The organism is Neogemmobacter tilapiae, from assembly GCF_014652215.1.
Taxonomy (GTDB): domain Bacteria; phylum Pseudomonadota; class Alphaproteobacteria; order Rhodobacterales; family Rhodobacteraceae; genus Neogemmobacter; species Neogemmobacter tilapiae.
On record NZ_BMYJ01000001.1, the window covers coordinates 111,642 to 165,967 of the forward strand.

The 54,326-nt window shown below is 62.1% G+C and carries 58 protein-coding genes (2 of these 58 cut by a window edge); 39 read left to right on the top strand and 19 right to left on the bottom strand.

The window, feature by feature from the left end:
• The 4 genes in view from ligA to IE095_RS00620 are tightly spaced (at most 44 nt apart) and all read left to right on the top strand, a layout consistent with a single transcriptional unit that may run on beyond the window.
• Positions 1–1,626, top strand: the 3' portion of a protein-coding gene (gene ligA, locus IE095_RS00605; protein WP_189409468.1) for an NAD-dependent DNA ligase LigA. Its footprint begins 492 nt before the window's first position; only the last 1,626 of its 2,118 coding nucleotides appear in the window; its start codon lies beyond the left edge, outside the window; the stop codon is at positions 1,624–1,626.
• Positions 1,623–3,710 carry an ATP-dependent DNA helicase RecG gene (gene recG / locus IE095_RS00610; RefSeq protein ID WP_189409469.1) on the top strand — a complete coding sequence of 696 codons (2,088 nt, stop codon included), beginning with the start codon at positions 1,623–1,625 and terminating at the stop codon, positions 3,708–3,710. The genes ligA and recG overlap by 4 nt, the downstream gene beginning before the upstream one ends.
• Positions 3,711–3,754: 44 nt before the next feature.
• Entirely contained in the window at positions 3,755–4,798 is a 1,044-nt protein-coding gene (locus tag IE095_RS00615; protein ID WP_189409471.1) for a KamA family radical SAM protein, read from the top strand.
• Between the two features lie 30 nt (positions 4,799–4,828).
• Positions 4,829–6,058 (top strand): lytic murein transglycosylase, encoded by a 1,230-nt coding sequence (locus IE095_RS00620; protein WP_189409472.1) that lies wholly within the window; start codon positions 4,829–4,831, stop codon positions 6,056–6,058.
• On the opposite strand, the gene rocF is transcribed toward IE095_RS00620, so the two are convergent.
• Entirely contained in the window at positions 6,055–6,981 is a 927-nt protein-coding gene (gene rocF / locus IE095_RS00625; RefSeq protein WP_189409473.1) for an arginase, read from the bottom strand. The two genes, IE095_RS00620 and rocF, sit on opposite strands and share 4 nt — an antisense overlap.
• A gap of 119 nt (positions 6,982–7,100) precedes the next feature.
• Here rocF and IE095_RS00630 point away from each other — a divergent pair, with 119 nt between their 5' ends.
• Both IE095_RS00630 and IE095_RS00635 read left to right on the top strand, forming a co-directional pair.
• A complete protein-coding gene (locus IE095_RS00630; RefSeq protein ID WP_189410109.1) occupies positions 7,101–9,068 on the top strand; it encodes a heme lyase CcmF/NrfE family subunit in 1,968 nt (655 codons plus the stop codon).
• Positions 9,065–9,511, top strand: a complete 447-nt coding sequence (locus tag IE095_RS00635; RefSeq protein WP_189409474.1) for a cytochrome c-type biogenesis protein — start codon at positions 9,065–9,067, stop codon at positions 9,509–9,511. Before IE095_RS00630 ends, IE095_RS00635 begins: the two co-directional genes overlap by 4 nt.
• Here the strand turns inward: IE095_RS00635 and ilvN are convergent.
• The gene (gene ilvN, locus IE095_RS00640) at positions 9,508–10,068 is read right to left on the bottom strand and encodes an acetolactate synthase small subunit (RefSeq protein WP_189409478.1); all 561 of its coding nucleotides are present in this window, start codon (positions 10,066–10,068) and stop codon (positions 9,508–9,510) included. The two genes, IE095_RS00635 and ilvN, sit on opposite strands and share 4 nt — an antisense overlap.
• A 64-nt stretch (positions 10,069–10,132) precedes the next feature.
• On the bottom strand, positions 10,133–11,908 hold the full coding sequence (locus tag IE095_RS00645) for an acetolactate synthase 3 large subunit (RefSeq protein WP_229804379.1): 1,776 nt from the start codon (positions 11,906–11,908) through the stop codon (positions 10,133–10,135).
• A 412-nt stretch (positions 11,909–12,320) separates the two neighbouring features.
• On the opposite strand from IE095_RS00645, the gene IE095_RS00650 reads away from it, so the two are divergent.
• The 3 genes from IE095_RS00650 to IE095_RS00660 are packed head-to-tail and all read left to right on the top strand — an operon-like array spanning position 12,321 to position 14,380.
• Positions 12,321–13,271: a cytochrome P450 family protein gene (locus IE095_RS00650; RefSeq protein ID WP_189409480.1), complete on the top strand. Its 951-nt coding sequence runs from the start codon at positions 12,321–12,323 to the stop codon at positions 13,269–13,271.
• Entirely contained in the window at positions 13,264–13,530 is a 267-nt protein-coding gene (locus tag IE095_RS00655; RefSeq protein WP_189409481.1) for an acyl carrier protein, read from the top strand. Before IE095_RS00650 ends, IE095_RS00655 begins: the two co-directional genes overlap by 8 nt.
• Positions 13,517–14,380, top strand: a complete 864-nt coding sequence (locus IE095_RS00660; protein ID WP_189409483.1) for a hypothetical protein — start codon at positions 13,517–13,519, stop codon at positions 14,378–14,380. The genes IE095_RS00655 and IE095_RS00660 overlap by 14 nt, the downstream gene beginning before the upstream one ends.
• A 3-nt stretch (positions 14,381–14,383) precedes the next feature.
• On the opposite strand, the gene IE095_RS00665 is transcribed toward IE095_RS00660, so the two are convergent.
• The 4 genes from IE095_RS00665 to IE095_RS00680 form a co-directional block, all read right to left on the bottom strand.
• On the bottom strand, positions 14,384–14,767 hold the full coding sequence (locus tag IE095_RS00665; RefSeq protein ID WP_189409485.1) for a VOC family protein: 384 nt from the start codon (positions 14,765–14,767) through the stop codon (positions 14,384–14,386).
• On the bottom strand, positions 14,764–15,600 hold the full coding sequence (locus tag IE095_RS00670; protein ID WP_189409487.1) for an arginyltransferase: 837 nt from the start codon (positions 15,598–15,600) through the stop codon (positions 14,764–14,766). Before IE095_RS00670 ends, IE095_RS00665 begins: the two co-directional genes overlap by 4 nt.
• A gap of 130 nt (positions 15,601–15,730) precedes the next feature.
• Positions 15,731–16,189: a DUF2852 domain-containing protein gene (locus IE095_RS00675; protein WP_189409489.1), complete on the bottom strand. Its 459-nt coding sequence runs from the start codon at positions 16,187–16,189 to the stop codon at positions 15,731–15,733.
• Between the two features lie 115 nt (positions 16,190–16,304).
• Positions 16,305–16,769 (bottom strand): YbaK/EbsC family protein, encoded by a 465-nt coding sequence (locus IE095_RS00680; RefSeq protein WP_189409490.1) that lies wholly within the window; start codon positions 16,767–16,769, stop codon positions 16,305–16,307.
• 52 nt (positions 16,770–16,821) lie between these two features.
• Here IE095_RS00680 and glnE point away from each other — a divergent pair, with 52 nt between their 5' ends.
• The 5 genes from glnE (at position 16,822) to IE095_RS00705 (ending at position 24,037) form a co-directional block, all read left to right on the top strand.
• A complete protein-coding gene (gene glnE / locus IE095_RS00685; protein WP_189409491.1) occupies positions 16,822–19,584 on the top strand; it encodes a bifunctional [glutamate--ammonia ligase]-adenylyl-L-tyrosine phosphorylase/[glutamate--ammonia-ligase] adenylyltransferase in 2,763 nt (920 codons plus the stop codon).
• Positions 19,581–19,847, top strand: a complete 267-nt coding sequence (locus IE095_RS00690) for a hypothetical protein (protein WP_189409492.1) — start codon at positions 19,581–19,583, stop codon at positions 19,845–19,847. Before glnE ends, IE095_RS00690 begins: the two co-directional genes overlap by 4 nt.
• Before the next feature lie 183 nt (positions 19,848–20,030).
• Positions 20,031–21,473, top strand: a complete 1,443-nt coding sequence (gene cysS, locus IE095_RS00695; protein WP_189409493.1) for a cysteine--tRNA ligase — start codon at positions 20,031–20,033, stop codon at positions 21,471–21,473.
• Between the two features lie 198 nt (positions 21,474–21,671).
• On the top strand, positions 21,672–23,276 hold the full coding sequence (cimA, locus tag IE095_RS00700; RefSeq protein ID WP_189409494.1) for a citramalate synthase: 1,605 nt from the start codon (positions 21,672–21,674) through the stop codon (positions 23,274–23,276).
• Entirely contained in the window at positions 23,273–24,037 is a 765-nt protein-coding gene (locus tag IE095_RS00705; RefSeq protein ID WP_189409495.1) for a squalene/phytoene synthase family protein, read from the top strand. The genes cimA and IE095_RS00705 overlap by 4 nt, the downstream gene beginning before the upstream one ends.
• Positions 24,038–24,039: 2 nt before the next feature.
• On the opposite strand, the gene IE095_RS00710 is transcribed toward IE095_RS00705, so the two are convergent.
• Positions 24,040–25,260, bottom strand: coding sequence for an MFS transporter (locus IE095_RS00710; RefSeq protein WP_189409496.1), 1,221 nt, complete (start codon positions 25,258–25,260; stop codon positions 24,040–24,042).
• A 45-nt stretch (positions 25,261–25,305) separates the two neighbouring features.
• Between IE095_RS00710 and IE095_RS00715 the strand changes: the two genes are divergently transcribed.
• From IE095_RS00715 to pgi, 7 genes are all read left to right on the top strand, one after another.
• Positions 25,306–25,932: a DNA-3-methyladenine glycosylase family protein gene (locus tag IE095_RS00715; RefSeq protein WP_189409498.1), complete on the top strand. Its 627-nt coding sequence runs from the start codon at positions 25,306–25,308 to the stop codon at positions 25,930–25,932.
• Complete coding sequence (locus tag IE095_RS00720) at positions 25,929–26,591, top strand: alpha/beta hydrolase (protein ID WP_189409500.1); 663 nt, start codon at positions 25,929–25,931, stop codon at positions 26,589–26,591. The genes IE095_RS00715 and IE095_RS00720 overlap by 4 nt, the downstream gene beginning before the upstream one ends.
• A gap of 128 nt (positions 26,592–26,719) precedes the next feature.
• Complete coding sequence (locus IE095_RS00725) at positions 26,720–27,304, top strand: HNH endonuclease (RefSeq protein WP_189410111.1); 585 nt, start codon at positions 26,720–26,722, stop codon at positions 27,302–27,304.
• Between the two features lie 130 nt (positions 27,305–27,434).
• Complete coding sequence (locus IE095_RS00730) at positions 27,435–28,127, top strand: MgtC/SapB family protein (protein ID WP_189409501.1); 693 nt, start codon at positions 27,435–27,437, stop codon at positions 28,125–28,127.
• A gap of 146 nt (positions 28,128–28,273) precedes the next feature.
• A complete protein-coding gene (gene zwf / locus IE095_RS00735) occupies positions 28,274–29,728 on the top strand; it encodes a glucose-6-phosphate dehydrogenase (RefSeq protein WP_189409502.1) in 1,455 nt (484 codons plus the stop codon).
• Positions 29,725–30,396, top strand: coding sequence for a 6-phosphogluconolactonase (gene pgl, locus IE095_RS00740; protein WP_189409503.1), 672 nt, complete (start codon positions 29,725–29,727; stop codon positions 30,394–30,396). The genes zwf and pgl overlap by 4 nt, the downstream gene beginning before the upstream one ends.
• Positions 30,397–30,399: 3 nt before the next feature.
• A complete protein-coding gene (gene pgi, locus IE095_RS00745) occupies positions 30,400–31,998 on the top strand; it encodes a glucose-6-phosphate isomerase (protein WP_189409504.1) in 1,599 nt (532 codons plus the stop codon).
• Between the two features lie 115 nt (positions 31,999–32,113).
• Here pgi and IE095_RS00750 read toward each other — a convergent pair whose 3' ends face one another.
• On the bottom strand, positions 32,114–32,572 hold the full coding sequence (locus IE095_RS00750; protein ID WP_189409505.1) for a hypothetical protein: 459 nt from the start codon (positions 32,570–32,572) through the stop codon (positions 32,114–32,116).
• Between the two features lie 3 nt (positions 32,573–32,575).
• Positions 32,576–34,738 carry a phosphoribosylformylglycinamidine synthase subunit PurL gene (gene purL, locus IE095_RS00755; RefSeq protein ID WP_189409507.1) on the bottom strand — a complete coding sequence of 721 codons (2,163 nt, stop codon included), beginning with the start codon at positions 34,736–34,738 and terminating at the stop codon, positions 32,576–32,578.
• Between the two features lie 170 nt (positions 34,739–34,908).
• On the opposite strand from purL, the gene IE095_RS00760 reads away from it, so the two are divergent.
• The 4 genes from IE095_RS00760 to IE095_RS00775 all read left to right on the top strand — a co-directional run bounded on the left by IE095_RS00760 (position 34,909) and on the right by IE095_RS00775 (position 37,337).
• Positions 34,909–35,301 carry an MAPEG family protein gene (locus IE095_RS00760; RefSeq protein ID WP_189409508.1) on the top strand — a complete coding sequence of 131 codons (393 nt, stop codon included), beginning with the start codon at positions 34,909–34,911 and terminating at the stop codon, positions 35,299–35,301.
• 28 nt (positions 35,302–35,329) lie between these two features.
• Positions 35,330–35,689, top strand: coding sequence for a YciI family protein (locus IE095_RS00765; protein ID WP_189409509.1), 360 nt, complete (start codon positions 35,330–35,332; stop codon positions 35,687–35,689).
• A 96-nt stretch (positions 35,690–35,785) separates the two neighbouring features.
• A complete protein-coding gene (locus IE095_RS00770) occupies positions 35,786–36,133 on the top strand; it encodes a YciI family protein (protein WP_189409510.1) in 348 nt (115 codons plus the stop codon).
• Positions 36,096–37,337: an RNA polymerase sigma factor gene (locus IE095_RS00775; protein WP_189409511.1), complete on the top strand. Its 1,242-nt coding sequence runs from the start codon at positions 36,096–36,098 to the stop codon at positions 37,335–37,337. Before IE095_RS00770 ends, IE095_RS00775 begins: the two co-directional genes overlap by 38 nt.
• A 189-nt stretch (positions 37,338–37,526) precedes the next feature.
• Here the strand turns inward: IE095_RS00775 and IE095_RS00780 are convergent, their stop codons facing one another.
• Genes IE095_RS00780 through IE095_RS00790 form a run of 3 tightly spaced genes read right to left on the bottom strand, consistent with a single transcriptional unit; the run spans position 37,527 to position 39,483 of the window.
• Positions 37,527–38,081 carry a calcium-binding protein gene (locus tag IE095_RS00780; protein ID WP_189409512.1) on the bottom strand — a complete coding sequence of 185 codons (555 nt, stop codon included), beginning with the start codon at positions 38,079–38,081 and terminating at the stop codon, positions 37,527–37,529.
• Positions 38,053–38,532 carry a hypothetical protein gene (locus IE095_RS00785; protein WP_189409513.1) on the bottom strand — a complete coding sequence of 160 codons (480 nt, stop codon included), beginning with the start codon at positions 38,530–38,532 and terminating at the stop codon, positions 38,053–38,055. Before IE095_RS00785 ends, IE095_RS00780 begins: the two co-directional genes overlap by 29 nt.
• A 54-nt stretch (positions 38,533–38,586) precedes the next feature.
• Positions 38,587–39,483 carry a LysR family transcriptional regulator gene (locus tag IE095_RS00790; RefSeq protein ID WP_189409515.1) on the bottom strand — a complete coding sequence of 299 codons (897 nt, stop codon included), beginning with the start codon at positions 39,481–39,483 and terminating at the stop codon, positions 38,587–38,589.
• 126 nt (positions 39,484–39,609) lie between these two features.
• Between IE095_RS00790 and IE095_RS00795 the strand changes: the two genes are divergently transcribed.
• From IE095_RS00795 to IE095_RS00850, 12 genes are all read left to right on the top strand, one after another.
• Positions 39,610–40,479, top strand: coding sequence for a lysophospholipid acyltransferase family protein (locus IE095_RS00795; RefSeq protein ID WP_189409517.1), 870 nt, complete (start codon positions 39,610–39,612; stop codon positions 40,477–40,479).
• Positions 40,480–40,513: 34 nt separating this feature from the next.
• Complete coding sequence (locus IE095_RS00800) at positions 40,514–41,326, top strand: glutamate racemase (protein ID WP_189409518.1); 813 nt, start codon at positions 40,514–40,516, stop codon at positions 41,324–41,326.
• A gap of 60 nt (positions 41,327–41,386) precedes the next feature.
• Positions 41,387–42,415, top strand: a complete 1,029-nt coding sequence (argC, locus tag IE095_RS00805) for an N-acetyl-gamma-glutamyl-phosphate reductase (protein ID WP_189409520.1) — start codon at positions 41,387–41,389, stop codon at positions 42,413–42,415.
• Positions 42,416–42,430: 15 nt separating this feature from the next.
• Complete coding sequence (ccmE, locus tag IE095_RS00810) at positions 42,431–42,877, top strand: cytochrome c maturation protein CcmE (RefSeq protein WP_189409522.1); 447 nt, start codon at positions 42,431–42,433, stop codon at positions 42,875–42,877.
• A gap of 54 nt (positions 42,878–42,931) precedes the next feature.
• Positions 42,932–43,543 (top strand): holin-associated N-acetylmuramidase, encoded by a 612-nt coding sequence (locus IE095_RS00815; protein ID WP_189409524.1) that lies wholly within the window; start codon positions 42,932–42,934, stop codon positions 43,541–43,543.
• Entirely contained in the window at positions 43,534–43,995 is a 462-nt protein-coding gene (locus IE095_RS00820; RefSeq protein WP_189409525.1) for a holin family protein, read from the top strand. The genes IE095_RS00815 and IE095_RS00820 overlap by 10 nt, the downstream gene beginning before the upstream one ends.
• Positions 43,996–44,045: 50 nt before the next feature.
• On the top strand, positions 44,046–45,788 hold the full coding sequence (gene argS / locus IE095_RS00825; RefSeq protein ID WP_189409526.1) for an arginine--tRNA ligase: 1,743 nt from the start codon (positions 44,046–44,048) through the stop codon (positions 45,786–45,788).
• Between the two features lie 69 nt (positions 45,789–45,857).
• Positions 45,858–46,865, top strand: coding sequence for an SPOR domain-containing protein (locus IE095_RS00830; protein WP_229804382.1), 1,008 nt, complete (start codon positions 45,858–45,860; stop codon positions 46,863–46,865).
• Positions 46,862–47,875, top strand: a complete 1,014-nt coding sequence (gene nagZ / locus IE095_RS00835) for a beta-N-acetylhexosaminidase (RefSeq protein ID WP_189409527.1) — start codon at positions 46,862–46,864, stop codon at positions 47,873–47,875. The genes IE095_RS00830 and nagZ overlap by 4 nt, the downstream gene beginning before the upstream one ends.
• Positions 47,868–48,662, top strand: a complete 795-nt coding sequence (locus tag IE095_RS00840; protein WP_189409528.1) for a segregation and condensation protein A — start codon at positions 47,868–47,870, stop codon at positions 48,660–48,662. Before nagZ ends, IE095_RS00840 begins: the two co-directional genes overlap by 8 nt.
• The gene (gene scpB, locus IE095_RS00845) at positions 48,659–49,294 is read left to right on the top strand and encodes an SMC-Scp complex subunit ScpB (protein WP_189409530.1); all 636 of its coding nucleotides are present in this window, start codon (positions 48,659–48,661) and stop codon (positions 49,292–49,294) included. The genes IE095_RS00840 and scpB overlap by 4 nt, the downstream gene beginning before the upstream one ends.
• 2 nt (positions 49,295–49,296) lie before the next feature.
• The gene (locus tag IE095_RS00850) at positions 49,297–49,482 is read left to right on the top strand and encodes a hypothetical protein (protein WP_189409532.1); all 186 of its coding nucleotides are present in this window, start codon (positions 49,297–49,299) and stop codon (positions 49,480–49,482) included.
• Here the strand turns inward: IE095_RS00850 and IE095_RS00855 are convergent.
• The 4 genes from IE095_RS00855 to hpt form a co-directional block, all read right to left on the bottom strand.
• Positions 49,479–50,105, bottom strand: a complete 627-nt coding sequence (locus tag IE095_RS00855) for a glutathione S-transferase family protein (protein WP_189409534.1) — start codon at positions 50,103–50,105, stop codon at positions 49,479–49,481. The two genes, IE095_RS00850 and IE095_RS00855, sit on opposite strands and share 4 nt — an antisense overlap.
• Complete coding sequence (locus tag IE095_RS00860; protein ID WP_189409536.1) at positions 50,102–50,992, bottom strand: cytochrome c; 891 nt, start codon at positions 50,990–50,992, stop codon at positions 50,102–50,104. Before IE095_RS00860 ends, IE095_RS00855 begins: the two co-directional genes overlap by 4 nt.
• A gap of 81 nt (positions 50,993–51,073) precedes the next feature.
• The gene (locus IE095_RS00865) at positions 51,074–51,244 is read right to left on the bottom strand and encodes a hypothetical protein (RefSeq protein WP_189409538.1); all 171 of its coding nucleotides are present in this window, start codon (positions 51,242–51,244) and stop codon (positions 51,074–51,076) included.
• Positions 51,241–51,786 carry a hypoxanthine phosphoribosyltransferase gene (gene hpt / locus IE095_RS00870; protein WP_189409540.1) on the bottom strand — a complete coding sequence of 182 codons (546 nt, stop codon included), beginning with the start codon at positions 51,784–51,786 and terminating at the stop codon, positions 51,241–51,243. The genes IE095_RS00865 and hpt overlap by 4 nt, the downstream gene beginning before the upstream one ends.
• Before the next feature lie 66 nt (positions 51,787–51,852).
• Here hpt and IE095_RS00875 point away from each other — a divergent pair, with 66 nt between their 5' ends.
• On the top strand, positions 51,853–52,299 hold the full coding sequence (locus IE095_RS00875; protein ID WP_189409542.1) for a type II toxin-antitoxin system RatA family toxin: 447 nt from the start codon (positions 51,853–51,855) through the stop codon (positions 52,297–52,299).
• Between the two features lie 56 nt (positions 52,300–52,355).
• Positions 52,356–53,213, top strand: a complete 858-nt coding sequence (locus IE095_RS00880) for a CE1 family esterase (protein WP_189409543.1) — start codon at positions 52,356–52,358, stop codon at positions 53,211–53,213.
• On the opposite strand, the gene IE095_RS00885 is transcribed toward IE095_RS00880, so the two are convergent.
• Positions 53,214–53,828, bottom strand: coding sequence for a TetR/AcrR family transcriptional regulator (locus IE095_RS00885; RefSeq protein ID WP_189409544.1), 615 nt, complete (start codon positions 53,826–53,828; stop codon positions 53,214–53,216). It lies immediately after the preceding gene.
• A protein-coding gene (gene ppk2, locus IE095_RS00890) for a polyphosphate kinase 2 (protein WP_189409545.1) crosses the window boundary here: on the bottom strand, positions 53,825–54,326 show its 3' portion. Its footprint extends 371 nt past the window's final position; 502 of the gene's 873 nt are visible here — the last part of the coding sequence; its start codon lies beyond the right edge, outside the window; it ends in the stop codon at positions 53,825–53,827. The genes IE095_RS00885 and ppk2 overlap by 4 nt, the downstream gene beginning before the upstream one ends.

Genomic DNA, 54,326 nt, shown 5'->3' on the forward strand with positions numbered 1-54,326 from the left:
CCGAGGGCTTTGATCGGCGCTCCGCAGGTGCTGGAAGTGCGGGGCGAGGTCTATATGTCGCATGCCGACTTCGCCGCGCTGAACGAACGGCAGGCCAAGGCTGGGGAAAAGACCTTTGCCAACCCGCGCAACGGCGCGGCAGGTTCCTTACGGCAGTTGGACAGCAGTATCACGGCCAGCCGTCCGCTGCGGTTCTTTGCCTATACCTGGGGTGAGCTTTCAGAACCTTTGAGCGATACACAAATAGGTGCAATCAACCGTTTGAAAGATCTGGGTTTTCAAACAAACCCACTGACGGTTTTGTGTGACGGCCCCGAGGCGCTGTTGGCCCATTATCGCCGCATCGAAAGCCAACGTGCGACGCTCGGCTATGATATCGACGGTGTGGTCTATAAGGTGAACGATCTGGCGCTTCAGAACCGTCTGGGCTTTCGTTCGTCCACGCCTCGCTGGGCCATGGCGCACAAGTTTCCGGCGGAATTGGCTTGGACGCGGCTGCTCTCCATCGACATTCAGGTGGGTCGCACGGGTGCGCTTTCCCCGGTCGCGCGGCTGCAACCCGTGACGGTGGGGGGCGTGGTCGTATCGAATGCGACCCTGCACAACGAAGACTACATCGCCGGCCGCGACAGCAAGGGCGGCTTGATCCGCGAGGGCAAGGACATTCGGGTGGGCGATTGGGTGCAGGTCTACCGGGCGGGCGATGTGATCCCAAAGGTGGCCGATGTCGATCTGGCGCAAAGGCCCGCCGTGTCGACGCCTTGGATCATGCCCGACATCTGCCCCGAATGCGGCAGTCCGGCTGTGCGTGAGGAAGGGGATTCGGTTCGTCGCTGCACTGGCGGGCTGATTTGCCCGGCGCAGGGGGTGGAGCGCCTGAAACATTTCGTCAGCCGCCATGCCTTCGATATCGAGGGGCTGGGCGCGAAACAGGTGGAGATGTTCTACAAGGACGACCATCTGCCCATCAAAACCCCCGCCGACATCTTTACTCTGGCGCAAAGGGATGCTGCCAATCCTTTGCAAAAGCTGAAGAATCGCGATGGGTTTGGGGACAAGTCCACCACCAACCTTTTTGCCGCGATTGAGGCGAAACGAAGCATCCCGCTGGCGCGGCTGATCTTTGCGCTGGGAATCCGGCATGTGGGGGAAAGCACGGCAGGGCTTTTGGCGCAGCATTACGGCAGTTGGGCGGCGTTTGAGGCGGGGATGACCCATGCCAAGGTCGGTGAGGGGGCGGAATGGGCGGAGCTGACCGCGATTGATGGGGTCGGCGCGGTGCTGGCGGCCTCGGTTGTGCAGACCTTCCAGAATGATCGGGAAAGGGCCGCGATTGACGCTTTGGTGGCGCATCTGGACGTGCAAGATGCGGTGCGGCGGGTGATCCGCGACAATCCGGTGGCCGGCAAGACGGTGGTATTCACCGGCAGCTTGGAAAAGATGACGCGGGCCGAGGCGAAGGCGCGGGCAGAAGCCTTGGGGGCCAAGGTGGCGGGGTCGGTCAGCGCGAAGACGGACCTGCTGGTGGCGGGGCCGGGGGCGGGGTCAAAGGCGAAAGAGGCGGCGAAGCTGGGGATCGAGACGATTGATGAAGACGCCTGGCTTGCGCTGATCGGTCAGGCATGACGCGGCCGGAAATCCTGTTCCCCCTGTTCGCGGGTTTGGAAACGCTGGAGGGCGTGGGGGAAAAGACGGCCAGGGCTTTTGCCGGGCTGGGGGTCGAGCGGCCGAAGGATCTGCTTTATCTGCTGCCCCATTCCGGGGTGGATCGGAGCCGGAAATCATCTGTCCGCGAGGTGAACCTGCCGGGGGTGGTGACGGTGGAGGTGACAGTGGGCGGGCATTTCCCGCCGCGCACGAAGGGGCGGCCGTATCGGGTGATGGTGCGGGATTCCTTGCTGGAGTTTCAGCTGGTCTTTTTCCACGCGCGGGGGGATTACCTGACGAAATTATTGCCGACGGGGCAGAAGAGGGTGGTTTCGGGGCGGGTGGAGCTGTTCGATGGGGTGGCCCAGATGACCCACCCCGATCATGTTTTGCGGATCGAAGAGGCGGGGGAGTTGCCGGGCTATGAGCCGGTCTATCCGCTGACTGCCGGGGTCACGCAAAAGGTGGTCGCGAAGGCGGCGGCGGGGGCTTTGGCGCGGGCCCCGGAGCTGGCGGAATGGATCGATGGGCCTTTGAAGGCCCGGGAGGGGTGGCCGGATTGGAAGGCCGCCGTCAAGGCGGCGCATGGGCCGAGGGGGGCCGAGGATCTGGCCGCGACCGCGCCGGCAAGGGCGAGGCTGGCCTATGATGAACTTTTTGCCCATCAATTGACCCTTGCCTTGGCCCGCGCGACGGCGCGGCGGGGCAAGGGACGGGAGAGTCATTTCACGCGTGAAAAGCAAGATAAGGTTCTGAAAAGTCTGACATATTCGAAAACTGGAGCGCAAATTCGCGCGCTGGACGAGATTGCCGCCGACATGGCTAGCCCCCTGCGGATGAACCGGCTTTTGCAGGGCGATGTGGGGGCGGGAAAGACTTTGGTGGCCTTTCTGGCCTGTCTGATCGCGGTCGAGGCGGGCGGGCAAGCCGCGATGATGGCCCCCACGGAAATTCTGGCGCGGCAGCATCTGGAAAGCCTGACCCCGATGGCCGAGGCAGCGGGGATAAGGCTGGAAATTCTGACTGGCCGCGACAAGGGGGTGGAACGGGCGGCGAAGCTGGCTGATCTAGCCGAAGGGCGGATTGATGTTTTGCTGGGCACCCATGCCCTGTTCCAGAAAGACGTGCATTTCCATGATCTTCGGTTGGCCGTGGTGGATGAACAGCACCGCTTTGGCGTGGCCCAGCGAATGGAGTTGGGCGCCAAGGGCGGGGCGGCGGATGTGTTGGTGATGACGGCGACGCCCATTCCACGGTCGCTGGCGCTGGCGAGTTATGGCGATATGGACGTGTCGGTGCTCGATGAAAAACCGCCGGGGCGTAAGCCCGTGAAGACGGCGCTGGTTTCCACGGGCCGACTGGACGAGGTGGTGGATCATCTGCGCCGCGCGGTCGCCGAGGGGCGGCAGGCCTATTGGGTTTGCCCCTTGGTCGAGGAAAGCGAAGTCGTGGACTATGCCAGCGCCGTGGCACGGTTTGAATCGCTGCGCGCGGCCTTGGGTGAGGGTGTCGTGGGCTTGGTGCATGGCCAGATGCCGCCTGCCGAAAAAGACGCGGCGATGGCGGCTTTTGTGGCAGGGCGGACCTCGGTTCTGGTGGCGACAACGGTGATCGAGGTGGGGGTGAATGTGCCCAATGCGTCGATTATGGTGGTGGAACGGGCGGAAATCTTTGGGCTGGCGCAGTTGCACCAGTTGCGGGGGCGCGTGGGTCGCGGTTCGGCGGAGTCGACCTGTTTGTTGATGTTTCAGGCCCCCTTGAGCGAGTCCGGTCGGCGACGGCTGGAAATGCTGCGCGACAGTGAGGATGGTTTCCGCATTGCCGAGGAAGATTTGGCGATGCGTGGGGCGGGCGATCTGATCGGCACGGCGCAATCCGGCTTGCCCCGTTTCAAGGTGGCGGATCTTGAAAGGCAAACGGGCCTGATGGCCTTGGCGCAGTCTGATGCGCGAGCATTGTTGGCGGTTGATCCGGCTTTGACGAGCGAGAGGGGCAAGGCGGCACGGGTTTTGCTGTGGCTGCTGGATCAGGACCGGGCGTTGCGTTTGATGGGGGTGGGATGAATTGGGGCTCTGCCCCAAACCCCGAGGTATTTTTGGCAAGATGAATGGGCTTGAGTGAGTCTTTGGCAAAGCGTAAAGGCCGCGCCATGAACATCGCCCATCACCAAGATCTGGCCGAAACCACGGGCTTTCCTTTGCGGGTCAGCGCGGCCATGGCGGCGCGTTTGGATATGCCCGGCGTGGCGGCGCAGTTTTTGCCGGATGGGCGGGAACTGGTGGTTAGTGATCTGGCGCTGGTCGATCCGATTGGCGATGAGGTGCATAGCCCGGTGAAGGGTCTGACGCACCGTTATCCGGATCGGGTGATCCTGCGGGCGACGCTTACCTGTGCCGTGCATTGCCGTTTTTGTTTCCGGCGCGAAGTGGTGGGGGATGCCGGGCCTTTGGCCGAGGCCGACCTTGCGGCGGCGCTGGATTATGTGGCGGCGCGGCCTGCAATTCGCGAAGTGATCCTGACGGGGGGCGATCCCTTGATGCTTTCCGAGCGGCGGATCATTGGGTTGCTGGAACGGATTGCGGCGATCCCGCATGTCGATCTGATCCGCCTGCACAGCCGGATTCCGGTGGTTTCCCCGGAACGGATTACGCCCGCGCTGGTCAAGGCGATGGATCTGCGGCCTGCGGTCTGGATGGTGCTGCATGTGAACCATGCGGATGAGATTGGGGTCGAGGCTGAGGGCGCTTTGGCGCGGCTGGTCAAGGGCGGGGTACCCGTGCTGTCGCAATCGGTGCTGTTGCGGGGGGCGAATGATGCCCCTGAAATCTTGGAAGCCTTGTTCCGTAAGCTGCTGATGTTGCGGGTAAAACCTTACTATCTGCATCACGCCGATCTGGTGCGGGGGGGCGAGCATTTCCGCACCACGATTGCCGAGGGGCAAGCGATCATGGCCGCCCTGCGGGGCAAGATTAGCGGCACGGCGCTGCCGCAGTATGTGATCGACCTGCCGGGGGGGCATGGGAAAGTGCCCTTGGGGCCGGATTATCTGGCGGCGGGGCCAAAGGGCCATCGCATCCGCGATCCGCAAGGGGTTTGGCATGATTACGCCGACCCGGATCGGGGGCTGTTGCGGGCGGTAAAGTCCGGCTAGAACATCGGGGTGAATGAACGGAGAAGCCCCATGTCCCTGAACCGCCGCGTGTTTTCCCTGTCTGTGATGGGCAGTCTTTTGTCGGCCTGTGTGGGCGGCGGGGGGCGTGCGCCGGTGGTGCGGTCCAGCGGGGCGGCGTCGTTTCCGCCGCAAGCGAATGCGGCGTTTGATGCCTGGCTGGCGACGTTCCGCGACAGCAAGGGTGCGGGCTTTTCCTCGGGCACGCAGGCGCAGTTGATGCAGGCGCAATTCCTGCCGGGGGTGATTGAACGCGACCGGAACCAGACCGAATTCACCCGGACGACCGAGGATTATCTGGCGATTGCAACGTCGCCCGAGCGGATGTCGATTGGGGCGGGTGCAGTGCGGCAGTATCGCGGGGTGCTGGACGAGGTGGAAGGGCGCTATGGCGTGCCGTGGAATGTGGTGGCCGCCGTCTGGGGCTTGGAAAGCATGTTCGGGACGCGGCGGGGGGATGTGCCTGTGGTGTCGGCGCTGGCGACCCTGGCCTTTGACGGGCGGCGGGGGGCGTTCTTTGAAAGCCAGTTGGTGGCGGCGCTGAAGATTCTGGAAAACGGGGATGTTCGGGTTGGCGGCATGACCGGCAGTTGGGCGGGGGCGATGGGGCATACGCAGTTCATCCCGACGTCTTATCTGGCCTATGCCGTCGATTTCCGGGGCGATGGGCGGCGGGACATCTGGGGGGATGATCCGACGGATGGTTTGGCCTCCACCGGTGCTTATTTGAGCAAATCGGGTTGGCAACGGGGCTTGCCTTGGGGGATGGAAGTGTCTTTGCCGAGCGGTTTTGATACGGGGCTGGCGGGACGTGGCAAGGGTAAGTCGGCGGCGGATTGGAACGCCTATGGCGTGACGCGGGCCGGTGGAGGGGCGCTGCCTGCGGGCGGGTCGATTTTGCTGCCGGCGGGGACGCAGGGGCCGGCGTTTTTGCTGACGCAGAATTTCAATGTGATCCTGCGGTATAACAACGCGGAAAACTATGCGTTGGGGGTGGGGCATCTGTCGGACCGTCTGGCGGGGGCTGGGCCTTTGCGGGGGGCTTTCCCGCCGGATGCGACAGGGATGACCTTGGCGGACCGTCAGGCCTTGCAGCAAAAGCTGACGGCGGCGGGTTTTGATGCGGGGGGCAGCGATGGGGTGATCGGGCCGAAAACGCGCGAGGCGATTGCGGCGGCGGAACGGGCCTTGGGGATGCCGGTGACGGGGGAGCCGTCGCTGGCGCTTCTGCGGCGGCTTTAGCCACCACGGGTGGGGCGGTCGAAGACCTTTTTGCCCATGAGGCTGGCGACAAGATCGACCATAAGACGCGCCGTGCGGCTGCGTTCATCGAGGGCGGGGTTGAGTTCGACAAGGTCGAGCGAGGTGACAAGGCCGGATTCGTGGAGGAGCTCCATCACCAGATGCGCCTCACGAAAGGTTGTGCCGCCGGGGACGGTGGTGCCGACAGCGGGGGCAATGGCGGGGTCAAGGAAATCGACGTCGAGGGAGACGTGGAGCATCCCCTGCAGGGCTTCGACCTGTTTCAGGAAGGTGCGAAGGGGGGCGACGATGCCCTGTTCATCGAGGACACGCATGTCGTTGATGGCGATGTCATGGCGCAAAAGGGCTGCGTGTTCGGCAGGATCGACGGAACGGATGCCGAAAAGGCAGATGCGCTCGGCGGGGATGGGTTGGGGGAAGGGGGGGAAGGCGTCAAAGCCGTCGCGGCCGGCGATATAGGCGACGGGGGTGCCATGGAGGTTGCCGCTGGTCGTCGTCATGGGCGTGTGGAAATCGGAATGGGCGTCGAGCCAGAGAAGGAACAGGGGGCGGGACTGGCGATGGGCATAGGCGGCGGCACCGGCGACGGAGCCAAGGGCCAAGGCATGATCGCCGCCGAGAATGATGGGCATTTGACCTGCGGAAAGCGAGTCATCGACGGCATCGCGCAGGGCGTCCGTCCAGCCCAAGATTTGCGGCAGAGAATGGACGGCGGGATTGGCGCAGGGGGCATCGGGCAGGTCGGTGGGCAGGGACAGATCGCCCAGATCGTCCACCTCATGCCCGAGTTCACCAATGGCCTCGGCCAGCCCGGCCACGCGATAGGCGGCGGGGCCCATGCGGCAGCCGGGGCGGCGTTGGCCTTCCTCAACCGGCGCTCCGATCAGAATGCAGCGGGCCATGGGTTCCTCCTGTCCTTTTTCGCCAGCTTGCCCCAGATCAAGGCGGCGTGACAGGGGCAAGTGAGACTTTCCCCGCGCGGCGGGCTGGCATAGGTTGGCGGCGCAAGGAAAGGTCGATGATGATTACCGAGCTTGGACATTTCGCGCTGGTTCTGGCGCTGGCCGTGGCGCTGGTACAGGCCGTCGTGCCCTTGGTGGGCGCGGCGCGGGGCTGGCGGGGCTGGATGGGTTTGGGCGATACGGCGGCCCTGTTGCAGGTTTTGCTGGTGGCCGTGGCCTTTGCGGCGCTGACCCATGCCTTCGTCACCTCCGATTTTTCGCTGGCTTTGGTGACGGGCAATTCGCATTCCGCCAAGCCGATGCTTTACAAGATCAGTGGCGTTTGGGGGAACCATGAGGGTTCTTTGCTGCTGTGGTCTTTGATCCTTGCCAGCTATGGCGCGGCGGTGGCCATATGGGGCGGTGGGTTGCCACCCACCCTACGGGCGCGGGTTTTGGCAGTGCAGGGGGCGATTGGGGTCGCTTTTCTGGCCTTTCTTCTGTTTACCTCGAACCCTTTTCTGCGCTTGGCCAATCCGCCCTTTGATGGGCAGGATTTGAACCCCTTGCTGCAAGACCCCGGTTTGGCCTTTCATCCGCCTTTCCTGTATCTGGGCTATGTTGGCCTGAGCATGGCCTTTTCCTTTGCCATCGCCGCACTGATTGGGGGCCGAGTCGATGCGGCTTGGGCGCGCTGGGTGCGGCCTTGGACTTTGGCCGCTTGGATATTCCTGACCATTGGTATCGCCATGGGGTCTTGGTGGGCCTATTACGAACTCGGCTGGGGTGGGTTCTGGTTTTGGGATCCGGTGGAAAATGCCAGCCTGATGCCTTGGCTTTTTGCCGCTGCCTTGTTGCATTCCGCAATTGTCGTGGAAAAGCGCGAAAGCCTGAAGGCCTGGACGATCCTTTTGGCCATTCTGGGTTTCGGCTTTTCGCTGATCGGCACGTTCATCGTACGGTCAGGCGTCATCACCTCGGTTCATGCTTTTGCCAATGATCCCGAACGCGGGGTGTTCATTCTGCTGATCCTTGCCGTCTTTGTCGGCGGCGGGCTGACCCTTTTCGCGGCGCGCGGCGCGGCCTTGCAGGCGAAGGGGGTTTTTGGGCTGGTCAGCCGGGAATCGGCTTTGGTGTTCAACAACCTGCTTTTGTCGGTAGCGGCTTTCGTGGTTTTCATCGGCACGATCTGGCCTTTGGTGGCGGAGCTGTTCTGGGACCGCAAACTTTCAGTCGGCGCACCCTTCTTTAACGCGGCCTTTACGCCCTTTATCGTGGCTTTGGCGGTGCTGTTGCCCTTGGGTGCGATGCTGGCGTGGAAGCGGGGCGATGTGCCGCGTGCCGGGCGGGCCTTGGTGCCGGTGCTGCTGTTATCGGCGGGCTTGGCGGCGCTGGCCTATTCCATGCAGACCCAACGTTCGGCGCTTGGTCCCATTGGTCTGGGGCTGGGGGCCTGGGTTGTCTTTGGTTCGCTGGCTGATCTGTGGGGCCGGACGGGGCGGCAGGGTTTTGGCGAGCGACTGGCCCGCATGACGCGGTTGCCGCGTGCCGATTGGGGCAAGGCCACCGCGCATATCGGTTTCGGCATCACTTTGTTTGCCGTGGCGGCGCTGCTGTCGTGGAAGGTCGAGGATATTCGCGTGGTGCAGCCGGGCGAAACCTTTCCTCTGGGACGTTATGACGTGACGCTGGTCCAGGTGCAGACGGATCTGCAAGGGCCGAACTATCTGGCGACGCAGGCCGAACTGCGGGTGACGCGGAACGGGCCACAGGTGACGACCCTGTTTCCGGAAAAGCGGGTCTATCCGGTGACGCGCATGCCAACGACCGAGGCGGCGATTGACTATGGTTTCTGGCGCGACCTGTATCTGGTGATCGGGGATCAGCAGGAAAACGGTGGCTGGACGGTGCGCAGCTACATCGAACCCTTTGCGAACTGGCTGTGGGCGGGATGCCTGATCATGGCTTTGGGCGGTGGCATCAGCCTGACCGACCGGCGCTATCGGCTGGCGGCGGGGGCGGCCAAGGCCAAGGCGGTGACAGCATGATCCGGGCTCTGTTGCTGCTTTTGGCGCTGGCCACGCCCGTATGGGCGGTAGAGCTGGATGAAATGCTGGCCGACCCGGCGCAAGAGGCACGGGCGCGGGACTTGTCGAAAGGGCTGCGCTGTCTGGTCTGCCGGAACGAGAATATTGACGACAGCCATGCCACGATTGCCCGCGACCTGCGGCTGTTCCTGCGCGAAAGGATCGCGGCGGGGGACACGGACGAACAGGCGATTGCCGCCATCGTAGCGCGATACGGTGAATATGTGCTGCTGAACCCGACGACCGGGGGCGCGAACATCCTGCTGTGGCTGGCGGGGCCGCTCTTGTTGCTGCTGGGCGGCGGGATTGCCGTGGCGACCCTGCGGCGGAGGGCGGTGGCAGCCGAGGTGACGGGCCTGAGCGAAGAGGAACAGGCCCGCCTAAGGGAATTGACGGGCGATTAGACGCCGCGGGGCAGGGCGGCGACGCCGGTGCGGGCGATGTCTTTCAGGCCCAAGGGGCGCATGAGATCGGCGAAGGCGTCGATCTTTTCCGGGGTGCCGGTCATTTCAAAGACGAAGGATTCCAGCGTCGAATCCACCACATTGGCGCGGAAGATTTCGGCCAGACGCAACGCTTCGATGCGGGCATCGCCCTTGCCGGCGACCTTGAGGAGGGCCAGTTCGCGTTGGACGGCGGGGCCTTCGACGGTGAGGTCATGCACCTCATAGACTGGGACCATACGGCCCAACTGGTTCTTGATCTGCTCGATCACCGCCGGGGTGCCGCGGGTGACCACGGTGATGCGGCTGCGGTGGCCGGCATGGTCGGTTTCGGCGACGGTAAGGCTGTCGATGTTGTAGCCACGGCCGGAGAAGAGGCCAATGACGCGGGCCAGAACACCGGGTTCGTTTTCGACAATGACGGCGAGGGTATGGCTTTCGATGACCGGCGCATTGGGATCGCGCAGATCATAAGCGGAATGGCTGGAAGCGCCACGTTTGATGTTGAGTGCGTTCATGACGCGCTCCTTTCCAAATTCCAGAATTGTTTTGGAAGAGGGGGCATTGCGGCCCCCTCGAGAATTACACGAGGACGGCCCCTTTGGAGCCAATCACGCCTTGGGTTTCGGCGTCGCCCAGCAGCATTTCGTTGTGGGGTTTGCCCGAGGGGATCATCGGGAAGCAGTTTTCGTGCTTTTCCACGCGGCAGTCAAAGATGACCGGGCCGTCATAGCGGATCATTTCCATAATCGCTTCGTCCAGGTCTTTCGGGTCGGTGCAGAGAATGCCCTTGCAGCCAAAGGCCTCGGCCAGTTTCACGAAATCTGGCAGGCTTTCCGACCACGAGGACGAATAGCGTTCGCCGTGCAGCAGTTCCTGCCACTGGCGGACCATGCCCAAACGTTCGTTGTTCAGGATGAACTGTTTGACGGGCGCACGGAATTGCATGGCGGTGCCCATTTCCTGCATGTTCATCAGCCAAGACGCCTCACCCGCCACGTTGATCACCAGCGATTCCGGATGGGCGATCTGCACGCCGATGGAGGCGGGCAGGCCATAGCCCATGGTGCCAAGGCCGCCCGAGGTCATCCAGCGGTGGGGTTCCTCGAACCCCAAGAACTGGGCGGCCCACATCTGGTGCTGGCCGACCTCGGTCGTGATATAGCGGTCCATGCCCTTGGTCAGGGCCTCAAGCCGTTCCAGCGCGTATTGCGGTTTGATCGTGGTGGTCGAGGGCTTGTAGCTGAGGCATTTCACCGCCCGCCATTCGTTGATCTGCGCCCACCATTTCGCCAAACCTTCGCGGTTCACTTTCGAACCACGGGCTTTCCACTGGCGCAAAGCCTCGGTCAGGGTTTCGGTCACGTCGCCGACGATGCCCACATCGACGCGGATCACCTTGTTGATGCTGGAGGGGTCAATATCCACATGCACCTTGCGCGAGCCGGGGCTGAAATCGGAAATCCGCCCGGTAATGCGGTCGTCAAAGCGGGCGCCGATGTTGATCATCAGGTCGCAGCCGTGCATGGCGAGGTTGGCCTCATACAGACCGTGCATTCCCAGCATCCCGAGCCAGTTCTTACCGCTGGCGGGATAGGCGCCCAGACCCATCAGGGTGGAGGTGATGGGGAAACCCGTCGCCTCGACAAATTCGCGCAGCAGGCGGCTGGCCTCGCGGCCCGAGTTGATCACGCCACCGCCGGTGTAGAACACCGGGCGTTCGGCGGTTTCCATCATTTCCACCATCCGGGCCACAGCCTCGGCATCGGGCGTGCGTTTGGGCGCGTAGTGGCCAGTCGCGGCGCTTTCCATCGGCGTATAGGCGGCGGTGGCGAATTGCACATCTTTGGGGATGTCGATGAGCACCGGGCCGGGACGGCCCGAGCGTGCCACATGGAAGGCCTTGTGAATGGTGCCCGCCAGTTGCGCCGTGTCTTTCACCAGCCAATTGTGCTTGGTGCAGGGGCGGGTGATGCCCACGGTATCTGCCTCTTGGAAACCATCGGTGCCAATCATGAAGGTCGGAACCTGACCGGACAGCACCACGATCGGAATGCTGTCGAGCAAAGCATCGGTCAGGCCGGTCACGGCATTGGTCGCACCGGGGCCAGAGGTCACCAAGGCCACGCCGACCTTGCCCGTTGAACGGGCATAGCCTTCGGCCATGTGCACGGCCCCCTGTTCGTGGCGCACCAGAACATGGCGGATGTCGTTTTGCTGAAAAATCTCATCATAGATCGGAAGAACGGCCCCGCCGGGATAGCCAAAGACGGTGTCAACGCCCTGATCCTTGAGCGCCTGCACCACCATGCGCGCCCCGGTCATCTGCATTGCTTCTGTTCCTGCATCCTTGGCCATCTTTTACTTCCTTCGGTCTGTCGGGCCTTGCCCGGTCTGTCGCGCAACAAAAAGCCCCCGGGGGTTAATCGGGGGCGCATGGGAACCTGATATGGTCAACCGTTACCGGCCCATGCGCCAATTCCTTACGATAAGTACGACGACCTGCATCGCAGCCCCCTGTTCTGACTGCGGGGAACCTAGGCGAGCCCTTTGGGCGCGTCAACCGCAAATCGGCATATAAAATGTCCTGAATGGCAATTTCAAAGAATGAATCGTGCTTTTATTGGCTTTGTGTACGCAATAAATGCAAAGATTGGGGTGATATACCGGGTTGCGGCGCAGGCTGCCGTCACGTCTGCCTTGCAGGTTGGCGGCGAATCGCCCAAAGTCAATGCCGTGGTGGGGCTGCTTGCCCTTGGGAAAACAATCAATGACGGTGCGGTTGGCCAGTGGGGAACTGGCAACACAAATTTTGGCAGACCCGCGTTTTGCGGCGTCGCCCTATGGGGCACGCCATGCGCGTCTGGGTGAAAGGCTGGGTCTGGATTTCAGCGCCATTCTGTTCACCTTGGACCATGTGCCTTTGGCGATGAATGGTGAGGATCATGCGCGTCAGCGCGCCGATGTCGCGCGGTTTCTGGCCGAGAGTCGGGGGGCCGTGGATCAGGTGATCCCGGTGCTTGCAGAACGCGCTGCGGCGGTGTTGGGCCAGCCGGGGACGCATGATCTGATTGGCCGCCTGATCCTGCCGATGGTGCATGATCTGATCGGGGCGATTGTGGGTCTGCCGCTGGACCTGGCGGCGGACAGTCTGACCTCACGCATTTTCAGCCAGAACATCGGGATTGCGCAGCGGCGGCGTTTGCAGGCCGAATTGACCGATTTGCGGGGGCGTTTCGAAGCGGCTTTTCCGCAGGACGATGATCTGCGGCTGGGCACAAGGCTGGCGATGATTGTGTTGGGGCGCGATGCCTTGATCGGGACTTTGGGGCAATCGCTGGTGCATTTCCTGCGCGAAGCCCAAGGCCAGCCGCTTTCATCGGTCGATATGGCGGTGCCGCCCAGCCATACGGGCGTGCCTTATATCGACCGGCAGGCGACATGCCCGATGCATCTGGGCGGGATGGATATTGCGGCCGAGGATACGTTGCGTTGTGATTTGGCCAGTTTGAATGGGGGAACGCGGGCCGAACGGTTGCGGTTCTTTGGCGCGGGGATGCATCTGTGTCTGGGTCGGGCGCTGACGCTGGATTTGTTCGGCGCGCTGGCGGCGGCTTTGAAAGCCCTGCCTGTGCGGGCCGAGGTTTTGGCCTATGAATTGCGTGATGACGATGTTTTTCACTTTCCTGCACGTTTTGAAGTAAGGATTTCAAATGGCTGATGCATTGCGTGACGTGGTGGTCGCGGCGCTGAACAAGGCGACGGGGGTTTTGAACGAGCCGGAAATGGCGCGGCAAATCCTGTCGGGGGCGGATGTGGCCTTTGCCGATCTGGATCTGGACAGCCTGACCATGTTCGAGATGATCATGGAAATTGAGGAACAGCTGGGGATCGAGATGAACCTGGATGCTGTGGCCGAGGCGAAGGGGCTGGACGAGGTGGTGGCCTATCTGCGGGCAGGCGGGCATGGCGGCGGCTGAGGGCCGCGACCGCGAGGCTTTGGCGCGCAAGCTGGCGTTTCGGCGGGCCGAGGACCGGATGGCCCCTTTGGCGTTTCTGGAATGGGCCAAGGGGCAGGGGGCGGATGATCCTTTTGGCACAAGGGCCGATCTGGCGGGGCAGGCGGTGTTGCAGCCCTTTGTAGGGCAGGATTTGGCGGCGGGGGCAACGATCTACCGCGGGCCGGGGCGGGCACGGGGGCTGTTGATCCTGTTTTGCAGCAAGGCACATCGGATGGGGCTGCCGACCCCGGCGTTGTTGCAGCGGATCAGCGCGGGGGATTGGGATGTGCTGATGCTGCGCGATCTGGCGCAGTCGCATTTTCGGCATGGCTGCGCGGGTTTGGCCGATGGGTTTCCGGCTTTGGCGGTCTCTCTGCGCGATCTGGCGCGGGGCTATGGGCGGGTGGTTTTGATGGGGGCGAGCCTTGGGGCGGCGGCCTCGGTTCGGATGGCGATTGCGATGGGGGGCTTGCCGGTGGTGGCCTTTGGGGCAAGGCCTGCGCTGGATATTGACCGGATGTATCAAGACCCAGCCCCGGGGATGGCCTTTGATGCGCTGTGCGCCTGCCTTCCGGCGGCGCGTCGGGACATTTCCTATGTCTATGGGGCGGATTTCCGGCCGGACCGGCGGGCGGCGCGGATGTTTCAGGCGGTGACGGGGGGACGGTTGTTGCCGGTGCCAAGGCTGGCCGAACATGGGGTGACGGGGCCCTTGTGGCGGGCGGGGCTTTTGGGCGCGTTCCTAGAGGCGGCTTTGGGCGATGATTTGGCCCCGGCGGCGCGGGCGCAGCGAATGGGCGATATTCTGGCGCGGGTGGTGCCGGAATAGGGCTTAGGCGGGCTGGAGCAGATCCCAGCGGTTGCCGAATGGGTCGCGCCAGACGGCGACGATGCCGTAGGGTTCGTGGCGGGGCGTTTCCTCAAAATGGACGCCTTGGGCCAGCATGCGGGCATGGTCGGCGGCAAAGTCGTTGGTTTCAAGGAAAAGAAAGACGCGGCCGCCCGCCTGATGGCCAATGGCGGCCTGTTGGGTGGGGCCTTCGGCGCGGGCCAAGAGAAGAAGGGGGCCACCGCCCGAGGGCTGGACGGTGACCCAGCGTTTGTCGCCTTGGTCCTGATCGGCGATCAGGCGAAAGCCCATCACACGGCAATAGAAGTCGATGGCCAGATCATAGTCGGGCACGACAAGGGCCAGGGCGCTGATGCGTTGGGTCATTCGCGGACGGGGCGCGCTTCGGGCAGGTTGATGCGGGCCACTTGTTCGGCGATGGGATCGACCGAGAGGGGATGGAGTTCGGCGCGGTGTTCGGCGGGATCGCCCATCGGCTGCCAGACGCCGGCCTTGAAAATCTCCAGCGCGGAAAAGCCGGCCTTATAACCCATCTTGCGGCTGCCGGGCACCCAATAGCCAAGATAGACGTAGGGCAGGCCCGCCTCGCGCGCGATGGCGATATGGTCGAGGATCAGATAGGTGCCCAGCGAATGTTCGGTGAGGTCGGGTTCGTAGAACGAATAGACCATGCTGACGCCATCATCGAAGATATCGGTCAGGCAGACGGCGGTGAGGGGGCGTTCCCTTTCGCCGGGGGGCGCGGGGCGGGTGTATTCGATGACACGGCTGCGGATCGGGGTTTCCTCGATCATCGCGGCGAATTCAAAGATGTCCATATCGGCCATGCCGCCGGTCGCATGGCGTTGATCGAGATAGCGGCGGAAAAGGTTGAACTGGTCTTCGGTGGCCCAAGGCGAGGTCGCATTGCGCATGAGGCTCGCGTTCTTGCGCAGGATGCGGCGCTGGGTGCGGCTGGGCTCAAAATCGGCGACGCGGATGCGGGCGGAGAGGCAGGCGGAGCATTCGGCGCAGGAGGGTCGGTAAAGCACGTTCTGGCTGCGGCGGAAGCCTTGCTTGGAAAGGCTGTCGTTCAGGGTCTGCGCATGATCGCCCTGAAGGGCGGTAAACAACTTCCGTTCCATCCGCCCCTCAAGATAGGGGCAGGGCTGGGGGGCCGTCACATAGAACTGCGGCGCGATGGGAAGTGTGTGGCGCATATCCGGGATGATCTTGCCAAGGTTCGCGGCAGGTTAGCAAGGCCTTGGCCCCGCGCCAAGGGGTTCGTGAAGAATGTGTAAATGGAAAAGGCCGGTCGCGGGGACCGGCCTTTCGCGGCAGGGATGGGGGTTAGTAGGCCCCGCCACGCCCCTCGGCCACCTCGGGTTCGGGGGCGGGGGATTTCACTTCGCGGGCCCTGTCATCCATGAACGAGTCAAATTCCGACTTGTCCTTGGCCTCGCGGAGGCGTTGCAGGAAGGTTTCAAAGGCGCGCTGTTCATCTTCCAGACGGCGCAGCGTATCCGACTTATAGCTGTCGAAGGCCGCATTGCCTGAGGAACGCCCGGCAAAGCGGTGGGCGGCCCAGTCATGGTGGCGGCGCTTGTGGGCGCAGGATCCCGAAAACATGCGTTTGCTCCAGATCATATAGGCCAGAAGGGCCAGCCCAACGGGCCAGAAGAAGATGAATCCCAGCACCATGGCGGCGATCCAGGCCCCTTTGCCGCGTGCGTCAAGCCAGCTTTCTGCCTTGCGCAGCCACGAGGCGGACCCGCCGGTAGCGGCGGCGGAAGGTGAGGCGGTGTTCATGCGGCAGTCCCTTTCAGCGTTTGGTTGTGTATGTGAAGTCTTTTCACATGATCATAGATCGGTATTCCTGGGCTTGGGTCAAGAGGGTATGTGAAGAATATTTACATCAGGTCTTTCAGGCGCAGAATTCCGCCCATTCGGCCCCGGCAGCGCGGATCAGGGCGGGCGGTTCCACCTGAAATATATGGCGTGGCGTGCCCGCTGCGGCCCAGATCACGGAAAAGTCAGCCAAACGGCGGTCGGCCCAGACAGGCAGGGCGGTCAGATGGCCCAAGGGTGAGACGCCACCGATGGCAAAGCCGGTGACCTCGCGGACGGTGTTCGGATCGGCGCGGTCCAGCTTTTGCCCCGCCAGTGCCGAAGCACGGGCCGGATCGACCTGACGGCCCCCGGCCGTCAGGAACAGGGCAAGGCCGTTCGGACCCTGAAAGATCAGCGATTTGACGATCTGATCCAATTCGCATCCGGCTTGATCCGCCGCCTCAACCGCAGTGCGGGTGGATCCGGCCATTTCCAGGATGCGGGGTTCGATGCCTGCGGCGATCAGGGCGGCCTGCACCCGGTTCAAGGATTTGCTCATGTTTTCATCCATTCTGGTTGACGCCTTGCGCCCTTGGCCCCATTCAAACCCTATGTCACAGAATTTTGCCAGCCGTCTGACCCGCACACCCATCGCCCATGACCCCGACCCTGCGGCGGATATCGCCGGGGTTTTTGCCGACCTTGGTCCCGACCTGCGCGGGCTGCTGGCGGGAACAGCGGGTTCCAGCCCCTATCTTTACGGGTTGATGCAGCGCGAAGGGGAATGGCTGCGCGAGGCGCTGGCCGGTGCGCCCGAGGCGGCGATTCTGGACGTGCATCGCGCGCCCCTGCCGCAGGGGGCCGAGGCTTTGGGCCAGCATCTACGGCAGGCCAAGCGGCGGGTGGCGCTTTTGACGGCCCTCGCCGATCTGGGGGGCGTCTGGAACCTGCAACAGGTGACGGGGGCCTTGACCGAACTGGCGGATTGGGCGGTGCAAAGCGCGATTGTCCAACTGGTGGGCGATGAAATCGGGCGCGGGAACCTGCCGGGGCAAAGGCCCGAGGATGCCTTGCAGGGGGCCGGGATGGTGGCCCTGGCGATGGGCAAGATGGGGGCCGGGGAGTTGAACTATTCCTCGGACATCGACCTAATCTGCCTGTTCGACGAGACGCGCTATGGGCCCGAGGCGGGTGAGGCGCGGGCGTCCTTGGTCAAGGTGACGCGGCGGATGGCGGCGATGCTGTCGGATGTGACGGCGGGGGGCTATGTCTTTCGAACCGACCTGCGGCTGCGGCCCGATGCCAGCGTGACGCCGGTCTGTCTGTCGATGGCGGCGGCCGAGAACTATTATGAGGCGGAGGGGCGGACTTGGGAGCGGGCGGCCTATATCAAGGCGCGGGTTTGCGCGGGGGATATGGTTGCCGGTCAGGCGTTTCTGAAACGGCTTTCGCCCTTCGTATGGCGGAAACATCTGGATTTTGCCGCTATTCAGGATGCGCATGACATGCGTTTGCGTATCCGTGATCACCGGGGCCTGCATGGGCCGATCACGGTGGCGGGGCACAATATGAAGCTGGGGGCCGGGGGCATTCGGGAGATCGAGTTCTTTACCCAGACCCGCCAGTTGATTGCAGGGGGGCGGGACACAGACCTGCGCGATCCGACGACAGTGGGGGGCTTGGCTGCACTGGCCAGCAAGGGCTGGATTCCGGGCGATGTGGCCGGGGAACTGACCGAACATTACCGCGATTTCCGCGAGGTGGAGCATCGGTTGCAGATGGTGGGGGATTTGCAGACCCATACCATGCCGGAAAGCCCCGACGCCGTGGCGCGGATTGCGCATTTGTCGGGGGCGTCGGATGTGGCGGCTTGGGTCAGCACCCTGCGGGACAAGCTGGTGCAGACGGACCGGCTGACGGAAGGCTTCTTTTCCCCGGGGGCGACCGAGGCCGCGCCCGAATTGCCGGAACGGGTTGAGGCGATGGTGAAAGGCTGGTCGTCTTATCCCTGCCTTCGCAGTGACCGGGCGCAGGCTATTTTCCGACGGCTGAAGCCGACGCTGCTGCGGCGTTTGCTGGAGGCTGCGAACCCGGACGAGGCTTTGGCGAGTTTTGATGGGTTTCTGGCAGGGCTGCCGACCGGGGTTCAGGTGTTTTCGCTGTTCGAGGCGAACCCGCAACTGGTGGATCTGATCGTGGATATTGCCGCGACGGCCCCGGTGCTGGCGCGGCATCTGTCGCGCAATGCAGGGGTGTTGGATGCGGTGATCGGCGGCAGCTTTTTTGCCGATTGGCCTGGGGTGGCGGCGCTGCGCGACGATCTGGGCCGGGCGATGGACAAGGCCGGAGACTATGAGGGGGCCTTGCGGGCGGCGCGGGTGGCGATGCGGGAATGGCATTTCCGCATTGGGGTGCATCATCTGCGGGGGCTGATCGACGCCTTTGAGGCGGGCACGCAATATGCGCAACTGGCCGAGGCGGTGGTGCAGGCGGTTTGGCCGCGTGTTGTTGCGGAATTGGCCCGCCGCCATGGCCCACCGCCGGGGAATGGGGCGGTGGTGGTAGGGATGGGTTCTTTGGGGGCGGGGCGGTTGAACGCGGGCTCGGATCTGGACCTTTTGGTGATCTATGATGCCGATGGGGTTGAGGAAAGTTCGGGGGCCAAGCCTTTGGCGACGCGGCCCTATTTCGCACGGCTGACACAGGCCTTGGTGACGGCGCTGACGGCCCCGATGACGGGGGGAAGGCTGTATGAGGTGGATATGCGGCTGCGCCCCTCGGGGCGGCAGGGGCCGGTGGCGACGTCGATCCAGTCGTTTGAGAGCTATCAGATGACCGAGGCCTGGACCTGGGAACATCTGGCGCTGACACGGGCGCGGGTGCTGGCGGGGCCGGGGGATTTGTCGGCGCGGGTCGAAGCGGTGCGACGGGCGGTGCTGGTGGGGAAAAGCGGGGGCGAGACCCTGCGGGCGGATGTGGCCGATATGCGGCGGCGTCTGGCCGAAGCGAAACCGCCAGAGGGGCCGCTGGATGCGAAACGGGGGCCTGGGCGGATGATGGATGTGGAGTTGGTGGCGCAACTGGGCGCGCTGATTGCAGGCAGCGGGGCGCGGACGGTCGATCTTCAACTGGCGGCGGGGCAGAAGGCGGGGGTTCTGGCGGCGGATCAGGTGGCGGCGCTGCGGCGGGCCTATGGGCTGTGCTGGCAGGTGCAGGCGGGGTTGCGGCTTTTGGATGCGGCGGCCGATCTGGGCGAGGGGGCGCAGGGTTTTCTGGCACGGACGACAGGGCAGACCGATGTGGCGGGGCTGGTGCGGGCGATGGAAGAGGCCAGCGAAAAGGCGGCTTTGGTGGTGCAAGAGGTGCTGGGATGAGGCTGGATGAGGCAGACCCCAAAGGGCTGATCCGGGAAAGCTATGTGATCGAGGGGATCACGGAAGGCGAATGCCGGTCGATCCTGCTGGACTGGGCCTTGGGCCTGCCTGCGGGGCGGGATGTGGCTGTCGCCTTGCCGGTGCTGCTGGCGCATTATGCGCCGCGGAATGTGGGCCATCCGATGAATGGGGTTATGACGGCCGGCCTAGAGCCGTCGGCGCCGCCGCGTCGTCGCGGGGGGCGGACGGGACGAATGGCCTAGGGACGATCTTCGCGCTTGCCGAGGGGCGGGGCGACGTGCTAGCGACAGCGCATGAAGACGCAAGCGATCATCTGCATTGGCTGCATTACCTGCTGACGCAAGTCAGGCGGGCGCTCTTCTGTTTCCTTCAAACCGAAGTTGGCTGTCCCGCCCGGGGATCAGGCATGGGCGAGGGAACGGGATATGACGATCAGGCTTTGGAACACGCGGACGCGGGCGCTGGAGGATTTCGTGCCTTTGGACGCATCGAACGTGCGGATGTATGTCTGCGGGCCGACCGTTTATGACCGGGCCCATCTGGGCAATGCGCGGCCTGTTGTGGTGTTTGACGTGCTGAACCGGTTGTTGCGGCATGTCTATGGCGATGATCACGTCACCTATGTGCGGAATTTCACCGATGTCGATGACAAGATCAACGCCGAGGCTGTGCGTCGGCGGGATGCGGGGGCTGCGGGGACGCTGGAGGAACTGATCCGGCAGCGGACGGATGAGACGATTGCCTGGTATCATGCGGATATGGACGCCCTTGGGGCGATGCGTCCGGATCACGAGCCGCGGGCGACGGAATACATCGGCGCGATGGTGGCGATGATCGCCGATTTGATCGCCAAGGGGCACGCCTATGCAGCGGAGGGGCATGTGCTGTTCCGGGTGCGGTCTTACAAGGATTATGGGGCGCTGTCGGGGCGGACGGTGGATGACATGATCGCGGGGGCGCGGGTTGAGGTTGCGCCCTTTAAGGAAGACCCGATGGATTTCGTGTTGTGGAAACCGTCGGACGCGGAGACGCCGGGTTGGGACAGCCCTTGGGGCCGGGGGCGGCCGGGGTGGCATATTGAATGCTCGGCGATGAGCCATGAATTGCTGGGGGCGTCGTTCGACATTCATGGCGGAGGGATCGACCTGCAATTCCCGCATCATGAGAATGAGATTGCCCAATCTTGCTGCGCCCATCCGGAAGCCGGTTTCGCGCGCTATTGGCTGCACAATGAGATGCTGCTGGTGGAGGGGAAGAAGATGTCCAAGTCTTTGGGCAACTTCTTTACCGTGCGCGATTTGCTGGATCAGGGTGTGCCGGGGGAGGTGATCCGGTTTGTGTTCCTGATGACGCATTATCGGAAGCCGATGGACTGGACGGCGGAGAAGGCGGCGCAGGCCAAGAGCGTGCTATGGGATTGGGCGGCTATGGTTCACGCTCGGGCTGGAGTGAAAGGCAAGAATAACATCCACGGATTTGTCATGGACAAGGCACTCGTTAACGCCTTGTCGGACGATCTGAACACCGCTTCCGCATTGTCGCGATTGCATGAACTGGCTGGCCTTGGCCGCGCGGTTTCCAATGAAGGGAATCTCGCTTTGGCGCAGCTTTTTCACGGTTTGAAGGACTTGATGGGGATTGATTTGGAAGATTTTTATGATCGGCTAAGACCTAGGACGTCAGAAGATCATCTCGAACGCCTGAGCATGAGCCTTCAGCACAGCCGATTGCACAAAGACTGGAATGCTGCGGATGCGCTGAAAAGCGGATTGGTGGCAGCGGGTGTCAATGTGATGATCGGAAAAGATGGGATAACTCTTGAGCCCGGACCAAACTTCGACCCCGCCAGACTCGAGGCCCTGAAGTGACCCCATATCTCCAATCCCTCGTGGCCCCGGATCAAGTCCGGGGAGGCGCTCGATTTGATGCGGCCCCCTCCCCCTTGTGGGGAGGGATGGGGTGGGGGGCTTTAGGGGCGGTGATTGCCCCCCACCCCCGGCCCCTCCCCACAAGGGGGAGGGGAGATCGCCCCGTTTCGAATGTTTCGCTGACCCATGGTGCCTGCAATGACTGACCGCCTTTACCTTTTCGACACAACCCTCCGCGATGGTCAGCAGACGCAGGGCGTGCAGTTTTCGGCCAGTGAAAAGACGCAGATCGCGCTCGCGCTGGATGCTTTGGGTGTTGACTACATCGAGGGTGGTTGGCCGGGGGCGAACCCGACCGACAGCGAGTTTTTCGCCAGCGCCCCCCAGACCCGCGCCACGATGACGGCTTTTGGGATGACCAAACGCAGCGGTCGCAGTGCGGAGAATGACGAGGTTTTGGCGGGTGTAGTGAATGCCGAAACACCCGCCGTCTGTCTGGTGGGCAAGACGCATGATTTTCATGTGACGACCGCCTTGGGCATCAGCCTTGAAGAAAACCTTGAAAACATCCGCGCCAGCATCGCCCATCTGGGGGCGAAGGGGCGTGAGGCTTTGTTCGATGCGGAACATTTTTTCGACGGCTACAAGGCGAACCCCGACTATGCCCTGAAAGCCGTCCATGCGGCCTATGGCGCGGGGGCGCGCTGGATCGTGCTGTGTGACACGAACGGGGGCACGCTTCCGGCGGATGTTTACCGGATGACCAAGGCGGTGATCGACAGCGGCATTCCGGGCGACCACCTCGGCATCCATTGCCACGACGACACGGGCAATGCGGTGGCCAATTCCTTGGCCGCGATTGATGCGGGGGCGCGGCAGGTGCAGGGCACTTTGAACGGGCTGGGGGAGCGTTGCGGAAACACCAACCTTGTGACCCTGATCCCGACGCTTTTGCTGAAGGAACCCTACAAAGCCACCCTGAAAACCGGGGTTTCGGATGAATCGCTGCATGGCCTGCTGAAAACCAGCCGGATGCTGGATGATATCTTGAACCGGGTGCCCCTGCGCTCGGCCCCCTATATCGGAGCCTCGGCCTTTGCGCATAAGGCGGGGCTGCATGCATCAGCGATCCTGAAAGACCCCAGCACCTATGAACATATCCCGCCCGAAACGGTGGGCAATGCGCGGGTGATCCCGATGTCCAATCAGGCGGGGCAGTCAAACCTGCGGGCGCGGTTGGTCTCGGCGGGGATTGAGGTTGCGGCGGGCGATCCGGCCTTGGGGCGGATTCTGGACGCGGTGAAGGCGCGTGAGGATCAAGGCTATGCCTATGACGGGGCACAGGCGTCTTTTGAACTGCTGGCGCGGCGGGAGCTGGGGCTTAGCCCCGCGTTCTTTGAGGTGCAGCGTTATCGGGTGACGGTAGAGCGGCGGGCGGATCGGGTGACGATGTCGGAAGCGGTGGTCGAGGTGAAGATCGGCGCGGAAAAGATGATGTCGGTCAGCGACAGTCTGGATGAAGCGGGCAGCGACCGGGGTCCGGTGAACGCCTTGTCTAAGGCCTTGGCGAAGGATCTGGGGCCCTATCAGGCGGTGATCGACGATCTGCACTTGGTCGATTTCAAGGTGCGGATCACGCAAGGCGGAACCGAGGCGGTGACGCGGGTGATCATTGACTCTGAGGATGGTCAGGGGCGGCGCTGGTCGACGGTGGGGGTGTCTGCGAACATCGTGGATGCCTCGTTTGAGGCGTTGCTGGAGGCGGTGAATTGGAAGCTGATCCGCGACGTGGGCCAGCCGTGAGCCTGAACGCCTGCGCCGAACTGGTAGAGCGGGGCGATCCCGACCGTTTCCGGGCCGTGCTGGCGGCCCCGGTGGCGGCGCGAGGGCCTTTGCTGGTGCTTTATGCGTTTAACTTGGAGGTGGCGCGGGCGCCTTGGGTGACGCAGGAGCCTCTGATTGCGGAAATGCGGCTGCAATGGTGGCGGGATGTTTTGGCCAATGCGGCCTCGGGTGCGGCGAAGGCGCATGAAGTGGCAGGGCCGCTGCATGATCTGATCCTTGCGCGGGGGCTGGATGTGGCCGCCTTGGATGCCCTGGTGGCGGCGCGGCGTTGGGATGTGTGGAAAGACCCATTTGAAGGCAATGGGTTGCGGGATTATCTTGAGGATACGGGCGGGGGGCTGGCTTGGGTCGCCGCACAGGCTTTGGGCGCGGATGCAGGCCAGAAGCCGGGGTTTTTGGCCTTTGGGCGGGCCACGGCGCTGGCGGGATTTTTGCGCGCGGTGCCCGAGCTGGAATCGCGGGGGCGGCAGCCCTTGGCGGGGATGGACGACGCGGGAATTGCCCATCTGGCCGAACATGGGCTGGAATGGCTGGACGAGGCGCGGCGGGTCAGACTGCCTACGGATGCGCGTCCGGCATTGTTATCGGGATGGCAAAGCCGGGGCTTGCTGACCATGGCGCGGAAGGAACCGCAGCGCGTCCGCGCCGGGGCGCTGGATCTGCCGGAATTCCGCAAGCGCGGGGCATTGTTGTGGCAGGCGCTGACGGGGCGGTTCTGACCCTAGGCCTTGTCCATCGGGCGCAGCCACAGCCAGATCAGTGCGGCCCCGGCCAAAGCCAGAAACGGCAGCATGGCCATGTTGACGGCTTGCCAGCCACCCTGCACGGAGCCACCGGCGCAGTTCATCAACCCGCCGGAGGAGAGTGAGGCCAGCGTCACGCCGCCAAAGACGATCAGATCGTTCAGGCCTTGCATCCGGCCACGCTCGGCCGGGGTGTGGTTGGCGGTCAGCATGGCGGTGGCACCGATGAAGCCAAAGTTCCAGCCGACGCCCAGCAAGATCAGGGCGATGAAGAAATTTGTCAGTTCGACGCCCGCGATGGCGACAACGCCCGCTGCCGCCAGAATGGTCAGACCGATGGCCATGACGCGGGGGGCACCCAGCCGGGCAATGACATGGCCGGTAAAGAAGGAGGGGGCGAACATCGCCAAGACATGCGCGCCGACGATATCGGCGGCATTGTCTTGGGTGAAGCCGCAGCCGACGACGGCCAAGGGGGTGGAGGTCATCACCAGGTTCATCAAGGCATAGGACACAGTGGCGCAGATGACGGCGACGGCGATGGGCGGGGATTTCAGCAATTCCATGCGGCTGCGGCCCTTGGCCTCACCCGCGTTGGGCGGTTGCGGCAGGGGAATGCGCAGGAAGGCGAAGAGGATCAGGCCCAGCACATTGAGGCCGATGACGGCCAGATAGGTGCCAAGGAAGGGGACAACGAACATGTCATCGGTGGCCTTGACCAGTTGCGGCCCCAGCACGGCGGACACGAGGCCACCGGCCAACACCCATGAAATGGCCTTGGGGCGGAAGGCGTCTGAGGCGGTGTCGGCGGCGGCAAAGCGGTAAAAGCCTTGGGCCGATTGATAGGTGCCGGTCAGCAGTGCGCCCAAAAGGAAGAGGGTAAAGCTGGAATGATAAAGCCCGGTCACGGCCAGCACTGCGCCGACCATGCCAGCGGCAGCCCCGGTCATGAAACCAAAGCGACGCCCCTTGGCCTGCATCAGGGCCGAAAGCGGGGTGGCCGAGAGCATGGAACCCAAGACGGTCATGGTGATGGACAGGGTGGCGAGGCAGTGGTTGGGGGCAAGGGTGTTGCCCGCCAGCCCGCCGACGATAAAGACCATGGACATCTGCGAACCAAGGATGGCCTGTGCCAGAACCAGAACGGCGAGATTGCGTTTGGCGAGGCGATCGTCGGGGGGGGCGATGGTATTGGTCATGGCAAAGGGTTAGACCTGAAAATCTGAAAGGCCAAGGGGGTAGAATTGCGGATCATCATCGGGCCTGAGGATGTGGCGGAAGGGGCGGATTGGCTGGCCAAGGCGCATCCGCGTTTTGCCTATGCTTTGGAGCAGGTGGGCGAGTTGCCCTTGCGGCGGCAAGAAGGGGGCTATGGGGCGCTTTTGTCGGCCATTGTGGGCCAGCAGGTGAGCATTGCCAGCGCGGCGGCGATCCGCGACAGGGTTCTGGAGGCGGGCTATGGCGATCCCGTGCGCGCGGCCTTGGCGAGCGAGGAAGAGCTGCGTGCCTGCGGATTGTCGCGGCCTAAGGCGCGCTATGTCAGCGCCTTGGCGCGGGCCGATCTGGATTATGCGGGGCTGGAGGTGATGCCCGACGAACAGGTGGTGAAAACGCTAGTGGCCTTGCCGGGTATCGGGGTTTGGACCGCCGAGATTTACGCGATGTTCGCCTTGGGGCGGGCGGATGTGTTGGCGGCGGGGGATCTGGCCTTGCAAGAAGGGGCGCGGGCCTTGTTTGGGCTGGAGGCGCGACCGGATGACAAGGCGTTGCGGGCGATGGCGGTCGAATGGTCGCCTTGGCGGTCGGTTGCGGCGCGGATTCTCTGGGCCTATTACCGGGTGGCGAAGGGGCGGGAAGGGATTTTGGCATGACGGCGCGGGTTTTGAATTTTGGCAAGGCGGGCGCAGAGCCCGGCATGGCGCGGTCTTTGGTCGTCTTCTTGCATGGCTATGGGGCCGATGGGGCTGATCTTTTGGGGCTGGCCGATCCTTTGGCCCCACATCTGCCGAATTGCGCCTTTGTCGCGCCGGATGCCCCCGAACGCCCCCATGGCACGGCCTTTGGCTGGCAGTGGTTTCCGATCCCCTGGCTGGATGGATCGTCTGAGGCGATGGCCGCCGCTGGGTTGGCGCAGGCGTCGGTCGATCTGAATGCTTTCCTTGATGCACAGCTCGCAGAATATCGGCTGGGGGCGGATCGGATGGTGCTGGTGGGGTTCAGCCAAGGTGCGATGATGGCGATGCAGGTGGCCCCGCGCCGCGATCAGGCGATGGCGGGGGTTGTGGCGATTGCGGGGCGGTTGCTGGCCCCGGAAAACCTGTTGGCAGAGGCCCGCGTGAAACCGCCCGTTCTGCTGATCCATGGCGATCAGGATCAGGTGGTGCCTTTCACGGATATGCAAAAGGCGGGGCAGGGGCTGACCGAGGCTGGGTTCGAATGCTTTGGCCATGTGATGCGCGGCACGGGGCATGGGATTGCGCCGGACGGTTTGCAGGTGACTTTGGCCTTTTTGCAGGACCGCCTGTCTTAGTCACGCCATTGTCACTTCGCACTGGCAGAAAGAGGCCAGATTGTGGGCTTGTCAGGCGCGATATGCCAGATATAGTCTGTTTCACGGGCGAAAACCCGGAATGCGACGTGACGGGGTGTGATATCTTGTTGGACGGCGACTTCAGAACCTCTTTCGTGCGGGAACCCGCCGCGCTGAAACATTATCCGGCGCTTGTGCTGAATGCCGATTACCGGCCGCTTTCCTATTACCCGCTGTCGCTGTGGCCCTGGCAAGAGGCGATAAAGGCCGCTGTGCTGGACCGTGTGCAGATCATTGCGGAATATGACCATGTGGTGCGAAGCCAGAGGGCCGAGTTCAGGATACCCTCGGTCGTCGTGCTGAAAGACTATGTGAAACCTCAAAAGCGCGTGGCCTTCACGCGCTTTAATCTTTTTCTGCGGGACGAATTTTGCTGCCAATATTGCGGGGCCAAGGGCGATTTGACCTTTGACCATGTGGTGCCGCGTTCGCGGGGTGGGGTCACGTCTTGGGAAAACGTGGTGGCGGCCTGTTCGCCCTGCAACCTGAAAAAGGCCAATAAGTCGCTGAAACATTCGGGGCTGCATCTGAACAGGGTGCCGCGCGCCCCGAATGCCGAGGAAATGCAGGCCCACGGCCGTCGCTTCCCGCCGAACCATCTGCATGAAAGCTGGATGGATTTCCTGTATTGGGACGCCGAACTGGACGCGTGAGGTGTTGGGGGCTTTGCCCCCAAACCCCCAAGGTATTTTTGGCAAGATGAAATCCGTCATCATTTCGTTACAAAAGCTTCACATTCCGCTGTCGCCGTGATGGATTGCCCGAAACATGGGGAGTGAAGCGATGAGTCTGGCCTTGCAGGCGGCGGCGATCAATCTGGGCGTGGCGATGGCCTGTGGGGCTTTGATCGGGTCGGAACGGCAGGTGCGCCAGCGGATGGCGGGGCTGCGGACCAATGCGCTGGTGGCGGTGGGGGCGGCGGCCTTTGTGGTCTTTTCGCAATTGTTCGACCACGAGGTCAGCCCGACGCGGGTGGCGGCGCAGGTGGTCTCGGGCATCGGCTTTCTGGGGGCCGGGATCATCTTTCGGGACGGGTTCAACGTGCATGGGTTGAACACGGCGGCGACTCTGTGGTGTTCGGCGGCGGTGGGCTTGCTGGCGGGGGCTGGGGCTTGGCCCTTTGCGCTGCTGCTGACGGGGATGGTGGTGTTCATCAATCTGGGCCTGCGGCCTTTGGTCAAGCTGATGAAGCGCTATACCAAGGCGGGGGTGCCGATCACCCGGTCGTTCAAGGTGCTTTTGACCTGTCCTGTCGATCAGGAAGGCGTGATGCGTTCGCTGGCCTTGCGGGTGCTGACCTTGGGCGGGTTGCATCTGTCCGAGATTGAGGCGAGGGCGGTGCCCGAGGGAATCGAATTGTCGGCCATCGTGAATGGGGAAGGCATGACCGAGGCGATGGTGGAACAGGTGGTGCAGCGGTTGGCCGCCGAACCGGGCGTGCAGCGCCTGCGCTGGATGCTGATCGACGAGATGTGATGCCTCTGGAAAAGGCACTTTCCCCCTGACCCTGATGCGCTATAACGCCCGTGCTGGACTTTGCCCGGCGATGCGGCTATGCGTCATTCGTTAGCGCTAACGGGCAAAAGTAAACTGCCAAAGCGCCTGCCTTGGAAGGAAGAAAGATGGTTTCGCGTGTCATCCCGGTGGACCCTTTTGATCTGGTGATTTTCGGCGGCACGGGCGATCTGGCCCGGCGCAAGATCCTTCCCGGTCTGTACCGGCGCTTTTTGGCGGGACAGATGACGGATGACAGTGTCATCATCGGGGCGGCCCGGTCGGAACTGGATGACGAAGGTTACCGCGAGATGGTGGCGAAGGCGGTGATCGAATTCACGCCGAAAGACAAGCTGGACCGCGATGGCCTGACGCGGTTTTTGGCGCATGTGCGCTATATCTCGGTCGATGGCAAAGTGTCGGGCGGCTGGGAAAAGCTGAAGGAGGTCGTGCGGCAAGGTGTCGTCAAGGCGTTCTATTTCAGCGTGGCGCCGTCGCTGTTTGGCGAGTTGGCGGAAAAGCTGCACCGCCACGGCATTGCCGATGCGGAAAGCCGGATCGTGGTGGAAAAGCCGTTCGGGCGTGACTTGGCCTCGGCCCGTGCCTTGAACCGGGTGCTGGCGGACCATTTCGCCGAAGAGCAGATTTACCGGATTGACCATTATCTGGGGAAGGAAACCGTCCAGAACCTGATGGCGGTGCGGTTTGCGAATATTCTGTTCGAGCCGCTGTGGAAGGCGGAATATATTGACCATGTGCAGATCACGGTGGCGGAAACCGTGGGGGTCGATGGGCGTGGGGCCTATTACGACAAGTCGGGCGCGATGCGGGATATGGTGCAGAACCATCTGATGCAGCTTTTGTGCCTGATCGCGATGGAGCCACCCTATCACTTTGACCCGAACGCCGTGCGGGATGAAAAGCTAAAGGTGATCCGGGCGCTGGATGCGGTGCAGCCGGATGACATCGTGCGGGGGCAATATCTGGCGGGGAACGGGCAGGGGTCTTACGTTGAACACAGCGAGGACCCGAACAGCCGGACGGAAAGCTATATCGCGCTGAAATGCCATGTGTCGAACTGGCGCTGGAAGGGAACGCCCTTCTATCTGCGCACGGGCAAGCGGCTGCGAGCGCGGACGAGCGAGATTGCGGTGGTGTTCAAGGAACCGCCGCATACCCTGTTTGATGATGCAACGGGCTGGCGCGAAAACGTGCTGGTGATCCGTCTGCAACCGAACGAGGGGATGGAGCTTTCGGTGATGATCAAAGAGCCGGGTCCGGGCGGCATGCGGCTGAAACAGGTGCCTTTGGACATGGCCTTTGCGACCGCCCTGGGGGCCGAGGCGGCGGATGTGCCCGATGCCTATGAGCGGCTGATCATGGATGTGATCCGTGGGAACCAGACGCTGTTCATGCGGGGGGATGAGGTGGAGGCCGCCTGGGCCTGGGCCGATCCGATCATTCAGGGTTGGGAAGCGCGGGGCGACAAGCCGCAGGGCTATGATCCGGGATCCAGCGGGCCAGAAGATGCGCTGATGCTTATGCATCGGGACGGGCGGCGTTGGAGGGACATCCGCGAATGAACCTGATCGAATATCCTGACCGCGACCTGCTGATGCTGGCTTTGGCGGACAAGATCGCCGGGCAGTTGGGCGAATTTTTGCGGCGGGATGGCAAGGCCAGCCTTTGCGTGCCGGGGGGAACGACGCCGGGGCCGATCTTTGACGCGCTGTCGGCGGTGGATCTGGATTGGACGAATGTGGCGGTGTTTCTGAACGACGAACGCTGGGTGCCCGAGGATTCCCCCCGTTCCAACACGCGGCTGCTGCGGGAACGGCTGCTGCGCGACAAGGCGGCGGTGGCGCAACTGGTGCCGCTGTATGACCCCGCCCCGCGCCCTGAGGACCGTTTGCCGGGCCTGTCCGAAGGATTGGCGGCGCATCTGCCGATTTCGGTGCTGCTGCTGGGTATGGGGGCGGATATGCACACTGCCAGCCTTTTCCCCGGAGCGGACCTGTTGGAACAGGCGCTTGCGCCGGATGCTCCCGTTCTGATGGCGTTGCGGGCCGAGGCGGCGGGGGAGCCACGGATCACGCTGACAGCGCCGGTGCTGAAGGCGGCGATGCATATTCACATTCTGATCACGGGTGCCGAAAAGCGGACGGCGATTGAACGGGCGGCGGGGCTTTCGGAAAGCGAAGCGCCAATCCGCACGGTTCTGGATCAGGCAACCATTCACTGGGCGGAGTAAGCGATGCAAAGCGTCTGGCAGGAACTTTTAAAGCACCACGGCGAGATTGCGGATCGTCCGATCCTTTCGTTGTTCGATGGTGGGCGGGCAGCGGATTTTTCGGTGCAGGCCGATGGGATGCTGTTTGACTATTCCAAGACGAACATCGACGCGGAAACCCGGCGCTTGCTGGTTCAACTGGCGGAAACCGCGGGCGTTGCGGCAAAGCGCGAGGCGATGTTTGCCGGCGACAAGATCAACGAAACCGAAGGCCGGGCGGTGTTGCACACCGCGTTGCGCAATATGGCGGGTTCGTTGGTGGTGGATGGCCGCGATGTGCTGCCAGATGTGCGGGCAACCCACGCGCGGATGCAGGCTTTCGCGCGGGATGTGCGGTCGGGGGTGTTTAAGGGGCAGGGTGGGGCGATTACCGATGTGGTGAACATCGGGATTGGTGGGTCCGATCTTGGCCCGGCAATGGCCTGCATCGCGCTGTCACCCTATGCCGATGGGCCGCGCACGCATTTCGTGTCGAACGTCGACGGGGCGCATGTGGCCGATGTCTTGCGGGGGCTGAACCCGGAAACGACGCTGGTGATCGTGGCGTCCAAGACGTTCACCACGATTGAGACGATGACGAATGCCGATACGGCCAAGGCCTGGATGGCCAAGGTGGTGAAAGACCCGGCGGCGCAGTTTGCGGCGGTGTCCACCGCTGGCGACAAGACCGCCGCCTATGGCATTGATCCGGCCCGGGTTTTCGGGTTCGAGGATTGGGTCGGCGGGCGCTATTCGATGTGGGGTCCGATCGGGCTTTCGCTGATGCTGGCGATTGGGTCGGAAGGGTTTGACCAGTTTCTGGCGGGCGGTGCGGCGATGGACGCACATTTCCGTTCGGCCCCATTTGACCAGAACTTGCCCGTGCTTTTGGCCTTGGTCGGGGTCTGGCACAATCAGGTTTGCGACTATGCGACGCGGGCGGTTCTGCCCTATGATCAACGGCTTGCACGGCTTCCGGCCTATTTGCAGCAGTTGGAAATGGAATCAAACGGCAAGGGCGTGGCGATGGATGGGTCGGACCTGTCTTGCCATTCCGGCCCGGTGGTCTGGGGGGAGCCGGGGACGAACGGGCAGCATGCGTTCTATCAACTGATCCATCAGGGGACACGGGTGATCCCCTGCGAATTTCTGGTGGCGCGGAACGGGCATGAGGCGGAGCTGAAACATCAGCACACCCTGCTGGTGTCGAACTGTCTGGCGCAGGCCGAGGCGCTCATGCGGGGCCGTTCGCTGGCCGAGGCGACGGCGATCATGGCGAAGAAGGGTCTGACAGGGGCAGAGCTTGACCGTCAGGCGCGGCATCGGGTGTTCAAGGGGAACCGGCCCTCGACGGTGCTGGCCTATGACAAGCTGACGCCTTTCGTGCTGGGCCAGATCATTGCGCTTTATGAGCATCGGGTGTTCGTCGAAGGGGTGATCCTGGGGATCAACTCTTACGACCAATGGGGTGTGGAACTGGGCAAGGAACTGGCCTTGGCGCTGCAACCTGTGCTGGAAGGCAAGTCGGATGGCGCGGGCAAGGATGGCTCGACCCTGGCCTTGGTGAAGTTCCTGCAAGGCTGACCTCCACCCCTGTCCCCTACCCACAAGGGGGAGGGAGACGATAAGGCCCAAGCGCCGCGCTCTGTGATGAAGTGCCCCCCTCCCCCTTGTGGGGAGGGATGGGGTGGGGGGCGGTTCAGGTTTGAAACGCCAGAATGAACAGCAGGGTTCTGCTTTTCTCGGGCCGGGCAAGACCGACATTCACAAAGGAAAACCCCAACAGCCGCCCTTGGGCCACAGGCATGGGAGCATATTCGTCCGGGTTCCAAAAGGGGGCTGCGGCGATGGTCATCTGCGCGTTTTCGCCGGGAACAAAGCCATCGGGCGTGACGGCCAGGCTGTCCAAGACGCGGCGCAGGGTCACGTCGTCGGGGACTTCCAGTTTGATCTGGACAAAGCGGTCCTGAAAGCCACCGTCGACAACGCCCAGAACTGTGACGCCCTCGACCAAAGGGATCAGTGATTCCGTCTGCACATAGTCGGCGGCCTTTGTGGGGTCATCGACGACCGTCGGTCCGCCGAACAGCGTCTGGCCTTGGGCCAGCATCGGGGTCATCAGCAGCAGCGCCACAAGAAAAACCCCGATGATCGCCATGCTCTACAACCCCAGCTTTTGCGCGAACGCCCCGCGATAGACTGCCGAAAGCTCTGCCAATGCAGAGACCTGCGCGCCGATCTTTACGCTTGCGCCGCCGAATTCCCCAACCTGAGCCACCGCCACGCCCGCCGCTTTCGCCGCCGCTGCAAAGGCCGCCAGATCGCCCGGTTTCACGGCCACAAGATAGCGCGCCTGATCTTCGCCGAACAAGGTGGGGATATCCTGACTGTCCAGCGTCAGGCCAATCCCCGCCCCTTCGGCCATTTCAAACGCCGCCAGCGCCAGCCCGCCATCCGACAGGTCAGCGCAAGCCGCGATCAGCCCGCGCTGCGCACGGATGAATTCGCCATTCCGCCGTTCCGCCACCAGATCCACCGCCGGCGCATCGCCGCTTTCGATCCCGAACGCCTCGGCCAAAAGCGCCGATTGGCCCAGATGGCCATGGGTTTCACCCACCACCACCGCCAGATCGCTTGGCCCCGGACGCCCGGCGATGATGTCATCGACCGACGCCAGCAGACCCACCGCACCAATCGTCGGCGTCGGCAGAATGCCCTGCCCATCGGTTTCGTTGTAAAGTGACACGTTGCCCGACACGATGGGCATGTCCAAAGCCGCCACCGCCAGCCCGATGCCCTGAATAGCCCCCACGAATTGCCCCATGATTTCAGGCTTTTCCGGGTTGCCGAAGTTCAGGTTGTCGGTCGTGGCCAAAGGCCGCGCGCCGACGGCGCAGAGGTTGCGGTACGCTTCGGCCACCGCCTGCTTTCCGCCCTCAATCGGGTTTGCCTTGACGTAACGCGGCGTCACGTCGCTGGTAAAGGCCAGCGCCTTGCCCGTGCCATGCACCCGCACCACGCCCGCGCCGAGGCCCGGGGTCACCACGGTATCGGCCATCACCTGGCTGTCATACTGCTCCCAAACCCAGGCCTTATGCGCATAGGATGGGCTGCCGATCAGCGCCTTCAGCGCCTCCATCGGTTCAATCGCAGGCACCGTGCCCAAAGGGGCGGCGGCAGGCGTTGGCACCCAAGGCCGGTCATATTCCGGCGCGCTGGAGGACAGTTTCGACAAGGGAAGGTCGGCCTTGATTTCCCCGCCATGCAGGATCAGGAAACGATCCTCGGGGATGGTTTCGCCCACAATCGCGAAATCCAGATCCCATTTTTCAAAGATCGCCCGCGCTTGCGGTTCCATCGACGGTTTCAGAACCATCAACATCCGTTCCTGGCTTTCCGACAGCATCATTTCATAGGCCGTCATCCGCGCCTCGCGCTGCGGCACAGCGTCCAGGTTCAGCTTGATCCCCAAGCCGCCCTTGTCGCCCATTTCCACCGCCGAACAGGTCAGGCCGGCGGCCCCCATGTCCTGAATGGAGATGACAGCACCGGAGGCCATCAGCTCCAGACAAGCCTCAAGCAAACGCTTTTCGGTAAAGGGGTCACCCACCTGCACGGTGGGGCGTTTTTCCTCGATTGTGTCGTCAAATTCTGCGCTGGCCATCGTGGCCCCGCCGACGCCATCACGCCCCGTCTTGGCCCCCAGATAGACCACTGGCATCCCCACGCCCGAAGCGATGGAGTAGAAAATCTTGTCGGCATCGGCCAGACCCGCCGCAAAGGCGTTCACAAGGCAGTTGCCGTTATAACTGCGGTGAAAGCGGACCTCGCCGCCCACGGTCGGCACGCCAAAAGCGTTGCCATAGGAACCCACACCTTCGACCACGCCCTTGACCAGATGCGCGGTTTTCGGATGGTCCGGCAGACCAAAGGACAGCGCATTCATCGCCGCGATGGGCCGCGCCCCCATGGTAAAGACATCGCGCAGAATGCCGCCCACGCCCGTCGCCGCCCCCTGATGCGGTTCGATGTAAGAGGGGTGGTTGTGGCTTTCCATCTTGAAGATGACCGCCTGCCCGTCGCCAATATCCACCACGCCCGCGTTTTCGCCGGGGCCGCAAATGACCTGAGGCCCAGTCGTGGGCAAGGTCCGCAGCCATTTCTTGGACGACTTATAGGAACAATGTTCGTTCCACATCGCGCTGAAGATGCCCAGTTCGGTGAACGAGGGTTCCCGCCCGATAATCTCAAGAATGCGGGCATATTCATCGGGCTTTAGCCCATGCGCAGCAATCAGTTCGGGGGTGATCGCGGGTTCGGTCATGGCAATCTCCGGCTGGATATGCGGCCTCATAGGCGATTGGGGGGGGCGCGAAAAGCGCTGGGGTGAAAAAACTTTGGCCCGCGACAAAATTTTTTTGCAGACCATGTCGAAAACAGCAAAGGTGCCGCGTCCTTGGGGGATCGAAACCGTGAAAACCGAAAAGGTGACCCATGAGCTTTGTTGTAACCCCGATCTATGCCCTGCCACTGGCGCTGATCTTTCTGGTGCTTTGGTTCCGTGTCAGTTCCATCCGTTCGGCAACGGGCGTGTCTTTTGGCGATGCGGGTAATGTGCAGATTTTGCACCGCGTCCGTCAGCACGGGAATTTCATGGAGTGGGTGCCCTTTGTCCTGATCCTGATGATCCTGGCGGAAGTCATGGGTGCGCCCGCCCTTTATCTGCATATCGGCGGTGCCCTGCTGCTGATCGGGCGGATCGTGCATCCTTTCGGTCTGAAAGCAGACAATGCCGCCCATCCGCTGCGCATCATCGGCAACAGCGCCAATCTTCTGGCTGTGCTGAACCTGATGGTCTGCCTTGGCGTCAACATCCTCGGTCTTTAAACCTCTCACATTCCCAAGGACAAACATCATGAAATATATGCTTCTGATCTATTCGGACCCGACCCGTGAACCGGCCTATGGCACCCCGGAATTTCAGGCAATGATGGGCGGATACTTTGCCTTTAACGAAAAGCTGAAAGCCGATGACGTCGCTTTCGATGGGGAAGCTCTGAAAGGCATCGACACGGCGACCAGCCTGCGGATCAACGGCGGCAAAGTGGAAACCATGGACGGGCCCTTTGCCGAAACGCGGGAACATCTGGGGGGGTATTACATCCTGGACCTGCCCGATCTGGATACGGCGCTGCGCTATGCGGCGATGATCCCCTCGGCGGCCTATGGCACGATCGAGGTGCGGCCGCTGATGAATTACAATCCGGCAGGGTAAGGCGCATGGGGCAAAAAAATCTTTGCCCCATGTCGAAATCGGCAAACCGACAACGTCCTTGGATCACCAGATTGGCTGGTCAGAATGGAGAAGAGAATGAAGTATATGCTGACGCTTTATGCAGCCCCCGGAGCGGAACCGGCCCCCGGAACCCCCGAATTTGACGCGATGATGGAGGAATACATGAAACTGGGCGAAGGTATTCCGGGTGTCGTGACTTTCCTTGCAGGCGAAGGGCTGCTGCCGGTGGAAACGGCGACAACGGTCCGCAAACGCACTGGCAAGGTCGAAACGATGGATGGCCCCTTTGCCGAAACGCGGGAACATCTGGGAGGCTTTTATCTGATCGAAGCGGTGGATCTGGATGCCGCCTTGCGCTTTGCGGCAGAAATCCCTGCGGCGCGCTATGGTTCGGTCGAAGTGCGGCCGGTTATGGAATATTAATTTGACGCCGGAACGCTGCCTGGAACAGCTCGTGCGCGAAGATCGGGGGCGGCTGATGGCCGCCCTTGTTTCGCGTCTGCGCGACATGCAGCGGGCTGAGGATGCTTTGCAGGAGGCGATGGCCTCGGCCTTGGTGCATTGGGGGCGGAATGGATTGCCCGCGTCCCCAAAGGCTTGGCTGTTGCAAGTCGCCTGGCGAAAAGCGCTGGACAGAATCCGGCGCGGCGGCACAGAACAGCGGGGTCTGGCGGATCTGTTGATCCGCGCCGACGAGGTGCAAGATGCGGGGGAAGATATCCCCGATCATCGGCTGCGCCTGATCTTTACCTGCTGCCACCCAGCGCTTGAGGCGAAAAGCCGGGTTGCGCTGACCCTTCGAACGGTTTGTGGGCTGACGACAGGGCAGATTGCGCAGGTGTTTCTGGATGCCGAACCGACGATGGGGCAACGCCTTTCGCGGGCCAAGGCGAAAATTGCCGGGGCGGGGATCGCCTATCAGGTGCCGGGGCCAGAGGCCTGGGGTGAAAGGCTGCATTCGGTTCTGACGGTGGTCTATCTGATCTTTACGGCTGGCTATACGGCTGGGCCTGTGGATGGGCGCAATCTTTGTGAAGAAGCGATCTTTCTGGTGCGGTTGGTGAATGGGTTGCGGCCGGATGAAGCCGAGATCGAGGGCGCCTTGGCCCTGCTGTTGATCACCCATTCCCGCCGGGCGGCGCGGGTTGATGAATTGGGTATCACCGTCCCTTTAGCCCGGCAGAACCGTCGGCGTTGGGATCTGCGAATGCTATCAGAGGGGCGTGGCTGGTTGGACAAGGCTATCGCACGCAGGGCCAGCGGGCCTTTTCAGATCAAGGCCGCCATTGCCTCGCTTGCATCGGTCGAAAGCGGTCCAACGGATTGGCCGCAGATTGCTGGTTTGTATCAAGGCCTGCTGCGGTGGGAGCCGACGCCTGTGGTGCGATTGAATTTGGCAGTGGCGATGGCCGAGGCTGGCGATTTGGATCGGGCCTTGGACCTATTGCATTTGATTGGTCCTGATATGCAGGACTATCAACCTTTCCATGCGGCAGTGGCTGATTTGTTGGCCCGCAGCGGGCAGGGGCAGGCTGCGCGAGAGGCGTATGACCGCGCGATTGCTATGGCGACACATTCCGGCGACGCCCGCTTTCTGATCGAACGCCGCGCCGCACTGCCCGATTGAAAGGCAAATCCCGCTTGAGCAAAAAAAAGGCCGAGCAGAAGCTCGGCCATAGTCCAACAGGGAGGTATGAAGGAGGTAAGAGAAACTCAATCACCGCCTTCGAGGGGTGAGATAGGGCTTTGCTGCCCCCTGTTCAAGGGAAACCATGCTGCATATGCGGCATGGCCGCTATGCGTTGTGCGCATGGGGTCAGAGGATGAAGTTGTCGATGGTCAGCCCTGTGGCACCTGTGACATAGATCACCATCTCGGCGGCAACGTCATTGTCGTTGTCCAGATAGATGATCGTGCTGCCGTCCACGACTTCAAGCCGGATTTCGCCACCTTGCGAACGGAAGGCGCCATTGGCGCGGAAGGTGAAGGTTTCGTTCGCCGTGGTCCCGGCGCGAGCGTCGATGGCGGCGAAGTCGAATTTATCAAAACCCGGCCCGGTCGCCTGAAACTGAATCACATTGTCCAGGTTCATCAGCATGATGGTGGGGTTGGCATTGCTTTCGTTCATGGCGTTGTATTTCAGGATGTCGCGCTGATCGTCATCACCCAAGACAAAGATGTCCCAGCCCTTGCCGCCATTCAAAAGGTCTGCCCCCGCATCGGCCACCAGAAAGTCGTTTCCGCCGCGCCCGATCAGCGTGTCATTGCCCGTTGCCGTCTGGAAATGGTTCGCCCCGGCCGTTCCAGAAATCTTGTCATGGCCATAGGAGCCGAAGACGTTTTCAAAGCCGCTGATCTTGTCCTTGCCCATCGCCCCGAGGTTTTGGACCCCCTGTCTTTTGCAGATCGAGCGTCACGCCGCCGCTATATTCAACAGACCCCTCGAAGCTATTGTAAAGATGAGAGAAATATATCCAATCCACGTCCGCGCCGCCATTCAGCGTGTCGTTTCCGGCACCGGCAAAAGCAAAGTCGTTTCCACCCCGCAGAATGACCAGATCATTGCCCGCCTGATCAGCATAGGTTTCTACTGCCGCCCCGCCTTGCACGGTATCCTTGCCTGCACCGGCATAGACATCATGCGTGTTCGCCGCATGGGCGACGCGCATATCAATCAGATCGTTCTTGCCCAAGGTATAGATGTCATAATCCTGCGGCGTTTCCTGCGCCAGCACGGTGACCTTGTCGTTGTCCTTGCCGAAGTTGAAAGCCGGTCCATAAAGGCTGCCGTTGGCAACGCCCGTCAGATTCAGAACTGCCATTTGAAATTCCCATGTTGTGAAGGTTTCGCACTCGTCACAACACAGGTGCAGGGATCAATCTTCCTGCTGGCGCTTCCGGTAGGCCATGATCTCTTCGGTCACGAAATCGCGGAAGGCGGCCACCCGTTTGGAATGGCGCAGCTCTTCGGGATAGGCAAGGAAAACCGGCACTTCACCGCTTTCCACCTCGGGCAAAACCCGCACCAGTTGCGGAAAATCCTCGGTCAAATAGTCCGGCAGGACACCGATGCCCAGATGGTTCAGCACCCCCTGCAAGACACCGAAATAGTTGTTGACGGTGAGGGTCGAGGGGATGTCGTGGCTCATCAGATCGGCCACCAGATTGGCGCCCGCCTGCACTTGGGGCGTGCCAGCATGCTGGCTGATCAGCCGATGCTGGCTTAGGTCGTCCATCGATTGCGGCGTGCCATGTTCGGCCAGATATTCGGGGCTGGCGTAAAGCCGCATCCGGATCTGCATCAGCCGTTTGCGGATCAGGTCGGCCTGGCTGGGTTCCTTCATGCGGATGGCCACGTCAGCCTCACGCATGGGCAGGTCCAGCACCCGTTCCTCAAGCATCAGGTCGATCTTGAGCGCGGGGAATTTCGCGTAAAGCTTTGCCAGACGTGGGGCGAGCCACAGCGTGCCAAAACCCATCGTCGTCGTTACACGGAGTTCGCCGAAAACCTCATCCTCGCTGTCGCGGATACGGGCGGCGGTGGCGTCCAGACGTTTGACCATCGCCTGCGTCGCCTCGAACAGCAGTTCGCCCTGTTCGGTCAGGATCAGGCCGCGCGCATGACGGTGGAACAGGGTGACGCTTAGGCTTTCCTCCAATGCCCTGATCTGACGGCTGACCGCCGATTGCGACAGATGCAGAACATCCCCCGCATGCGTCAGGCTGCCGGCATCGGCCACCGCGTGAAAAATGCGCAACTTGTCCCAGTCCATCTGGCCCCCGCCCGTTTCTGAAATAACCTTAACATATGTGCTTTCTGCATGTCAGGCTTTCGATTGCAACATGGCTGTCAAAATATTCCGTTAAAGGGGCCGGGTGAAAAATATCGGATCAAGGTCATGAATACCCCCCGCGACATCACCTATGCCACTGGCATTGCCAGCAAACCCGCGCAAACCGTCATCCGCACGCTGGAGGCATTGACCGGACGGCGCAGCCTTTTGCGGCGAGCGGCGGGCTATGATCGGGAACTGGCGGCGGGCAGGTCGTTCTGGCAGGTGATGCCGGAACGCTATGGTCTGACTTTGCAGGTGGCGGCGGGGAACCTGAACGACATACCCGCGAACGGGCCGTTGATCCTGATTTCGAATCACCCCTACGGCATTCTGGACGGGTTGATGATGGGCCATATCTTGGACCGTCTGCGCCCCGATTTTCGGATTCTGGCGAATGCGGTCTTCCGGCGGGCCGAGGTGCTAGACCGGGTGCTGCTGCCCGTCGATTTCAGCGAAACACGCGAGGCTGTGGCGCTGAACCTGCAAACACGGGCCAAGGCGCTGGATTATCTGGGGCAGGGTGGCGCAATTGGCATTTTTCCGGGCGGGACGGTGTCGACGTCGCAAAAGCCTTTGGGGCGGCCGATGGATCCGGTTTGGCGGAATTTTACCGCCAAGATGATTGCGAAATCCGGGGCGGTGGTGGTGCCGATCTTCTTTCCGGGGCACAATTCGCGGCTGTTCCAGATGGCGTCACATCTGCATTATTCCTTGCGCCTTGGCCTGCTGCTGAAAGAGTTCCGCGCGCGGTTGGATCAGCCGGTGCCCGTGGTGGTGGGCCAGCCCCTTGCTGCCGGCGAGATTGCGGCGCGCAGGGGCGATCCAACCGCGCTGATGGAATGGCTTCGGCGGTCCACCTATGACCTTTCCCCCGGCCCGCGAAAATCCTATGCTCTGGGCTACGAGTTCGAGGCGAAATACAGAAACCCGTAAGGGGCCATGCGCCCCAAAGGGTCAGGGGGCAGGCATGGCGGTTGGGATTTTCGATTCAGGTCTGGGTGGGCTGACGGTGCTGGACGCGGTGTCGCGCAAGCTGCCGGATGTGCCCTTTGTCTATTTCGGCGACAATGCCCATGCGCCTTATGGCGTGCGGACGCCGGATGACATCTACAACCTGACAACGGCGGCGGTGGAACGGCTTTGGGCTGAGGGCTGCGATCTGGTGATCCTGGCCTGCAACACGGCCAGTGCGGCGGCCTTGAAGCGGATGCAGGAACACTGGATCCCCAAAGACAAGCGGGTTCTGGGGGTCTTTGTGCCGCTGATCGAGGCACTGACCGAACGGCAATGGGGCGACAATTCCCCGCCGCGCGAGGTGGCAGTGAAACATGTCGCGTTGTTTGCAACGCCTGCGACGGTGGCCAGCCGGGCGTTTCAGCGGGAACTGGCCTTCCGCGCGATTGGGGTGGATGTCGAGGCACAGCCCTGCGGCGGGGTGGTCGATGCGATCGAGGCGGGGGATGAGGCCTTGGCCGAAAGCCTTGTGCGGGCGCATGTCGATGCGCTGAAACGCCGGATGCCTGCGCCCGAGGCGGCGATTTTGGGCTGCACGCATTACCCGCTGATGGAAAAGACCTTTGCCGAGGCTTTGGGGCCAGAGGTGAAGGTCTATTCCCAAGCCAATCTCGTGGCGGAATCGCTTGCGGATTATCTGGTGCGGCGGCCGGAATTTCTTGGCAAGGGGACGGAATCGAAGTTTCTGACCACGGGCGATCCGAAAAAGGTTAGCGACAATGCCACGCAGTTTTTGCGGCGGAAGGTGACGTTTCAGGCTGCATAGGCGTCTTGCATCCCCTGCGTCTTGGGGCCATCTAAGGCGCATGCAAATCAGGGGGCCGTCATGCCGTTCAACATCGCCATTCTGGGGGCTTCGGGTTACACGGGGGCGGAACTTGTCCGCCTGATCGCGACCCATCCCGAAATGACGATCAAGGCGCTGTCCGCCGACCGTAAGGCCGGGATGCAGATGGCCGAGGTTTTCCCCTTTCTGCGGCATCTGGACCTGCCGACCCTGCAAAAGATTGACGAGATCGACTTTGCGGGCATTGACCTGTGTTTCTGCGCGCTGCCGCATGCCACGACGCAACAGGTCATCAGTGCCCTGCCGCGGAACCTGAAAATCGTCGATCTTTCCGCCGATTTCCGGCTGCGCGACGCGGCGGCCTATGAAAAGTGGTATGGCCAGCCCCATGCCGCGATGGATTTGCAGGCCGAGGCGGTTTACGGGCTGACCGAGTTTTACCGGGCCGAAATTGCCCAGGCCCGCCTGGTGGCGGGCACGGGCTGCAATGCGGCGACGGGGCAATTTGCCTTGCGGCCCCTTGTCGCGGCGGGGGTGATTGATCTGGACGACATCATCATCGACCTGAAGGCCGGGGTTTCCGGTGCAGGTCGTTCGCTGAAGGAAAATCTGCTGCATGCGGAGCTGTCGGGCGGTACCCACGCTTATTCCGCCGGGGGCAAGCATCGGCATTTGGGCGAATTCGATCAGGAGTTTTCCAAAATCGCAGGGCGGCCGGTGCAGGTGCAGTTCACGCCACATCTGTTGCCGATGAACCGGGGCATTCTGGCGACGGTTTATGTCAAGGGCGATCCTTCGGCGGTGCATGAAACGCTGGCAAGCGCCTATAAGGACGAGCCTTTCCTGCAAGTCTTGCCCTTTGGGCAACTGCCTTCGACTCGCGATATTGCGGGATCGAACTTCTGCCATCTGGGCGTTGTGGGCGACCGGCGGGCGAACCGGGCGATTGTGGTGGCCGTTTTGGACAATCTGACCAAGGGTTCTTCGGGGCAGGCGATCCAGAACGCGAACCTCATGCTGGGTCTGCCGGAAACCACGGGCCTGATGCTGGCCCCGCTTTTTCCCTGATCGCCAAAGGCAGCCATGCGCAACCTGAAAAAACAACGCCGTATCCAGATCATCATTATCGCCTTCGTGGCCTTGGCGGTGGCGACGGGTTTGATTGGTTATGCCATGCGCGATGGCATCAATTTTTTCCGCTCCCCCACGCAGGTCGTGGAACAGCCACCCGAGCTTGGGGAAATCTTCCGTATCGGCGGTCTGGTGGAACCTGGCTCGCTGGTGCAGGGGCAGGGTGAGGCGATCACCTTCAAGGTGACGGATGGGGGGGCTTCCATTCCCGTCAGCTATACGGGGATCAAGCCGGACCTGTTCAAGGAAGGGCAGGGAACAATTGCCTTGGGGCAGATGCAGGACGGGGTTTTTGTGGCCACGGAAATTCTGGCCAAGCATGACGAAACCTATATGCCCAAAGAAGTGATCGACGCCTTGAAGGAACAGGGCGTTTATCAGGAACCTGCGAACGACTGATTTTCACGCCGTTAACTGCCCCTTGGCAGGTTTGTGCCCAACAAAGGGGGCACTATGCCGACAGTGAAAGAAATAGCTGCCGAAATCGTCGGGCGCGAGGGCGGTTTCGTAAACGACCCAGATGATCCGGGGGGGGCCACGAAATACGGCGTGACCTTGGGCACGCTGCGGCGTCTTGGCCTTGACCTGACGGGCGATGGGGCGGTTGGTATCCCGGATGTGCAGGCTCTGACACGGGATCGGGCCGAGGCGATCTTTGTCGAGCACTATTTTCAAAAACCAGGGATCGGCAATCTGCCCGAGGTTTTGCAGCCCTCGGTCTTTGACATGTATGTCAACGCAGGCACCAACGCTGTGAAGATCCTGCAACGGATGGTCAGCAAAATGGGCTTTGCCTGCGCCGACGATGGGGCGATTGGGCCGCAAACCATCCGCGCTGTGCAACTGGCCGCCGAGGCCGCGCCGAAACACATCGCCGATGCTTATGCCATCGAACGGCGGAACTACTATTACTGGCTGGCCGATGCCCGGCCTGCGTCGCGGAAATATGCCCGCAGCCGGACGGGGGGCAAAGGCGGCTGGATCACGCGGGCCGAAAGCTTCATGGCGGCGCGCTATCGCCTTTCAGACAAGCAACACAAGGCACGGGTGGCAGCATGGGGTTGATCGGGCGTTTGGGCAATATGGCGGCCTTGGGTCAGGCCGCGCGGGATGTCGCCGGGGTGATCGCGGGGGACGAGACCAAGGCGCGAGAGCTGGACATTCAGGCGCAGGGGGCGGCGCTGGGGCAGATGGGGGCGGAATTCGGCGGGACGGGCTGGTTTGATCGGGCGCTGAACGGGCTGAACCGCCTGCCGCGCCCCTTGATGGTGTTCGGCACTTTGGGGCTGTTCACCTATGCGATGGTCGATCCGGTCGGGTTTTCATTCAGGATGGAGGGGCTGAACATGGTGCCCGAGGCTTTGTGGTGGATCCTTGGCGCAATCGTCGCCTTTTACTTTGGAGCACGCGAAACGCATTATATGCGGGGGAAAAACCCCGCGTTGCGACCGACGACCCCATTCGCGGACAATGCGGCGCTGGAGGATTGGCGCAGGGGTGGGGCGCCCCATCCTTGACGATTGGTCGCCAATCGGGCATCCGGTCAGGATCAACAAGGACGTGACCGATGAACCTTTTCGCGGAGATCCGGGCGCTGGTGATCAGTGCTTTGGACGACATGGTGGCCAAGGGCGAACTGCCCCAGGGTCTTGATTTCACCGCCGTTGCGGTGGAACCGCCGCGAGATGCTGCGCATGGTGACATGGCGACCAATGCCGCGATGGTGCTGGCGAAACCCGCAGGCCAACAGCCCCGCCAGATTGCGGAAGGCTTGGCCGGGCGGCTGATGGCCGATCCGCGTGTGGCGGGGGCAGATGTGGCTGGCCCCGGTTTCCTGAACCTGCGTTTGGATGCAGCGGTCTGGCATAGTCTGACGCGCGCGGTCCTGCTTGCGGGCAAGGAATATGGCCGGGCCTCTATCGGCCAGAAGCAGAAGGTCAACGTCGAATTCGTCAGCGCAAACCCGACCGGCCCGATGCACGTCGGCCATGTGCGCGGCGCGGTCGTGGGCGATGCTTTGGCGAACCTTCTGGCTTTTGCGGGCTGGGATGTGACGCGGGAATATTACATCAACGACGGCGGCGCACAGGTCGATGTGCTGGCCCGTTCCGCCTATGAACGCTATCGCGAAGCCCTTGGTCTGGAACCCGAAATCCGCGAAGGCCTTTATCCCGGCGATTATCTGATTCCGGTGGGCGAGGCGCTTAAGGCCAAGTATGGCGACAGTCTGCTGGACAAGGGCGAGCAATATTGGCTGGCCGAGGTGCGCGATTTTGCCACCGAACAGATGATGGCCATGATCCGCGAGGATCTGGCTGCGCTTGGCGTCCGGATGGATCTTTATTCCAGCGAAAAGGCGCTATACGGCACCGGCCAGATCGAGGCCGCGATCCAGCGCCTGCGTGACATGGACCTGATCTATGAAGGCGTGCTGGAACCGCCGAAGGGTCAACTGCCCGAGGATTGGGAACCGCGCGAACAGACCCTGTTCCGCTCGACGGCGCATGGCGATGATGTGGACCGTCCGGTGAAAAAGTCGGATGGAAGCTGGACCTATTTCGCGCCCGACATTGCCTATCACTATGACAAAGTGTCGCGCGGCTATGATCAGCTGATCGACATTTTCGGCGCCGATCATGGCGGCTATGTCAAGCGGATGAAGGCCGCCGTTTCCGCGCTTTCGGGCGGCAAGGTGCCCTTGGATATCAAGCTCATTCAGCTTGTGAAGCTGTTCAAGGGCGGTCAGCCCTTTAAAATGTCGAAACGGGCGGGCACCTTTGTCACGCTGCGCGAGGTTGTCGAACAGGCAGGGGCGGACGTCACCCGTTTCATGATGCTGACCCGCAAGAATGATGTGGCGCTGGATTTCGATTTTGACAAGGTGCTGGAACAGTCCAAGGACAACCCGGTTTTCTATGTCCAATACGCCAATGCCCGGATCAATTCGGTGCTGCGCAAAGCGCGCGAGGCGGGTTGGATTGTCGAAGATGCCACGCTTTCGGGCGTCGATTTGTCGGGACTAACCCATCCTGCCGAACTGGCGCTGATCGCCAAAATGGCCGAATGGCCGCGTCTGGTGGAAATCGCCGCCAAGGGGAACGAGCCGCATCGGGTGGCCTTCTACCTGTATGAATTGGCGTCCGACCTGCACAGCCTGTGGAACCGGGGCAATGACGAGTTGTCCTTGCGTTTCGTGCAGGACAGCGAAAGCGCATCCCTGCCGAAAATCGCGTTGGCGCGTGCCACGGGCGTTGTCATTTCCGCCGGTCTTGCTATTCTGGGCGTGACTCCGGTCGAGGAAATGCGCTGACAACAGGCGCCCCGCCCGGATGAAAACAGGCAAGATGGGGGAATAACCCCCGGGCAGTAGGGCAGAGCAATGGCGGTCATGAACCAAGACGGGTATCAACCCGTCCGCGCGCGCAAACCTGTGCAGCAGCAACAGGCGTATATTCAGCGCCAGCAGGTGCAATCCTATTATCATCCGGCGCATGGTGGGCCGGTAGCTGCGCCGAAACGGGCGGGCCGATTCCAGCGAAATGTCAATCTGGCGGGGGGACTGGTTTCCCTGGGCCTTCTGCTGGGGGGCGTCTGGTGGGCCTATGATCTTGCGGTGCGGGATGTGTCGGGTGTGCCGGTTGTGCTGGCGATCGAGGGGCCGATGCGCGTGGCCCCCAGCAATCCGGGCGGCGAATTGGCCGATCACATGGGTCTTGCCGTGAATTCGGTGGCGGCCGTGGGGCAGGCGGCCCCTGTGGCCGAGCAACTGGTTCTGGCGCCAAAACCCGTCGATCTGACGATGGAAGATGGCCCTGGTCTTTCAGCAGCAGGGGCGGTGGCCGCCGCGCCACAAGAGGTCGAAGTGTCTGCGCCTGCGGCGGCGGGGCCGGAATTGCTGATGGATGTGGCGCTCACCGAGGCTTTGGCCGAGCCCGTGGCCGAAACGGCCGAGCCAGAACTGGCGGCAGTGGCCATTGAAAACAACCCTGATCTGGCTGGAATGCGGCCTCGGATGCGACCGGGCACGGTGCTGGATCAAGGCGAAAGTCTGCAACCTGCCGGCGGGCCAGTGATCGTGCAGCCGGCAGCACCGGCCCAACCCGATGCCGTGGAAGTCCAAGCCAGTGCCATCCAGCCGGGAACTTGGCTGGTGCAGATCGGGGCTTTTGATGATGTCGAAGGTGCGCGGGGCCATTGGGCGGAACGCGCGGCGCTTTATCCGGCGGAAATGACGGGCAAAACGCGCGTCGTGCAAGAGGCGGATGTGGGCGGGCAGAAATTCGTGCGGCTTCGGGTGGATGGCTTTGCCGACAAGCAAGCCACCCATGAATTCTGCAAGGCCATGTTGGAAAAGGATATGATCTGCATTCCGGTGCTGGTGGAATGACCCCGGCAGGCCGCACGGCGGCGATATTCGGTCTCGCCGGTCCTGTGCTGACGGCGGAGGAGCGTGATTTCTTTCGCGCCGCTGATCCCTTTGGTTTCATTCTGTTTGCGCGGAACGTCGAAGATCCCGATCAGCTGCGCCGACTGACAGGTGATTTGCGGCAGTCCGTTGGCCGCGATGCGCCCATTCTGATTGATCAGGAAGGCGGGCGGGTGCAGCGGATGCGGGCCCCGCATTGGGCGGAATATCTGCCGCCCTTGGATGCCGTGGCAAGGGCGGGAGATCAGGCCCCCCGTATGATGTGGCTGCGCTATCGGCTGATTGCCCATGAATTGCGGGCGATGGGTGTCGATACCAACTGTGCGCCCTGTCTGGACGTCGCGACGGATCAGACCCATCCTTTCCTGAAAAACCGCTGTTTTGCCGACGATCCGGCGCAAGTGGCGCTTTTGGGTCGGGCCGCCGCCGATGGGCTTTTGGCGGGGGGCGTCCTGCCTGTGATGAAACACCTGCCGGGCCATGGCCGTGCCGCACTGGACACGCATCTGGAACTGCCCACGGTGAATGTGGATTCCGAAGCGCTGGACGACACCGATTTCGCGCCCTTCCGGGCATTGGCTGATCTGCCGATGGCGATGACCGCCCATATCGTCTTTTCTGCTTTTGACCGCCGACCGGCGACGCTGTCGCCGGAAATGGTACGTGTGATCCGCGAACAGATCGGCTTTGACGGGCTGCTGATGACCGACGATCTGAATATGCAGGCTTTGAAAGGCACCGCGGCCGAAAGCACCCGTGCCGCCCGAATGGCCGGTTGCGATATGGCCCTATTCTGCAAGGGCACGGTGGCCGAGATGGCGCTGATCGCCGACGCTGCGGGACAGATGGGGCCCGAGACGATGGTGCGGGCGCAAAAGGCTCTGGCGGCACGGCGCTTGCCCGAAGCCGTTGACATCGATGCGCTGCGTGCGGAACACTCTGCCCTGTTGGGCGGGGAAGGTGATGGCTGAGGATTGGGATCAAGCGGAACGTCTGTCCGTCGCCGACCGGCTCGCCGCCGAGGCGCTGATCGTCGATGTGGACGGGTTCGAGGGGCCTTTAGACCTTTTGCTGTCCATGTCGCGGTCGCAAAAGGTGGACCTGCGGCGGATTTCGGTCCTGCAACTGGCCGAGCAGTATTTGATTTTCGTGAACAAAGCCAAGGACCTGCGCATCGAACTTGCGGCGGATTATCTGGTGATGGCGGCTTGGCTCGCCTATCTGAAATCCCGCCTTCTTTTGCCGCCTGATCCCACCGACGAAGGCCCCTCTGCTCAGGAAATGGCGGCGCATCTGGCGTTTCAGCTGGAACGGCTGGCCGCTATGCGTGAGGCTGCGGCGCGGCTCATGGCGCGGGATCAGTTGGGAAGGGATTTCTTTGCTAGGGGCCTGCCCGAAGATGTCAGCCATCTGCGGAAGGTGACCTATGAAGGGAGCCTGATCGACCTGATGCGCGCCTATGCAAGGCTGCGGACGCGGGACGAATTCCGCCCCTTTGTGATGGATCGCGACCATGTGTTCACCATGGAACAGGCCTTGGAACGGCTGCGGGGGATGCTGGGCTATGTTGGCGAATGGTCTGATCTGCAAGGCTTTTTGCCGGAAGGCTGGGATGGCACGCCGATGCAGCGGCGTTCGGCCTTGGCCGCGCATTTCGCGGCGGTTCTGGAAATGACGAAGCAAGGGCAATTGCTGCTGCGGCAGGGCGAAACCTTTGCGCCCTTGCAGATACGGGCGCGTGAAGGGGGGCGGGGATGAGCGAGCGGGAACAGTCGCTTTTCGATGCGCCACCGATGGGCGAACAGGAGCGTATGGTCGAGGCGATCCTGTTCGCCAGCGCCGAACCCGTGACCTTGGCGGAACTGGCATCACGGATGCCGCATGGCTGCGATGCGGCCGAGGCGGTGGCGCATGTGCAAAAGCGCTATGAAGGGCGGGGTGTGCGATTGCATCAGGTGGGGACGGCTTGGGCATTTCGGACAGCGCCGGACCTTGGCTATCTGATGCAGAAGGAAAGCCTTGAGGCGCGCAAACTGTCTCGTGCCGCGATCGAAACTTTGGCGATTGTGGCCTATCATCAGCCGGTGACACGGGCAGAAATTGAAGAAATCCGAGGGGTTGCGGTCAGCCGTGGAACGGTGGACCAATTGCTGGAACTGGATTGGATCCGGCTGGGCCGGCGGCGCATGACACCGGGGCGGCCAGTGACATTCGTGGTGACAGAACAGTTCCTGGATCATTTCGGTCTTGAATCGGCACGGGATCTGCCGGGGCTGAAGGATCTGCGGGCGGCAGGGCTTTTGGACAACCGACCCTTGCCAGATCCGAATGCGATCCCATCTGAAGAAGACGAAGGCGCGACCGATCAGGCCGACATGTTCGAGGAGTAGGGATGGATATTCAGCGTTTGTTGCAACAGATGGGCAGCCGCTTGCTGCGCCGGTTTCTGACGAAAGGTGTTATGACGGGCATCAACAAGGTGGCTGGGAAAGGCAAACGCGGGTCTGGTGGCGCAGGCAGTGATGCCGCGCAACGGATGCGGCAGACCCAGAAAATGATGCGGCGCTTTCGCCGTTAGGCGGGCGGGATGAACGGCTGCTGGATGTTCTGGAACACCGCCAGCCCCTCATAATGCGCGGAATGGGCGGCCAGCGCGGGGTAAGCCGTCAGATCGACCACTTGTGGCATCGACTCGGCGACGTGTCGCAGGGCGCAGGCCAGCGCGATGTCGGCATGGCTGATACGGTTTCCAAACCAGAAAGGCCCCTCTACCTTGGCCCGTTCCGCCTGCAACACCGCCAGAACCTGCCCGACCTGCGTACGGCAACGCGCCTCCCACACGGGCGACCTTTGTTCGTGCAGCACCATTTCGTAAAACAGGCTAACCGCCTTTTCTGAAAGCCCGGTAGACAAGGCCACTGCTTTCAAAACCTTGTGCCGATCCGGCTCCAACCCGGGTGCCAAAGCCTTTTCGGGGGCCACCCGGCTGTCGAGGTAATCTAGGATCAGATGGCTGTCGATCAGCACGAAACCATCGTCCAGCACCAGCGTCGGCACCCGCATCAAGGGGTTATAAAAAGCCAGCTTTTCTGCATCGGAAAAGGTGCTCCACGGGCGGTGTTCAAAGGCAATGTCATAGATTGTGAGCGCGATGCCAACGCGGCGGACAAAGGGGCTGTCATATTGGCCGATCAGGATCATTCGACGGGGCTCACTTTCTTTAGATAGGCCGCCACGGCCTGACGGTCGCTTTCCGGTAGACGGGCCATGTTTTCCACGACATGAGACATATGCCCCCCGACGCTGTCAAACTCTGGCGTGAAGCCGGATGTCAGATATTCGACGATTTCATCCTCGCTCCATGTCAGTTTTGCGGGGGTGATGTTCGGAATATTCCCCTCACCCGAGGGGTTCGGCGCCCCCGCCAGCCAGGCGCTGCGCGTCTGTCCGCCCAAGGCATTGCGCGGCGTGTGGCATTCTCCGCAATGGGCCATCGCCTCGGCGATGTAGCGGCCCCTTTGTTCCGCTTCGGACAGATCGCCACCCACGGCCCAACCCGAAGGAAGGAACAGCAGTTTCCACCCGCCCAAGGAACGGCGGATATTGTAGGGAAAGCCCACCTCATGCGGCAGGCTGGCGGTTTCCACGGCGGGCAGGGTCTGCATAAAGGCATAAAGATCCGCCACATCCTGCGGCACCATGTTCTGATAGGCCGCATACGGCAGGGCGGGGTAATAGTGCTGACCTTCGGGTGAGACGCCCTTTTGGATGGCATTGGCGAACTGCTCCAACGTCCAACCGCCGATGCCATGGGCCGGATCGGGCGAGATATTGGGCGAAAGGAACGTCCCAAAAGCGGTTTCAAAACGTTGACCGCCGGGTAGTTTCAGCTGATCCTCGCCCTTGGCTTCCGCCGCCATATGGCAAGAGGCGCAGCCGGTGGCCCAGAACACCGCCTCGCCCTTGGCCGCATCCCCGGCGATGCCCGCAAATGTATCCGACGGCAGGGTTTTGGGCGCGGTCAGAACCCACCCTGCGCCGCCCCCGACCAAACCCAGAACTAGCAATCCAGTCAGAAGCTTTTTCATCGCGGGGTTTCCCTGGCTATTTCCTTGATCCTGCTACGCTTTGCCTTGCCGATCAATTCCCCGTGCGATGAAATTCCCGTGTCAGGGTTTTGCCCGACCATTCACCGTCAGGAATTCGGGCCAGCCGAACATATACTCATAGGCCCCAAAGGCCACGCAGACCGCGACAATCCCCAAAACAAAGGCCACTTGCCGTGGGCTTGGCGGATTGCGCGCCCAGCGTGACATCTTGATCAGCCAGCGCGGGTTCATTCTTCACCCGTGAACCGAACCTTGCCAATATAAGGCAAGTTGCGGTTTCTCTGCGCAAAATCAATGCCATAACCCACGACGAATTCATCGGGAATGGCAAAACCCGTCCAAGTCGCCGCCATGTCGATCTCGCGCCGCGATGGCTTGTCCAGCAAAGCGCAAACCTCCAGCCGCGCCGGTTCGCGCGACCGCAGCAGGTTCACCACATGGTGCAGCGTAAAGCCCGTATCGACGATATCCTCCACCACCAGCACATCCCGCCCGGCAATTTCGCCGCGCAAGTCCTTGAGAATGCGCACTTCACGGCTGGAGGTCATGCTGTTGCCATAGCTAGAGGCCTCTAGAAAATCCACCTCGACCGGCAGGTCGATTTCCCGCACCAGATCGGCGATGAAGACAAAGGAACCGCGCAGCAGGCCCACCACGACCAGCTTGTCGGTGCCCTGATAATGCGCGGTAATCTCGCGGCTTAACGCCTCGACCCGCGCCGCGATGGCCTTGGCGCTGATCAACTGGTCGATGACATAGGGGCGATGGGGCATGGCACACTCTTGATTTCCGCCTTAGCCTTAGCCAAAGACAGTCCCCAAGTCACGCGTTCCGGTCCCATGCCCACCCATCACGAAACCAAGATCATGCCCTATACCGCCCAGCAGATGTACGATCTGGTGGCCGACGTGGGCAATTATCCGAAATTCCTGCCATGGACGGCGGCGGCGCGCATCCGGTCGCGCTCGGGCGGACCCGAGGGTGAGGTGATGGAGGCCGATCTGGTGATCAGCTTCAAGGTGTTCCGGGAACGCTTTGGAAGCCGGGTGACGCTGTTTCCGGGAATCAAACGGATCGACACCGAATATTTGGACGGGCCGTTTCGCCACATGAAAAGCTATTGGGCCTTTCGGGATCGGGCCGAAGGCGGCAGCGAAGTGGAATTCTTTGTCGATTTCGAATTCCGCAATGCAATCTTGCAGGGCATCATCGGCGTCGTCTTCAACGACGCGATGCAACGCATTGTGCGGGCCTTTGAACGGCGGGCGAAAGAACTTTACGGCTGATCCGACGGAACCAGATCACGGCGACGTTACCTTCAAAACAACGAGGGAACGGTGTGATGAAATTTCTGACTTTGCTTTTGTTTCTTCTGCCCGGTTTTGCCTTGGCCGACCGGCAGGAAATTCGGCTGGGCGACAGGGCCTATGTCATCGATCTGCCCGCAAGGGCCGTTGGCGCCCCGCTGATCTTGGTCTTGCATGGCGGTGGCGGCAGCCCTGCGCAAATCGCCCGAAATTCAGGCTTCAGTTTGCCGGCGAACAAGGCGGGCTATGCGGTGATTTATCCGGAAGGCTCAGGCCGTATCAAAACTTGGAACGGTGGCTATTGTTGCGGCTTCGCCCAACGGAACAAGGTGGATGACATCGCCTTTCTGGATCTGGCGATCAAAGACGCGGGCAAGCGCTTTAAACTCAACACAGATCGGCTGTATCTGACGGGCATGTCGAATGGCAGTCTGATGGTTGAGGCCTATGCCGCCAGTAAGCCCCGCCGGGTCAAGGCCGTGGCGGGTGTGTCCGGCACTTTGGACATCGCGAGCTTTCCAGTGCGGGGGCAGGTTGCACTTCTGCATATCCACGGCACAGCGGATACGCAGGTGCCTTATGCTGGCGGTTTGCCGACTGATGGCTTCACCGATACGCATTTTTCGGCCGTGACCGAGGTGGTGGATGCCTTTGTCCAGCGCTGGGGAACCGGCCTCATGCGGACAAGCCGAACACTTGACCGCTTTGATGATGGGACGAAGGTGACAATTGAGAATTGGACCCAAAAGGGCAGGGTGGTCGTGCGGCTGATCACGGTTGAGAATGGTGGTCATGTCTGGCCCGGGGGGCGGCGTGCGGGGCGGCAGGGCGGTCAGACGCAAGAGATCAGCGCGAATGACGAGATTCTGCGGTTCTTCGCTCAGTTTCCCTGATCAGCGGTCCGGCGCGATCAGCCCCAGACCCCGCAAATAGATGCCGATACCGGTTTCCAGCAGGTCTTCGGGTGGAAAGGGGCTGCGCGCGCCGGGGGCACCACGGGCATAAAGTTCCACCACGCCATGTGACAGGGCCCAGATATGGGCCGAAAACATGCTGGCGGGGGGGCGCTTGTCGGGGGGCAGGTGCAGCGACAGGTTCGCCGCTGCCTTTTCCAGCACGCCTTGTGCGCGTGCGGCCACGGGGGCGAGCGCAGGATGGGCTTGCAAAGACAGCCCGCCTTCGAACATCGCTTTGTAGTGGCCGGGGTATTTCCGCGCAAAGGCGAGGTAGGCCCGCCCCGTCGCCTCAAATGCCGCCAGGGCGGTGGGTTTGCCCTCGGCATAGGCATATTCCATCAGGGCGGCAAAGATTTCATAGCCTTGGCGGGCGACCTCGGCCAAAAGATCATCCCGCCCGGCGAAATGGCGATAGACCGCCGCAGGCGTCACATCCGCCGCCTTGGCCGCTTCGGACAGGGTAAAGCCCTGCGGTCCCTGATCGGCAATCAGACCAAGGGCGGCATCCACCAAGGCCTGCCGCAGGTTGCCGTGATGATATCCGCGCTTCACTTGGTCTTCCGGATCTTTGGCCCGCCACAGATTTTATCGTCCGGCTTGCCGATCACCTTGTCGTCTCGCCCGACAAAATCGACCGAACGCAGCACGGTTTGAATCGCCGCAAGCCGCGCGCGTTTCTTGTCGTCGGACAAGATCACCGTCCAAGGCGCGAATTTGTAATGGGAATCCTTCATCGTGGCGTCGATGGCGGTGCAGTATTCATCCCATTTCGCCAGCCCGTCGATGTCGATCTGGGACAGTTTCCACTGTTTCAGCGGGTCTTTCTCGCGATCCAGAAAGCGTTTCAACTGTTCGGCGCGGCCCACCTCCAGCCACAGCTTGACCAGAATGATCCCCTCATCCACCAGCATCTGTTCAAAGCCGGGAAGCTGGGCCATGAACTTATCGCGCTGTTCGGGCGTGCAAAAGCCAAAGACGGGTTCCACAATGGCGCGGTTGTACCAACTGCGGTCGAACATGGCGAGTTCACCCTTGGCGGGCAGCCAATCG

Excerpts from the sequence above, each read along its gene's own strand:
- recG (WP_189409469.1), top strand. The coding sequence starts at position 1,623 with ATGACGCGGCCGGAAATCCTGTTCCCCCTGTTCGCGGGTTTGGAAACG.
- IE095_RS00615 (WP_189409471.1), top strand. The coding sequence starts at position 3,755 with ATGGGCTTGAGTGAGTCTTTGGCAAAGCGTAAAGGCCGCGCCATGAAC.
- IE095_RS00620 (WP_189409472.1), top strand. The coding sequence starts at position 4,829 with ATGTCCCTGAACCGCCGCGTGTTTTCCCTGTCTGTGATGGGCAGTCTT.
- rocF (WP_189409473.1), bottom strand. The coding sequence starts at position 6,981 with ATGGCCCGCTGCATTCTGATCGGAGCGCCGGTTGAGGAAGGCCAACGC.
- IE095_RS00630 (WP_189410109.1), top strand. The coding sequence starts at position 7,101 with ATGATTACCGAGCTTGGACATTTCGCGCTGGTTCTGGCGCTGGCCGTG.
- IE095_RS00635 (WP_189409474.1), top strand. The coding sequence starts at position 9,065 with ATGATCCGGGCTCTGTTGCTGCTTTTGGCGCTGGCCACGCCCGTATGG.
- ilvN (WP_189409478.1), bottom strand. The coding sequence starts at position 10,068 with ATGAACGCACTCAACATCAAACGTGGCGCTTCCAGCCATTCCGCTTAT.
- IE095_RS00645 (WP_229804379.1), bottom strand. The coding sequence starts at position 11,908 with ATGGCCAAGGATGCAGGAACAGAAGCAATGCAGATGACCGGGGCGCGC.
- IE095_RS00650 (WP_189409480.1), top strand. The coding sequence starts at position 12,321 with ATGACGGTGCGGTTGGCCAGTGGGGAACTGGCAACACAAATTTTGGCA.
- IE095_RS00655 (WP_189409481.1), top strand. The coding sequence starts at position 13,264 with ATGGCTGATGCATTGCGTGACGTGGTGGTCGCGGCGCTGAACAAGGCG.
- IE095_RS00660 (WP_189409483.1), top strand. The coding sequence starts at position 13,517 with ATGGCGGCGGCTGAGGGCCGCGACCGCGAGGCTTTGGCGCGCAAGCTG.
- IE095_RS00665 (WP_189409485.1), bottom strand. The coding sequence starts at position 14,767 with ATGACCCAACGCATCAGCGCCCTGGCCCTTGTCGTGCCCGACTATGAT.
- IE095_RS00670 (WP_189409487.1), bottom strand. The coding sequence starts at position 15,600 with ATGCGCCACACACTTCCCATCGCGCCGCAGTTCTATGTGACGGCCCCC.
- IE095_RS00675 (WP_189409489.1), bottom strand. The coding sequence starts at position 16,189 with ATGAACACCGCCTCACCTTCCGCCGCCGCTACCGGCGGGTCCGCCTCG.
- IE095_RS00680 (WP_189409490.1), bottom strand. The coding sequence starts at position 16,769 with ATGAGCAAATCCTTGAACCGGGTGCAGGCCGCCCTGATCGCCGCAGGC.
- glnE (WP_189409491.1), top strand. The coding sequence starts at position 16,822 with ATGTCACAGAATTTTGCCAGCCGTCTGACCCGCACACCCATCGCCCAT.
- IE095_RS00690 (WP_189409492.1), top strand. The coding sequence starts at position 19,581 with ATGAGGCTGGATGAGGCAGACCCCAAAGGGCTGATCCGGGAAAGCTAT.
- cysS (WP_189409493.1), top strand. The coding sequence starts at position 20,031 with ATGACGATCAGGCTTTGGAACACGCGGACGCGGGCGCTGGAGGATTTC.
- cimA (WP_189409494.1), top strand. The coding sequence starts at position 21,672 with ATGACTGACCGCCTTTACCTTTTCGACACAACCCTCCGCGATGGTCAG.
- IE095_RS00710 (WP_189409496.1), bottom strand. The coding sequence starts at position 25,260 with ATGACCAATACCATCGCCCCCCCCGACGATCGCCTCGCCAAACGCAAT.
- IE095_RS00720 (WP_189409500.1), top strand. The coding sequence starts at position 25,929 with ATGACGGCGCGGGTTTTGAATTTTGGCAAGGCGGGCGCAGAGCCCGGC.
- IE095_RS00730 (WP_189409501.1), top strand. The coding sequence starts at position 27,435 with ATGAGTCTGGCCTTGCAGGCGGCGGCGATCAATCTGGGCGTGGCGATG.
- zwf (WP_189409502.1), top strand. The coding sequence starts at position 28,274 with ATGGTTTCGCGTGTCATCCCGGTGGACCCTTTTGATCTGGTGATTTTC.
- pgl (WP_189409503.1), top strand. The coding sequence starts at position 29,725 with ATGAACCTGATCGAATATCCTGACCGCGACCTGCTGATGCTGGCTTTG.
- pgi (WP_189409504.1), top strand. The coding sequence starts at position 30,400 with ATGCAAAGCGTCTGGCAGGAACTTTTAAAGCACCACGGCGAGATTGCG.
- IE095_RS00750 (WP_189409505.1), bottom strand. The coding sequence starts at position 32,572 with ATGGCGATCATCGGGGTTTTTCTTGTGGCGCTGCTGCTGATGACCCCG.
- purL (WP_189409507.1), bottom strand. The coding sequence starts at position 34,738 with ATGACCGAACCCGCGATCACCCCCGAACTGATTGCTGCGCATGGGCTA.
- IE095_RS00760 (WP_189409508.1), top strand. The coding sequence starts at position 34,909 with ATGAGCTTTGTTGTAACCCCGATCTATGCCCTGCCACTGGCGCTGATC.
- IE095_RS00765 (WP_189409509.1), top strand. The coding sequence starts at position 35,330 with ATGAAATATATGCTTCTGATCTATTCGGACCCGACCCGTGAACCGGCC.
- IE095_RS00770 (WP_189409510.1), top strand. The coding sequence starts at position 35,786 with ATGAAGTATATGCTGACGCTTTATGCAGCCCCCGGAGCGGAACCGGCC.
- IE095_RS00775 (WP_189409511.1), top strand. The coding sequence starts at position 36,096 with ATGGTTCGGTCGAAGTGCGGCCGGTTATGGAATATTAATTTGACGCCG.
- IE095_RS00780 (WP_189409512.1), bottom strand. The coding sequence starts at position 38,081 with ATGGGCAAGGACAAGATCAGCGGCTTTGAAAACGTCTTCGGCTCCTAT.
- IE095_RS00785 (WP_189409513.1), bottom strand. The coding sequence starts at position 38,532 with ATGGCAGTTCTGAATCTGACGGGCGTTGCCAACGGCAGCCTTTATGGA.
- IE095_RS00790 (WP_189409515.1), bottom strand. The coding sequence starts at position 39,483 with ATGGACTGGGACAAGTTGCGCATTTTTCACGCGGTGGCCGATGCCGGC.
- IE095_RS00795 (WP_189409517.1), top strand. The coding sequence starts at position 39,610 with ATGAATACCCCCCGCGACATCACCTATGCCACTGGCATTGCCAGCAAA.
- IE095_RS00800 (WP_189409518.1), top strand. The coding sequence starts at position 40,514 with ATGGCGGTTGGGATTTTCGATTCAGGTCTGGGTGGGCTGACGGTGCTG.
- argC (WP_189409520.1), top strand. The coding sequence starts at position 41,387 with ATGCCGTTCAACATCGCCATTCTGGGGGCTTCGGGTTACACGGGGGCG.
- ccmE (WP_189409522.1), top strand. The coding sequence starts at position 42,431 with ATGCGCAACCTGAAAAAACAACGCCGTATCCAGATCATCATTATCGCC.
- IE095_RS00815 (WP_189409524.1), top strand. The coding sequence starts at position 42,932 with ATGCCGACAGTGAAAGAAATAGCTGCCGAAATCGTCGGGCGCGAGGGC.
- IE095_RS00820 (WP_189409525.1), top strand. The coding sequence starts at position 43,534 with ATGGGGTTGATCGGGCGTTTGGGCAATATGGCGGCCTTGGGTCAGGCC.
- argS (WP_189409526.1), top strand. The coding sequence starts at position 44,046 with ATGAACCTTTTCGCGGAGATCCGGGCGCTGGTGATCAGTGCTTTGGAC.
- IE095_RS00830 (WP_229804382.1), top strand. The coding sequence starts at position 45,858 with ATGGCGGTCATGAACCAAGACGGGTATCAACCCGTCCGCGCGCGCAAA.
- nagZ (WP_189409527.1), top strand. The coding sequence starts at position 46,862 with ATGACCCCGGCAGGCCGCACGGCGGCGATATTCGGTCTCGCCGGTCCT.
- IE095_RS00840 (WP_189409528.1), top strand. The coding sequence starts at position 47,868 with ATGGCTGAGGATTGGGATCAAGCGGAACGTCTGTCCGTCGCCGACCGG.
- scpB (WP_189409530.1), top strand. The coding sequence starts at position 48,659 with ATGAGCGAGCGGGAACAGTCGCTTTTCGATGCGCCACCGATGGGCGAA.
- IE095_RS00850 (WP_189409532.1), top strand. The coding sequence starts at position 49,297 with ATGGATATTCAGCGTTTGTTGCAACAGATGGGCAGCCGCTTGCTGCGC.
- IE095_RS00855 (WP_189409534.1), bottom strand. The coding sequence starts at position 50,105 with ATGATCCTGATCGGCCAATATGACAGCCCCTTTGTCCGCCGCGTTGGC.
- IE095_RS00860 (WP_189409536.1), bottom strand. The coding sequence starts at position 50,992 with ATGAAAAAGCTTCTGACTGGATTGCTAGTTCTGGGTTTGGTCGGGGGC.
- IE095_RS00865 (WP_189409538.1), bottom strand. The coding sequence starts at position 51,244 with ATGAACCCGCGCTGGCTGATCAAGATGTCACGCTGGGCGCGCAATCCG.
- hpt (WP_189409540.1), bottom strand. The coding sequence starts at position 51,786 with ATGCCCCATCGCCCCTATGTCATCGACCAGTTGATCAGCGCCAAGGCC.
- IE095_RS00875 (WP_189409542.1), top strand. The coding sequence starts at position 51,853 with ATGCCCACCCATCACGAAACCAAGATCATGCCCTATACCGCCCAGCAG.
- IE095_RS00880 (WP_189409543.1), top strand. The coding sequence starts at position 52,356 with ATGAAATTTCTGACTTTGCTTTTGTTTCTTCTGCCCGGTTTTGCCTTG.